Raw genomic sequence first — 57,671 nt, 5'->3', positions numbered from 1 at the left:
GCCACCGTCCTCGAGATGGTGCACCTCGCGACGCTCTATCACGACGACGTGATGGACGAAGCTGCCATGCGGCGCGGCGTCGAGAGTGCCAACGCACGCTGGGGCAACAGCGTCGCCATCCTCGCCGGTGACTACCTCTTCGCCCACGCCTCTCGCTTGGTCTCGACGCTGGGTCCGTCCGCGGTGCGCACCATCGCCGAGACGTTCGCGGCGCTGGTCACGGGCCAGATGCGCGAGACGATCGGCAGCAAGCCCGACCAGGATCCGGTCGATCACTACCTGACGACGGTGTGGGAGAAAACCGGCTCGCTCATCGCGACCAGCGGCCGCTTCGGCGGAACGTTCTCCGGCGGCGATCTCGAGCACATCGAGCGCCTCGAACGGCTCGGTGACGCCGTCGGTACCGCTTTCCAGATCTCCGACGACATCATCGACATCTCGTCCGTCGCGTCGGAAAGCGGGAAGACGCCGGGAACGGACCTGCGCGAAGGCGTCCACACCCTGCCCGTGCTGTTCGCGCTGCGCGCCGAGGGCGACGACGGCGACCGCCTGCGGCACCTGCTCCGTGGCCCTGTCACGGACGACGCGGACGTCGCGGAAGCACTCGAACTGCTCAGCCGGTCGCCGGGCATGAGCCAGGCCCGCGCGACGCTGGACACCTACGCTCAGCGCGCCTTCACCGAACTCGACGCTCTCCCGCAGGGACCGGCGAACGACGCTCTCCGCCGGCTGGTGCAGTACACCGTCGACCGCATCAGCTGACGGGAACTACCCGCGCCACCTCGTGCGTTGTCAGGGAGAACCCTGATATCGAGAGGTACGGCGAGAGACGATGAAGTTCGCGAACGGACTGAAGACGTTCGGCCTGATGGTCGGGATGTCGGCGCTGATCGTCTTCATCGGAGCCTTGTTCCAGAACTCGACGATCCTCGTGGTCGCGGTCCTGTTCGCGGTCGGGATGAACGGGTACGCCTACTTCAACAGCGACAAGCTGGCGCTGAAGTCGATGCACGCGCAGCCCATCACCGAGGTCGAGTACCCGCAGATCTACGCCGTCGTCCGTGAGCTCGCGACCGCGGCGCACCAGCCGATGCCTCGGCTCTACATCAGCCCCACCAACGCCCCCAACGCCTTCGCGACGGGACGGAACCCGCGCAACGCTGCGGTGTGTTGCACCAGCGGCATCCTGGCGCTGCTGAACGAGCGCGAACTGCGCGCAGTCCTCGGTCACGAGCTGTCGCACGTCTACAACCGCGACATCCTGATCAGCTCCGTCGCGGGTGCCATGGCGGCCGTCGTGTCCGGTCTGGCCAACTTCGCGTTCTTCGCCAACATGTTCGGCGGCCGCGGCAACGGTCAGGGCGCCAACCCGCTGGCCCTGCTGCTGGTGTCGATGCTCGGACCGATCGCGGCGTCACTGGTCAAGCTGGCGGTGTCCCGCTCGCGGGAGTTCCAGGCGGACCAGTCGGGCGCCGAGTTGACCGGCGACCCCCTCGCCCTGGCATCCGCGCTGCGGAAGCTGCAGAGCGGCACTCAGGCGGCACCACTGCCCCCCGAGCCTCAGTTGACCGCGCAGTCACATCTGATGATCGCCAACCCGTTCCGTGCGGGAGACCGGGCGAGCAAGCTCTTCTCCACACATCCTCCGATGGAGGAGCGCATCGCCCGGCTCGAGCGCATGGTCGGGCCCTACACCTGAGTCAGCGGTAGTTGACGTACTGCAGGGCGATGCCGAAGTCCTCGCCTTTGAGGAGCTGCTGAACGGCCTGCAGGTCGTCCCGCTTCTTGCTGCTGACGCGCAGTTCCTCGCCCTGGATCTGCGCCTTGACGCCCTTGGGGCCCTCGTCGCGGATCTTCTTCGAGATCTTCTTGGCGTTCTCGGTGGTGATGCCCTGCACCAGCGTGCCGGTGATCTTGTAGGTCTTGCCCGACTGCACGGGCTCGCCGGCGTCGAAGGCCTTGAGCGAGATGTCGCGGCGGATCAGCTTCTCCTTGAACACGTCGAGCGCGGCGACTGCGCGCTCCTCGGCGTCGGCGGTGATGACGACGGCTTCCTCGCCGGACCATTCGATGGAGGCCCCGGTGTTGCGGAAGTCGAAGCGTGTCGCCAGTTCCTTGCCCGCCTGGTTCAGCGCGTTGTCGACCTCCTGGCGGTCGACCTTGCTCACGACGTCGAACGACGAATCGGCCACGGGAAATCCTCCTGGATAAGCGATCGGTACTGCGACGACGGTATCGCGTCCTGCCGGTTTGCAATCCGGGGGTGCGGTCGTTGTATTCTGCCTATCGCACCTCGAAGGGGAAATCTCGCGGACTCACGAGAATCTTCGCCCGAGTCGTGCGATCACGGCAGATTGCCCGAGCGGCCAATGGGAGCGGACTGTAAATCCGTCGGCTTATGCCTACGTAGGTTCGAATCCTACATCTGCCACACCCGACGGACCCCGGTGAGAACTTTTGCCGGGGTTCGTCGCGTAGAACGAGGACGAAACGCCGAACGCAACGTCTGGACCAGCCAATTTGGTGCGAAGTTGCGGCACTGTGTAATGTCTTCGAAGGCTTCGACGCACGCCTGCCGTGCGCCGAACCTGCCCCCTTAGCTCAGTCGGTAGAGCGTTTCCATGGTAAGGAAAAGGTCAACGGTTCGATTCCGTTAGGGGGCTCGCGGGACCGAGCGCCTGCCGGCGTTCGGCACCGAGGCGGTGTAGCTCAGTCGGTAGAGCAAACGACTCATAATCGTTGTGTCGCCGGTTCAAGTCCGGCCATCGCTACTCGACAGGGACTCCGCCGCTGCTGCGCGCAGCGGGGTCCGGTATTCCACGACCTGCGCAGCACCCGCATCAACGTTCTACCGAAAGCAGGCATCGACGTGGCCTCCTCCACTGACGTTCGGCCCAAGATCACCTTGGCGTGCGAGGTGTGCAAGCACCGTAACTACATCACCAAGAAGAATCGCCGCAACGATCCCGATCGCCTCGAGATCAAGAAGTTCTGCCCGAACTGCGGAACTCACCGCTCGCACCGCGAATCTCGCTGATCGTTCGCACCTCGGCGCTGCCACACCCCACGGGGCGTGGCAGCGCTGACGCATGTTCGGGCGCAGTCCGCTTCGGCGCCGGTGATCCGAACTCCGCCGTGGCGATCTCGAATCCGATCGTCTCGACACCATCGTTATCGAACTCGCCCGACAGACCCGTCAGGGAAATCGGCGGGGCCGTCAGGATCGCTGTCGGCCGACGCCCGCAGTCGCCCGTGGTGAGTTCCTCATCATCCTCGGGGGGGAAATCGACGTGACCGCCACAGCGTCCATCGAAGCAGTGTCCACGGAGTCGGGTGCAGGTCGTCCGGTCGATCCGGCAGCGCACACGGCCAGCAAGGTCGGCCATCACTACCGCATGCCCGACTTCTACGAGATCGGTCGCGAGAAGGTCCGTGAGTACTCCCGGGCCGTGCAGAACGATCACCCGGCCCACATCTCGGAGGACGCCGCAGCCGAGCTCGGGTACGAGCACCTGGTGGCGCCGGCCACCTTCATCTCCGTCGTCGGGATCATCGCGCAGAAGGCGATGTTCGACGAGGTCATCACCGGGTACGACCTGTCGCAGATCATGCAGGCGGATCAGCGGCTCGAGTTCCACCGTCCGATCGTCGCGGGAGACCGTCTGACCGTCGACGTGAGTCTGGACTCGTTCCGTCAGATGGGCGGCAGCGACATCATCATCACGAAGAACATCGTGACCGACGAGGCCGGCGACGAGGTGATGACGTCGTGGACGACATTGGTGGCACGCAGCGGCGGTGGGAGCGATCAGGATGCTCTCGACATGGCGAAAGGTGTGATGAAGCATGACGCGTAGACATTTCGACGAGGTCGCGGTCGGTCAGGATCTCCCGTCCCGGACCTACGAGCTCACGCGCGGCGATCTGGTGAACTACTCGGGCGTCTCCGGAGACCCCAATCCCATCCACTGGAGCGATCCTGTCGCGCGGACGCTGGCAGGCCTGTCCGACGTCGTCGCGCACGGCATGTTGACCATGGGTCTGGGCGCGGGATTCGTCACGGACTGGTCGGGCGATCCCGGTGCGATCACCGAGTACAACGTGCGCTTCACCAGTCCTGTGCTGGTGAAGGAGACGGAAGCGTCGAAGGTCGACTTCACCGGCAAGATCAAGTCCGTGGACGCCGAGGCCCGCACGGCGGTCGTCGCGATCACCGCGAAGTCGGCGGGGAAGAAGATCTTCGGTCGCGCTGTCGCCACCGTTCGGTTGGGCTGAGACGGCGTTCCTCGTCTGCTGATTTCGGGGGTGTCCCCGTGTGCAGTACACTGAGATTTCCGTCGGTCGTACGGCGCTCTGCGCTGTCCGTCCACGGGTCGAACCGGCTCCGGCCGGGTCGAAGGGGCGTAGCTCAATTGGTAGAGCAACGGTCTCCAAAACCGTAGGTTGCAGGTTCAAGTCCTGTCGCCCCTGCCACGTCCGGACGTTCCTCGTCCGGATCGCGGCGCAGATCAACCGAGTGCAGAAGACCTTCACGCGTAGACATCCTGGCGTGCAGCCCTGCCGATGACCGAGAGGAACGTTCGTGAGCGATCCGCGCGACAGCAGCTCCGACGGGTCCGAGGACCTCGCCGGGGGCGACGCAGTCGACGCCGGCAGTGCTGCCGGGAACGGTGACTCCGCGGCTCGTCCGTCCGGTAAGCGTGCGGCACGTCGATCACGTCCCGCCGGCGACTCGTCGCCGTCGAACACCACTGCCGGGAAGTCGGTGGCCACCGCGTCACGCGTGGCCGGTCGCACACGGGCCGAAGCGACGCCGAAGATGAACGTCTTCAAGCGCCTGCGGAAGTTCCTGCGCGAGGTCGTCGCCGAGCTGCGCAAGGTGATCTGGCCCAACCGCAAGCAGATGGTCACCTACACCGCAGTGGTGTTGGTGTTCGTGACGTTCATGGTGGCCTACATCAGTGGGCTGGACCTGGCGTTCATCAAGGGAGTCCAGTGGCTGTTCGGCTGATGCCGGACCTGCACGACGACGACCGCCCGAGAACGACCGGAACGAATACAGGAAGCGAGTGCCTTTCGTGAGCACGCCCCATAACGACGCCACCGAAGTGGCCGCCTACGACGCTCAGGTCGAGGCGACCAAGCAGGGCCTCGAAGCGGAGCAGGCCGCACAGGACCGCGAGACCGACGAGGCCATCGCGGCCGACGTGGCAGCAGCAACCGGCCAGGACGTCGACACCGACGCCGCCGAGGCTGCCGACACCGAGGATGCAGTCGTCGCGGACGACGCCCCCATCGATGCAGAGCCCGTCGACCCCGTCGCCGAGATGAAGGCTGCGCTCCGACGCGCGCCCGGCGACTGGTACGTCATCCACTCGTACGCCGGATACGAGAACAAGGTGAAGACCAACCTCGAGACCCGTGTCCAGAACCTCGATGTCGGTGACTACATCTTCCAGGTGGAAGTTCCCACCGAAGAGGTCACCGAGATCAAGAACGGCCAGCGCAAGCAGGTCAACCGCAAGGTTCTGCCCGGATACATCCTGGTGCGCATGGAACTCAACGACGAGTCCTGGGGTGCGGTCCGCAACACCCCCGGCGTCACCGGATTCGTCGGTGCCACCTCGCGTCCGTCCCCGTTGACCATCAACGAGGTCGTGAAGTTCCTCATGCCGCAGGAGGACAAGAAGAAGGCCACCGCGGGAGCCGGCACGTCCGGCGAGACCGGTGGCGACACGTCGTCGAAGCCGACCATCGAGGTCGACTTCGAGGTCGGCGAGTCGGTCACCGTCATGGACGGACCGTTCGCGACGCTCCCCGCCAGCATCAGCGAGGTCAACGCCGAGCAGCAGAAGCTCAAGGTGCTGGTGTCCATCTTCGGCCGTGAGACACCGGTCGAGTTGGGCTTCACCCAGGTCTCCAAGATCTAGCTCCGACGCCTTCCGGCGTCGAGGAGTCAAGGATCCGCGACCTCCCCGAAACTTGCAGCCGTACCGCAAGAAATCCGAGAATCACGCAACAACCTAGGAATTACAGATGCCCCCCAAGAAGAAGAAGCTAGCCGGGATCATCAAGCTTCAGATCCAGGCCGGTCAGGCCAACCCGGCACCTCCCGTGGGCCCCGCCCTCGGCCAGCACGGTGTCAACATCATGGAGTTCTGCAAGGCGTACAACGCCGCGACCGAGTCGCAGCGTGGAAACGTCGTGCCGGTGGAGATCTCGGTCTACGAAGACCGGACCTTCGACTTCAAGCTGAAGACGCCTCCCGCCGCCAAGCTGCTGCTCAAGGCAGCCGGCGTCGCCAAGGGTTCGGGCGAGCCGCACAAGACCAAGGTCGCCACGGTGACCATGGATCAGGTGCGCGAGATCGCCAAGACCAAGGCGGAGGACCTGAACGCCAACGACATCGACCAGGCCGCGAAGATCATCGCCGGTACTGCTCGCTCGATGGGCATCACAGTCCAGGGCTGATTGAGCCGACCAGCATTACGTGGGAGAGCCGGCCAGGCTCGTCAACCACGCTCGTACACAACGAACGGATATCACCATGGCAAAGCGCAGCAAGGCCTACGAGGCCGCAGCAGCGAAGATCGACCAGGACCAGCTCTACTCCCCGCTCGCCGCTGCCAAGCTGGCGCGCGACACGGCGTCGAGCAAGTTCGATCCGACCGTCGAGGTCGCGATGCGTCTCGGCGTCGATCCCCGCAAGGCGGACCAGATGGTGCGCGGCACCGTCAACCTGCCCCACGGCACCGGTAAGACCGCCCGCGTCATCGTCTTCGCCGCAGGTGCGAAGGCCGACGAGGCTGTCGCAGCCGGCGCGGACGAGGTCGGCGCAGAGGACCTGATCGAGCGGATCCAGGGCGGTTGGCTCGACTTCGACGCTGCGATCGCCACCCCTGACCAGATGGCCAAGGTCGGCCGCATCGCCCGCGTTCTCGGACCGCGTGGCCTGATGCCGAACCCGAAGACGGGCACGGTCACCAACGACGTGACCAAGGCTGTCAACGACATCAAGGGCGGCAAGATCAACTTCCGCGTCGACAAGCAGGCCAACCTGCACTTCGTCATCGGCAAGGCATCGTTCGACGACGCCAAGCTGGTGGAGAACTACGGCGCTGCGCTGGACGAGATCCTGCGTGCGAAGCCGTCGTCGGCGAAGGGCCGTTACGTCAAGAAGATCACGGTCTCGACCACCACCGGACCGGGCATCCCGGTGGACCCGAACCGTACTCGCAACCTCCTCGAGGACGACGCGAACGCCTGATTCGTCTCCGTAGCCACGAAAGGCCGGTATCCCGTGAGGGGTACCGGCCTTTCGCGTTGTCGGGCCCGCCGGACTCAGGCCTTGGCGGTGTTCTCCAGGATCGCCCCGATGACTCGGTCGACGAGGGCGTTGGGGATGTCGTGCGCCATGCCATCCACGAGCACGAGTGTGGAGCCCTTCACAGCCTTCGCGATGGCCTTGCCACCGGCCGGCCGGACGAGAGGATCGGCTGTCCCGTGGATGACGACGGTCGGGGCGGTGATCCGTTTCGCGTACTTCGCCAGGCTGCCCGTTCCCGTGATGGCGGCGAGTTGGCGCACGATGCCCGCGGGGTAGTAGCCGCGGTCGTATGCCTCGGTGGCGTCGGCGACGCGCTCCTCGCGGGTGGTGGGGAACTGCTTGCTGCCGATCGTCTGGAACGTGGTCGCCTGGTGCTCGATGATCTGCTGCCGCGTGGCGTTCTTGGGCGGCGGCTTCAGTAGCGGGGCGAGGGCGCGGATGTCCGGCGGCGGGAGGAACGGCTCGTTGGTGCTCGAGAACAGGATCGACACCGACAGGATGCGGTCGGGGTGCTGCCCGGCGACCACCTGCGTGATCATGCCGCCCATCGACGCGCCGACGATGTGAGCCTTGTCGATGCCCAGGTGGTCGAGGAGACCGACGGCGTCGCCGGCCATGTCGACGACGGTGTACGGAACCGTGCTGGGTCGCCCCAGTTCGTGGCGGATCAGGCGGAGGAGGGGGTTGCCGGTGACCCGGGCGCCCTCGATCTTGCTCGACAGTCCGATGTCGCGGTTGTCGAAGCGGATGACGCGGTAGCCCGCATCGATGAGCTTGCGGCAGAACGGCATCGACCAGGTCAACAGCTGGCAACCCAGGCCCATGACGAGCAGGACGGGCGGGTCGTTCACGTCGCCCATGTCCTCGTAGGCGATCTCGATGTCGCCCACCTGCGCTGTGCCGACCCGTACGTCGACGTCCGCTGGCTCAGCGGCGCGCGAGAAGGGCCGGGCGTGGCGTCCTTCGGTCATGGTTCTCTCTTTTCCTTACCAGCCGGGCTCACCGAGCAGCGGCAACGTGATGAAACTGGGGTTCTCCGGATCGATCGCGACGTCCTGTGCGCGCCACCGGGTGCGGAGGCGGTCGGGGAGTATCGGTAGGAAACGCGGTGCATCGGCTGCGAAGATGTCGAGCCTCAGGCGGTGTCCGGGGTGCAGGACAGCTTCCGTCGACAGTAGTTCGATGTCCAGGACGATGCTGTCCCCGGGGACCACCGGAAGCAGGGACTCGCGGGTCAACGGGTGATGGGCGACGAGGTAGTCGCCGTCGTCCGTGAGGGTGCTCGCGTCGTCGTCGATGGCGCGACGGGAGGCGAGCAGCGCGCCGTTGGTCAGGACGGTCGGTGTTCCGTCGGGGGCGACGTCGCACAGCATCACCGCCCACATCGCCTCACGGGCGCGCGAGACGGTCCGGAGGTGGACGTTGGCCGGTCCCGAATAGACGACCGTGTCGACGACGGGTGGTGTGGTGAACGTCAGTGCGTCGCCCTCCGCGAACCGGTTGTCGTAGGTGAATCCTCCGCCGAGGACTGCGGGCACACCCGCCAAAACCTGCGTGGTGTCGCGAGAGACGACGGTGCGGAACCCCGGTTTCACCGTCAACCGCGCCGTGTCGGTCGGCGCCTCGAAGTGCAGAGATCCGTCGTGCCGGCTGTGTGAAGCGGTTCCGGACGAGTCAGCGCTGAGGTAGAGGCGCCGAGGCACGGCGGCGGGCGCCGGGAACCGGCCGTGGGCCTCCCATCCGCCGCCCTGCTGACGCAGCGTCACCGGGCCGTAGCGGTCGATGCCGTTGTCGATACCGCGCAGCCACTTGTCGAACCATGCTCGTTCGAGCACGTCGAGACGCGGTGGGAACCCCGGTTCCCCGAAACCGATGCCCGGATTGCCGTGGTATCCGTCGCCGACGAGGAGTTGCTTGCGGCCGCGCTCCACGGTCAGCCGGTTGTACATGTCGGGGGCGGCGCCGCCGAAGATGTCGTGCCAGCACCCGTACAGGAAGGTGGGGACGGAGATGTCCTCGATGCGCGGGTCGATGGTGTCGAAGGACGGGTCGTCGTAGATCCGTGGGTCGGACCCGGTGAGGAAGCCGTTCACCAGATTGCTGATATTGGTTGCGGGAGAACGCAATCGGTCCGCGAGCCACGCTCGGCCGCCCCGTGCGAGCAGCCGCGGTGTCGGAACCCACTTGAGAGTGTTGACCGCGGTGAGCCACAGCGGGATGAACAGGGACGGAGCGCCGCCGGTCGCGAAGATCTCCCGGACGATGTCCTCGGACCCTTCTACGGCGAACACCGCGTCCGGCCCGGCGGACCCTGCGGACGCGGCCTGCAGCGAGTTGATCGCGGAGTAGGAGATTCCGGCCATCCCGACGCGGCCGTCACACCACGACGACTGACGGATCCACTCGAGGATCTCCAGGGTGTCCAGTTGCTCGCGGGGCCCGAGGGTGTCCCAGACGCCGCTCGACGAGCCCGTTCCACGCGCGTCGACGATCACCTGGACGTACCCGCTGCGTACCAGCAGGCGGTTGACCGTCAGAAGGTCGGCGGCACCGCCCGCGACCACGCGGGTGATCTCGGAAATCCCGTCGAACGGGGTGCCGGTGAAGTCCACGGCACGCGAAGCCGACCGCAGCGCCCGGCCGATCACCGGAGCGGCGAGCACCGCGTCGACGGAGTCGAGCAGCACGGAGTTGTACGGGGTGATGTTGAGAACGACGGGAAAGCGAGAGTCCACGGCGCGGCCGGACGAATCGGCGGGCGAGACAACGATGGCTCGCAGAACCGCACCGTCGGACATCGTGACGGAGGCGCCGCGGTCGATGTGGACGCGGGCGAACTCCGGCGCTGCTGCGACGAGTTCCGCCCACGCACGACCGTCAGCGCCTCCGGAGGGGTCACGACGAGAAGGCTCGAGGGGTACGGCAGGGAGTGGGACCAGCTCGGGTTGCACGAGTGCATGGGCCGGTCGCGTCGTCATGACAGTCGAGTCAACCTCATGACTGTGACCAGCGCCCCACAACACGCCATTCCCTGCCCTTCGACAACCGGCCTGCTCACCGGTCGTCGAATGTCACGAAAGGGCGCGGTACCTACTTCCCGCCCTCGGGTGTGCCCTCGCTGTCGCTGAAGAATGCCCACTCACCGTCGTGTTCGACTTCGAGTCGCCATCCCAGTTCGGCGTCGTCGGACTTGCTCTCCTTGAACCAGGTGTGGGCATCGGTGGAGTTGGTGATCTCCTTCGTGTCGACGACGGATCCGGTGGGGTCGAGTACGCGGTAGTTGGCCATGCTCGTGGTGTTCCCGCGCGGCCGGTGTTCCAACCTCGGGAGCCTCGGCAGCGGTGATTTGGGCTGCTGTACGACCCCGGGGTACTCTTCTCGACGGACCTCACCTCGTGTGGGTTCCACCTGATCTGTTCCACCCAAGACCGTTGGTCATCGTCCGCTCTCCGGAGAAGGCGATTGAAGGTCCGGCCGAGCCGGCGACCCACGCAGGAGGACCGAGGACCAGGAATCCGTGCAGGCTTGCCCTGCATGCATTCTCACGCCCCGTGTGCCCTGCACCGGGGCGTTTCGTCTTTTCCGGGCCAGGCCGACTCGAAGTAACGAGAGGAGGCGAAGTATGGCAAAGGCTGAGAAGGTATCCGCAGTAGCGGAGATCTCCGAGCAGTTCAAGGGCGCCACGGCGGCCGTCGTCACGGAATACCGTGGTCTGTCGGTCACCCGTCTGACGGAGCTCCGTCGGGCCCTCGGTGCCGGAGCTACGTACTCCGTCGCCAAGAACACCCTGGTCAAGCGTGCCGCAGCTGATGCGGGCATCGAAGGCCTCGACGACTTGTTCGTCGGTCCGACCGCCATCGCGTTCATCGATGGTGAGCCGGTCGACGCTGCCAAGGCGATCAAGCAGTTCGCCAAGGACAACAAGGCGCTCGTCATCAAGGGCGGCTACATGGACGGCCGCGCGCTGTCCGTGGACGAGGTCAACAGGATCGCGGATCTCGAATCCCGCGAGGTTCTGCTGGCCAAGTTGGCCGGTGCGATGAAGGGCAACCTGGCAAAGGCCGCAGGCCTGTTCAACGCTCCCGCATCGCAGGTCGCACGTCTCGCGGCCGCACTGCAGGAGAAGCGTGCCGCAGAAGAAGGCGCATCTGCGCCGGAAGCTGCAGCTGCCGAATAGCTGATCCGCAAGGACTGCACTCCCCGAAGGACGGCCGGTCCCCGGCTTTCCCTCATCCAACACCCTGTCCCCGGATCGGCGACAAGGACTCAACGGAAGGACCGCCACCATGGCGAAGCTCAGCACCGAAGAATTGCTCGACCAGTTCAAGGAGCTCACCCTCCTCGAGCTCAGCGAGTTCGTGAAGGCATTCGAGGAGACCTTCGAGGTCACCGCTGCTGCCCCCGTCGCCGTTGCTGCTGCCGGCGGAGCTGCTGCTCCCGCCGAGGCTGCTGAAGAGCAGGACGAGTTCGACGTCGTCCTCGAGGGCGCCGGCGACAAGAAGATCCAGGTCATCAAGGTCGTCCGTGAGGTCGTTTCCGGCCTCGGCCTGAAGGAAGCCAAGGACCTCGTCGAGAGTGCTCCGAAGGCGATCCTGGAGAAGGTGGACAAGGCTTCGGCCGACGCCGCCAAGGAGAAGCTCGAAGCTGCCGGCGCGAAGATCTCCATCAAGTGATCTAGCTCCACAGCGCGAGAGCGGCCGTACCCCTCGGGGGTACGGCCGCTTTTCTCGTTTCTCGGGACGGTGCGCCAGGTCAGCCCACGGTGGGCAGTGCGGCGCGGGCGAGAAGGTCTCCACCCGCAGCCCGGATCTCGATCTCCGCGACGTCGGGACGCAGGACCGCCGCGTTCATGCGGCAGTCGATGGTCACGGAGCTGCCGAGGAAGCTGCCCGAGGAACGATCCGCGCCGGTGCGGTCCACCAGAACCACCTCGAACGCTTCGTCGACCGGGACACCGTGCATGTCCAGGACCGTCTCGGTGCCCCACGTGTGAGCAACCAGGCCGCCGTCGACACTGACGCCGGGACTCGACGCGGTGAAGTCGATCGCCTCGAAGGCGCCCAGCTCGCCCGGTGCCCCCTCGACCTCGGGCGCGGCGACGGTGAGATCGGCGGATGTACCGGATTCCCCCACGACACTCTGTACACCGAACACCCCCGCGACCCCGACAGCGATGCCGGCGGCGACAGCGACCACGGTGGCGCGGCGTGGACGTGCCGACGGGCGGACCACCCGTCGACGGAGCAGGTCGCCGGGGTGATCGTCTTCCCACACCAGTCCTGCTGCCGGGCTCAGCGATGCGACGGTCTCCCGCATGTCGCGGATCTCGTCGGCCACCGTCGGCTCGGCCGCGACCAGGGCGCGGAGTTCTTCCTTCTCGGAGTCGTCCAGATCGTCCGCCACCGCGGCCGCGATCAGTTCCTCTCGTCGCGGATGTCCCGGAGTCATCAGGTCTCCTGACCGTCGAAGTGCGCGCGCAGGGCACGCAGTGCGTAGTAGGCGCGGGTGCGCAGGGTGCCGATCGCGACGCCGGTGTCCGCCGACAGCTCCGCGTAGGACAGGCCGGTCAGGTGGATCGCCACCACCACCTGGCGATGTTCGGGCGACAAGGTGGCCAGGCCTTCCACCACCCGCATCCGGGTCAGAACGTGATCGCTGCGATCGGGTTCCACGGCATCGTTCTCCGCCACCGGGATCGACGCGACCACCGGAGTGCGGCCGCGCGCCCGCAGACTGTCCGTGACGACGTTGCGTGCGATGGCGAAGAGCCAGGTCCGGGTTCCGCCGCGAGCCTGGTCGAATCTGTCCCGCGCTCGCCACGCACGCACGAAGGTCTCCTGCACGCAGTCCTCGGCGGCGACACGATCGTGCAACACGTTCAGGGCGAAACCCAGCAGGGACGACCCGTGGGCGTCGTAGGCGGCGGCGAGGTCGAACGGTGTGCTCTCGCGTGACCGGAAGATCGTCAGCGTCGGCTCCCTCGATGTCGGGGGAGCGGTGTCGTCCGCCGGTGCCCGTGCAGGACGAACCCTACCCATCGTCGACGCCGCTGCGACCTCCATGGTGGGTGTACGTCGAGACACGCAAACTCGTTCGATCGACGTGAACGGATCGGACGTACCGGACGTATCCCCTCTCGAAGGACGTCCGCGCATCCCGATCGGAAGGTACGACCACCATGACGACACGCACTGCACGAGGAACGATCATCGTCGCCGGAGGCGCCGCGGCGTTCCTCGCGCTCACCGCGGCCCCCGCAGCAGCCGAGACACCGGTCGGCGAACCGTCGTCGTTCACCAGTGCCTTCACGGCCATGGCCACACCGGACCAGGTCCTGAACGCGGACGGCGTCGCGACGCCGGGTGAGCCCGGCGCGACCGGCACGTTCACGTTCCGCATCAACTCGGACGAGAACATCGTCTGCTACGACATCACCCTCGAGGGCGTCACCGGCGACTACATGTCGCCGGCGAAGACGGCGACGCACATTCATCAGGCAGCAGTGGGTGCTGCGGGCCCGCCGCGCATCGCATTCCCGAACCCGTCTCCGGTCGGCGACGGACCTCGCACCAGCAGCGGCTGCCTGCAGGGGCCGTTCACGACCGGCGTGATGGCGAACGGCGCCGACACCGGAACGGGCTTCGATCTCGCGGCGATCGAGGCGAACGCCGCCGGGTTCGCCGCGGACAGTCATACCACCGCCTTCGCTGCTGGCGCGGTGCGTGGCCAGCTGACCCCGATTCCCGTCGGTGGTGTGGAGACCGGTGCCGGTGGTTCGGTCGCCGAGTCGTCGACCGCGACCGTCGCGGGTGCCGGTGCCGCCGTGCTGGGTGTGGCAGCCCTGGTCGGACTGGGTGTCGCCCGTCGGCGGAACTCCTGATCCTCCGACCGGTATGAGACGGTCGACGCGTGTGAGCGCGTTCCTCCTGACGGGGCTGGTGGTCGCCTGCGCGCGACCACCGGCCGCACCGCCCACCGAGACGGCGGTGTCCGTGACGTCTCCCGCTGCCGCCACTGCGTCCGAGACGGGGCCTCTCGTCCCGGCGCGGGTGTCGGCACCCGCGATGGGTCTGGACGAACCGTTGATCGAGCTGGGTCTGAACTCGGACAACACCATGGCGGTTCCCGAGGACTACGACGACGTCGGCTGGTTCACCGGCGGCGGTCGCCCCGGGCGTCCCGGCGCGGCCGATCAGGTCGGACCCACGGTGCTGGCCGGTCACGTCGACTCGACCACGGGTCCTGCCGTGTTCTTCCGCCTCCGCGATCTGTCGGTGGGAGACGACGTCGCGGTGACCACGACGTCAGGCGTCCCCGCCCGATATCGGGTCACGGATATCGGCGACTACGCCAAGTCCGAGTTCCCGACGGCACGCGTGTTCGGTGCCGTCCCGCGTGACGAGATCCGACTGATCACGTGTGCCGGAGTGTTCGACGACGACGCGGGGTCCTACGAGAACAACCTCGTCGTCTTCGGCACCCGCGTGGGGTGATGCGACATTTCAGGCGAGGGAGAAGTTCTCGCCGCGGTGGTAGGCCGCGAGGGACGATTCCGTCTCGCGGATCGACGGCGGGTGGAACGCGAACGCCGACACGACGGACTGCAGGTACGCGATGTCCGGGTCGGTGATGAACGCGATGCCGCCCAGTGCTGTCACGGCGGCATCGACCGCGCGTCGCAGTGCGCCTCGGAGCGCGATGCGGCAGAACAGCAGTCGAGCCGAGATGTCGGCGCCGCGCTCACCGGAGTCCATCGCGGCCGCGACGGCCTCGAGAGCCGCGATCGACGACTCCAGCTCGGCTGCCGCCGACGTGTAGACGGAGTCGGTGACCTTCGGGTGACCGATGAGACGCTCCACCAATGCCGTTGCGGCGCCGATGTATCCGGCGGAGGCGAGGATGCCGAACCACAGAAATCCCGTCAGTTCGTGTGCGCCGTCGGGGTCGTCGAGAGCGCCGACCATCGTCAGCGACACGGGAACTCGCACGTCCTCCAGGACGACTTCCTCGCTCTCGGCGCCGGCGAGCACGTGCGTGGTCCAGAACGGTCTGACCGAGACGCCGGGCATCGACGCCGGGATGAGCGCGACGGCCTTACGGGTCTTGCCGCCCTTCTTCTCCCGCGTGGCGACGCTGGCCGCGAGGAAGTCCATCGACTTCGAGAGGCTGCACGGCTTCTTGCTGCCGTTGACCACGTAGTCGCCGTCGTCGTAATAGGCGTCGACCGACGGGACGAGCGTGCTTCCCGCGCCTTCGGCGAACCCCGAGGCGATGATCGACTTCTGTTCGATGAGACCCGCCACCAGTGGCAGCTCGTCCTCCGGGCCCGCGAGAGCGATCTCGATGATGGTGGCGATGGACAGGTGGTGCATGGTCACAGCAGCGGCGAGGGACGGCGACAGCGCACCGATGGCGCGGTGTACCCGCAGAGCCTCGACGGCAGTGGCGCCGAGCCCACCGAGCGATTCCGGTGCGATCAGTCCGCAGCCGCCGGCATCGCGGAAGGTCGCGATGGCGTCGCTGCCGGGCGCCTCGAGGACGGACAGCGGGGTGGCCTCGAGATAGTCCGCGAGTGCGGGGAGCAGGCGTCGGAGCGTGGCACGCTCGACGAGCATGGATCGCGGGGACGTGACGTCGGAGCCGGTGCGAGGCTTCTCGGTGTCGACGAGAGTGGACATGTCGTGTCCTTTCGGGGGCTGAGAGAACGGTCGCTCGGGACGCGGCGAAGGACGCCGTCCGGCTGAGGACGTCTCTGACGTTCACAAGTATTCGGCGTCGGGATCGACCGCGATCGGGCCTTCCTCAACCGCTGTTGTATCCCACAAGAGGGCCTGTCATCGTTGGCCGCTACTCACAGTTGTCGGTGCCTTCCAGGAACAGCCCGGAACCGTAGGCTCGAACGGTAGACGACCACGCGGCGCACGAGCGCCGCGCAGAGGCGACAGCACTCGCACGTCACCTATCTCCCTCGGATCTTGGAGCGACATATGAGCTCGCAGAGAATGCTCGACAGAATCCGCCACGACAAGCGCATCTGGGCGCATCGTGTGCTGACCAAACACGATCAGAACCCGTTCTTCCGGGTCATGAAATCCGTCAACGCGCCGGTGGTCGACGTCGAGGACCGTAGCGTCATCATGCTGGGGTCCAACAACTATCTGGGCCTGGCGGACCACCCCGTGGTGCGTGCGGGTGCCGCAGCGGCCCTGGACAAGTACGGCGCCACCGTCACCGGAAGCCGGTTGCTCAACGGCACCATCTCGTTGCACACCGAACTCGAAGAGGCCCTGGCCGACTGGCACGGCACCGAGCAGGCGTTGGTCTTCACCACGGGCTACCAGGCGAACCTGGGAGGCATCAGCGCGCTGTGCGGTGTCGGCGACACGATCATCGTCGACTCCGCCGCCCATGCGTCCATCTACGACGCGTGCCGGCTCTCCCGCGCGACAATTCGGGCATTCCGCCACAATCGCGTGGATCAGTTGGAGGAGAAGCTCTCTCGGTCCACCGGCGTCGTCATGGTGGTGGTCGACGGCCTGTACTCGATGCACGGTGATCTGGCCCCGCTCGACGAGATCGCGGCGGTGTGCGAGAAATACGACGCAGCGCTCTTCGTGGACGAGGCGCACAGCGTCGCCGTCATGGGCCCGAACCGCACCGGCGCCGCGGAACTGTTCGGCATCGAGAACGATATCGACGCTCGAATGGGTTGCCTCTCCAAGGGTCTCGGATCGTCGGGCGGATTCGTCGCAGGCTCCAAGGACATCATCGACGCGATGCGCGTGCATGCGCGGACCTTCCTCTTCACCACGGCAGGTGTCCCGGCGGCACTCGGTGCGGCCCTGGCGTCGGTCGAACTGATGCGCACCGACGAGGGGGCCGAGCGCGCCACGCGCACGTTGGCCAACGCGCGGTATCTGCACGACGGTCTGGTGGCCGCCGGTGTCGACGTGCACGCTCCGAGCCCGCTTCCCGACGGAACGGACATGGTGTCGCCGATCGTTCCGGTGAACGTCCGCGACGATCTGCGCACGGTGAACACGTGGCGCAAGCTCTGGGACGCGGGCATCTTCGCCTCCGCCGCCATGTTCCCCGCGGTGGCCCGGGACGGCGCACTCCTTCGTCTGTGCGTCCAGCCCGACCACACGACGACCCAGCTCGACTACGTCGTGGAGCAGATGGGTCTGCTGTTGGGCGAGAACGCCGCAGGCGGCGACGAGACCCCCGCCGAGGTGGGTGCCGTCCTGGCCGCACCCGCGGGAGTCTGACAGCGTGACTCGCCGTATCGCCGGGGATCCGGCCGCATGACGGCGTCGGTGGACCAACGCACCACGTATCGGTGCTCGGCCTCGGTCCTGCACGCGACCTTGACGGACGCGCAGTACTGGCAGGACCGCGTAGCCGAGATCGGGGGCGGAAGCCGCGTGGTCGAGCACCGGGTCGAGGACGGGTCGGTGACGTCCGTCGTCGATCAGGCGCTCGATGCGGCTGCTCTGCCGAAAGCGTTGCAGCGCTTCGCCGGTAACTCGATGTCGGCTCGGTGCACGGAGTCCTGGAAGTCGCCGCGTGACGACGGTTCCGCGGAGGGCGCCTACACCCTGCGTGTCGCCAAGATGCCGGTGGTGATCGACGGCCGGCTGGAGTTGATTCCCGTCGGACCGCAGGAATGTGTCCTGCGGTTCGTCGGGACCGTCGTCGCATCCGTCCCGGTGATGGGTCCGGTGGTGGAGAAGATCATGGTGGGCGAGATGGACCGCAGCTTCGAGACGGAGCGCGAGTTCACGGCCGCGTGGTTGGACCGCGACCGCGTCTGACCCGTCAGCCCTTCAGTGCTCGCAGGACGGCGTCGACGATCCGTCGTTGACCCCGTCCGGATGTGAGGGTGGCTCGCCGCGGAAGTCGCACCGAGGTGTAGTCCGACGTCGCGGCACACTCCAGTTTCTCGTCCCCTCGGAGGAATGCGGGGAGACGAGGTCCGCTACGTGCGGAGAGCAACCCGTCCACGCCCGGCACGGAGGACAGCGTGTCCACGCCGAGGCGGAGTCTGGACGCCGTTCCTCGGCGGCGTGTGCGGGGCACCCGGACCACGAGCACCGTCGACGGGCCGAAGTGACGGACGGTAGCCGCGATCGCGTCGGCACCGGCGCGTCGGGTCGCCCGTCCACGTCGACCCGTGCTCAATCCGTGGCCGGGTAGGTCCAGCAACGCCACGGTGGGGCCGGTGTCGGCGAGTGTGCGTGCCAGGGCGCTTCCGTAGCGAGCGTGCAGTCCGCGAGGAACGACGACGACCACGGTGGTCCCGTCGGCGCCGTCCCGAGCGTCGACCCCGTCGTGCACTTCGAGGTGGACCGATCCGGTGGGGGTGGCCACCTGGAGGTGCTCGCAGGTCTCGACGGCGCGATCCAGCTCGGCGGCGAACAGCTTCATGTCGGAATCGATGTCGCCCCAGGTCTTCACGCGCCGGGTGGAGCCGTCGACGGCGGCCTCGCACACATGGTTACGCAGCGGCGCGTGACGGCGCGCCAGAACGGGCCGCCCGCTCAGGAGCACCATGATCGACGCGGCTTCCGCGGATGTCATCGTCGGAACCCAACCGGTGGCCCTCTCGAACGCCGTCGAGTCGACCGCGGCCTCGCCGGACGAGATCCAGTGACTGGAGAAGGGCAGGATCCGTAGGGCGTAGGCGAGGTCGACGACGGTGCGCAGCAGCCGGAGCGGAACGGGCAGCACGAGCTGACCCTGCATCGCGCCCAGTTCGCGGACACCCAGCCAGTCACGGGGTCCGAGATTGAACGGCCCGGTCAGAGGGATGGTGACGGCGCGGTGGAAGGCGTCGGCCAGATCGTCCTCGTGGATGAACTGGTAGCGGGACTGTGCGGGATCGGGAAACGCGACGACCGACCCGGTCAACGTATCGATACCGTCGTTGGAGAAATGGGTGCCCACGACGTAGGTCGGGCGCAGCATCGCGATCGACATCTCTCCCGGGTGCCGGCGCAGCCACCACTCGACGAAGTGCTCGACCTCCGCCTTGTCGAAGAAGTAGTAGCGCAACGGATCCGCGGTGGGGAACTCGTCCTCGGTCACCGGTACCGGTAGGTCTTCCCGACCGTAGGCGCTGACGCTCGAGGCGATCACCATCGATCGGACTCCGGCGCGATGAGCACATTCGACGGTGTTGCGCGACCCCTCGAGGTTGACCTCGTGGATGGCGGCCTTGTCGCGCTGCTCCTCGACGACGAACGCCAGATGGATCACGACATCACAGCCGGCGAACACGGTTTCGAGGTCGGGTGAGCGGATGTCCATCGAGACGGACCGCAACTTGGGGTGGCGCACCCGAGGGGTTCGTCGGCCCAGCCCGACGACCTGCTCGATTGCCGGATCCTCCAGCAACGCAGGGAGAATGACGGAGCCGAAGTCGCTGGTCGCTCCGGTGACGGCCACGACGAGGCCGCTCACGAACGATGTCGCGTCTGCTCGATCGTGCCGGACTGGTCGAGATCGAACGGTTCCATGCGGATGACTCCTGATGTGCGGTGACGGCGGGGGAGCATGAGGGCGACGACGACGGCGCAGACGAGAACGGCCACGGCGGCGAGGTAGGACGACACCGAGGATCCCGCCATCGCGGCCTCCTTCATGGACTCCACGAGGTTGTCCCGGATACCGGCGAACATCTCGGGGATCGGGTATGCCTGGATCTGGTCGACGCTGAGGAAGCTGCCGTTCACGTACGCGCGGTCGCGATCGGACAGGATCTGATCCGGAATCGTCTCCACCAGTGGACCTATCGAGGACCGGTAGTAGGACCCGGAGATGGATCCCAGCACCGCGACGCCGAGGACACCGCCCAGTTCGCGGGTGGTGTCGTTGACCGCCGATCCGGAGCCCGCCTCGTCCGCCGGTACCGACGACATGATGGATTCGGTGGCCGGTCCTTGGATCACCGCGATCCCGACGGCGAGCACGATCATCGTCGGCAGGAGCAATCCGAGGTAGGAGGAGTCGATCCCGACCTGTCCGGCCATCACCATCCCGACGGCGACCAGGATCAGTCCCGTCACGATGACGGGCATGGTGCCGATGCGTTGCGCGATCGTCGTCGCCAGCGGCGCCGAGATGGCGAGAGCGACGGCGAAAGGGATGGTGGCGATGCCGAATTCGAGCGGCGAGTATCCGCGTACGCCCTGGAAGTACTGGGTGATCAGGAAGACGTAGCCGAACAGTGAGAAGTAGGCCACCGAGATGGCGAGTGCCGGCATCGCGAACGGGCGGACGAGGAAGAGGCGCACGTCGAGAATGGGACTGCGACTGTGGATCTGTCGAACGACGAACGCGCACAACAGAACCACGGCAACCGCGATACCGCCGAGAGTGGTCGGCGTGATCCACCCGTGGCTCGGTGCCTCGATCAACGCGTACACCAGCAGCGAGACGCCGGAGAAGGACAGGAGCACGCCGATCACATCGAGCGGGCCCACCGTCGCGGCGCGGGACTCCGGGACGACGAGCGAGATGCCGATCACCGCGATGACCGCGACGGGAACGTTGAGCCAGAACACCGCGTGCCAGCTGAAGTGCTCGATGAGCCAGCCGCCCGAGACGGGTCCGATCGCGATGGCCACGCCCGCGATGGATGCCCAGATACCGATCGCCACAGCGCGATCCGCGGGAGTCCGGAAGATGTCGATGATGACGGCGAGGGTGGCGGGCAACGCGGCCGCGGCGAACACCCCCATCAGGGCGCGCGAGGCAACCAACTGCGGCAGGTTGTCCGCGAGGGCGCCGACCATCGACGTGGCGGCCAATCCGACGACGCCGACGAGGAGCATGCGTCGGCGGCCGACGCGGTCCGTGACGTTGCCGAACGCCAGCAGCAGGCCGCAGAACGTCAGGATGTAAGCGTCGACGATCCACTGCAGACTGCTGAAGTCGGCGCGCAACGACGTGGCGATGTCCGGAAGCGCGACGTTGACCACCGTGTTGTCCAGCACGACGAGGAGTTCCACCAGACAGATGACGAGGAACGCGGCCGTTCGTCGTGGCGTCGAGAGAAGGCGCGACGACGACTCGGCCGATCGGAGCGCACGTTTCGCGGCGACCGCGGAATGGCGCCCCGTCACTGCGGGTCGGGCGTCGTCGCAGGCGTGTCGGGCGACGATGCGGTGTCCGACTCGGTCTCGGCCAGCATTCCCGTCGTGCGGTACTTCGCCGGGAACATGAAGAAGACGGCGGCGGCGCACACGAAGACCGCACCTGCCGCGACGTACGCGGCGATGGAGGATCCGCGCAGCGCAGCTTCCTTCATCTCCAGGATGAGCTGCGCGCGTTGGGGTTCGAACATCGAGGGCAGGTCGCGCTTCTGGATCTCGACGACGCTCAGCACGCTCGACTGGGCGTACCCCTTCTCGGTGTCGCTCATGATGGCCGACGGGATCGCGTCGACGAGGGGACGCACCGTCGACACGTAGTAGGAGGCGACGATGGATCCCAGCACGGCCACACCGAGGGTGCCGCCGATCTCGCGGGTGGTGTCGTTGACGGCGGCGCCCGCCCCGGCTTCGTCGAGGGGAAGCGAGGACATGATGGATTCCGTCGCAGGTCCCTGGATGATCGCGATTCCCACTGCGAGCAACAGCATCGCCGGCAGCACCAGGGTGAGGTAGGAGCTGTCGATCTCCACCCGTCCCGCGACCAGGAGCCCGGCGCCGATGAGGACGAGGCCGGTCACGAGGACGGGCATGGTCCCGATCTTCTGCGCGATGATCGTGGCGGCGGGCGAGCTGACCGCGAGGGCTGCGGCGAACGGCAACGTCGCGATACCGAAGGCCAGGGGCGAGTATTCGCGGACGCCCTGGAAGTACTGCGTGATGAGGAACAGGAAGCCGAAGAGGCTGAAGAAGCCCACGGCGATCGAGACGGCCGGCCACGCGAACGGCTTGATGGTGAACAGCCTGACGTCGAGCACCGGTGAGGTGATGCGTCGCTCGCGCTGGACGAATGCGACCAGGAAGGCGACGGCGAGCAGCAGCCCCAGCAGGGTGCGCCACGAGGTCCATCCGAAGTTGGGGGCCTCGATGACGACGAACACCAGGAGAGTCACGCCCGCGATCGACAGGACGACGCCGGGGATGTCGAGGGGACCCACCGAGGCGGCCTTCGACTCGGGAACGACGAGGACCACGAGGACAACGGCGACGAGTGCGACGGGGACGTTGAGCCAGAAGACCGAGTGCCAGGAGAAGTGTTCGAGCAACCAGCCGCCCGACACGGGTCCGATGGCGACGGCGACTCCGGCGATCGAGGACCACACGCCGATCGCGAGCGCGCGCTCCTTGGGCGTCGGGAACAGGTTGGTGATCACGGCGAGCGTGGCCGGCAGCACCATGGCTGCGAAGACACCCATGACCGCCCTCGACGTGAGGACGTGGGGGAGCGAGTCACCGACCGCACCGATCACGGACGCCGTTCCGAGGCCGGTGAGACCGACGACGAGGAACAGCTTGCGACCGTAGCGGTCTCCGAGATTGCCGAATGCGAGCAGCAAGCCCGAGAACGTCAGCGTGTAGGCGTCCACCACCCATTGCAGACCGGAGATGCCCGTCTGGAGCTCGATGCCGATGGACGGAAGCGCGACGTTGATGATCGTCATGTCCAGCACGATCAGCAGCTCGGCGATGCAGATGACCGCGAACGCGCCGATCTGCCGCCTCCGCCCCGTCTGCTCGGCCACGGAGAAGCCGGTGCCGGCTGCCGTCCCTGAATGAGCGCCCATGACGTGATTCCCCGTTTCCCCGACCCTGCTTCTCGTCGAAGGCTCCCTGCCCGAGAAGTCGTGCGGCGCATGTGACGGCCGAACGGCGTGCGCGAGCGCAACGCCGAGGCGTGACAACGACACATCGAACGCTATCCGCGCTCGCGCCGCACGGGTCCGTATGTGGTCACAGAGTTGTCGCTCCGCAGCCATGATCGGGTACGACCACGCTGGTCAGCCGTGTACGAGCGTCGTAGGCGTCGGATACGTTTGCCCTCGCGTCCGTTCGGACGTCACGACCAATTCGATCGCGTCCGCTCTGTTCGGTCGTGAATCCGCCATTCATAGGTCACACTTCTACCGAAAGCTGCGGCCAGGTCGGGGGACGTGTTACTGGGCGGTAGGGTTCGTGGTCGTTGCGCCCACTCGTCTGAGTTAGAGTGACGCGACGCACACCGATGTCGACGCGTTGCGTCGTGTGCGACGAGCAGTGGGAGGGTCACAAGTGGGTGTCGAGGTTTCGGTCGAAGGATTGACCAAGTCGTTCGGTGTACAGAAGATCTGGCAGGACGTGACGATGACCTTGCCGACAGGCGAGGTCAGCGCCCTCCTCGGGCCGTCCGGTACCGGCAAGTCCGTCTTCCTCAAGTCGCTCATCGGTCTTCTCCGCCCGGAGGAAGGCTCGATCGTCGTCGACGGCACGGACATCATGGAGTGCTCCTCGAAGGAGCTCTACGAGATCCGGAAGCTGTTCGGCGTCCTCTTCCAGGACGGCGCTCTCTTCGGCTCCATGAACCTGTACGACAACACCGCCTTCCCGCTTCGTGAACACACGAAGAAGAAGGAAGACGAGATCCGTCGGATCGTCATGGACAAGCTCGAGCTGGTCGGTCTGACCGGCGCCGAGAACAAGCTCCCCGGTGAGATCTCCGGCGGTATGCGCAAGCGCGCCGGGCTGGCCCGCGCACTCGTGCTCGACCCCGAGATCATCCTGGTCGACGAGCCGGACTCCGGCCTGGATCCGGTGCGTACGACGTACATCAGCCAGCTGCTGCTCAACATCAACGCGCAGATCGACGCCACGATGCTGATCGTCACGCACAACATCAACCTGGCCCGCACCGTGCCCGACAACATCGGCATGTTATTCCGCAAGAACCTCGTCATGTTCGGACCGCGCGAGGTGCTCCTGACCTCCGACGAGCCGGCCGTCAAGCAGTTCCTCAACGGAACGATGATCGGCCCGATCGGCATGAGCGAGGAGAAGGACGAGGCGCAGATGCGCCAGGAGCAGGCCCTGTCCGACGCCGGCCACAACCTCGGTGGTGTCGAGGACGTCGAGGGCATCATGCCGCAGATGGATCCGACTCCCGGAATGCCGCGTCGTCAGGCAGTCGATCGTCGTCGCGAGCGCGTCCGCAGCATCATGCACACGCTTCCCGAGCACGCCCAGCACGCGATCCAGGAGAGCCTGGACGAGGCGGAGCGCGAGGACGGCGGTCGGCCGCAGCAGCCCGCGTACGCCGGTGCCCAGCACGGCGAGCAGACCGACCAGCAGGGTTACTCCCAGCAGGACTACTCGCAGCAGGGCTACTCCCAGCAGGATTACGGGCAGCAGGACTACGGGCAACAGGACACGACCCGGCAGAACTACTCCCAGCAGGGCTGGAGCGAGCCCGGTCAGGACCAGAACTATGACGGATCTCCGTCGAGCGGACCTCGGGGCTAAGTACGACAATGGCTAAAACGAAGAACCCGATTCTCAAGTCGGGCACCGCAGCGCTGGCCCAAGCAGGAAACATCGTCGAGCTTCTGGTCGATGTCGCCCGCAATACCTTCCGCCGGCCGTTCCAACTCCGCGAATTCATCGAGCAGGCCTGGTTCATTGCCAGCGTCACCATTCTTCCGACCGCGCTGGTCGCCATTCCTTTCGGCGCGGTGGTGTCGCTGCAGACCGGTTCGCTGATCAAGCAGCTCGGCGCCGAGTCATTCACCGGCGCGGCCAGCGTGTTGGCGGTGGTGCAGCAGGGCAGTCCGATCGTGGTGGCGCTGCTGATCGCCGGTGCGGCCGGCTCCGCGGTGACGGCCGACCTCGGGTCGCGCACCATCCGCGAGGAGATCGACGCGATGCGGGTGCTGGGCATCGACCCGGTGCAGCGCCTGGTGGTTCCGCGCGTGCTCGCGATGATCCTCGTCGCGTTGTTGCTCAACGGACTCGTCTCGGTCATCGGCATCGCCGGTGGTTACTTCTTCAACGTGATCCTGCAGGACGGCACCCCCGGTGCCTACCTGGCGTCGTTCTCGACGCTGGCCCAGCTCCCCGACCTGTGGGTCGGTGAACTCAAGGCGGTCGTGTTCGGTCTGATCGCCGGCGTCATCGCCTCCTACAAGGGACTGCATCCCAACCCCGGGCCGAAGGGCGTGGGCGAAGCGGTGAACCAGACCGTCGTCATCACGTTCCTCATCCTGTTCTTCGCCAACCTCATCATGACGCTGGTCTACCTGCAGGTCGTCCCTGCGAAGGGAGGGTGAGATGACTATCGCTCGCGGTCGTGGAGACCGCACCCTGCTCCGACTCCGCAGTGCGGCGTCGGCTCCGCTCGGCGTCCTGGACCGTGCCGGCGAACAGATGTCCTTCTACGGACGTGCGATCGGGTGGATCCCGCGCACGGCCGTGCACTACAAGAAGGAGACACTCCGCCTCCTGGCAGAGGTCACCTTCGGATCCGGCGCTCTGGCCGTCATCGGCGGCACGATCGGCGTCATCCTGATGATGTCCGGCTTCACCGGCGTCGTCGTGGGACTGCAGGGCTTCGCCGCCCTGGAGCAGCTGGGCAGCCAGGTCCTGACCGGCTTCCTCTCGGCCTACGTCAACACCCGTGAGATCGCGCCCATCGTGGCCTCGCTCGCGTTGTCCGCGACGGTCGGCTGCGGCTTCACCGCCCAGCTCGGCGCCATGCGCATCTCGGAGGAGATCGACGCCCTCGAGGTCATGGCCGTTCCGTCCGTGCCGTTCCTGGTGACGACGCGCATGATTGCCGGCTTCATCGCCGTCATTCCGCTGTACATCGTCGGACTGTTGTCCGCCTATCTCGCCTCGCGTCTGGTGAGCACCGTCTTCAACGGACAGTCACCGGGCTCGTACGACCATTACTTCACGTTGTTCCTGCCGCCGGAGGACGTGCTCTATTCGTTCGCCAAAGTGCTGGTCTTCGCTTTCGTGTTGATCATGATCCATTGCTATTACGGCTACACGGCGTCGGGCGGACCGGCCGGCGTGGGTGTCGCGGTGGGTCGCGCCGTGCGCGCCGCGCTGGTGACGGTCGCCGTGCTGAACTTCTTCCTGAGCCTCGCCATCTGGGGCACCACGACAACGGTGAGGGTCGCCGGATGAGCGCCACGCAACCATCGGCGACGCGTCGACGCCTTCTCGGCATCGGATTCCTTCTCGTCGTCGTCCTGTTCGTCGCGTGGAGCATCACGACGTTCAACAAGTCCTTCAAGAGCGTGGTGATGGTCGATCTGGTGACGGACACCGTCGGCAACGCGCTGCCCGCCAACGCCGATGTCAAGGCTCGCGGCATGATCGTCGGCGAGGTCCGCTCCGCCACCACCGAGAACGGGCAGGTCACCTCCAAGATCGCGTTGGAGCCCGGCATGATCGGCAAGATCCCGTCCAACGTCACGGCGCGCCTGCTGCCGAAGACACTGTTCGGCGAGCGCTACGTCGCTCTGCAGATTCCCGAGGACGCTGCCGGCGCCACTCCGATCGCCGAGGGCGCAGTCATCCAGCAGGACAAGAGCGGCAACGCCGTCGAGGTCGGACAGCTGCTCGACTCCCTCCTGCCGCTTCTCGACGCCATTCCGCCGCAGGACCTGGCCAACACGCTCGGCGCGTTGTCCCAGGCGCTGGAAGGCAACGGCGAGAAGCTCGGACTGACGATCGACCGTCTCGAGACGATCTTCGCCGGGCTGGCCGACGAGCTGCCGAACATCCAGCAGGACCTCGTGGGAATCGCGGACCTGTCGGAGACGTACTCGACGGCCGCACCCGACCTGGTCGATGCGCTGGACAACCTGCGCGTCACCGGAAACACCGTGGTGGAGAAGCAGAACGATGTGACGACGCTGCTCGCCAGCGCGACCGCGTCGTCCGGTTCGCTCGCCGACCTGGTCCAGACCAACGCCGAGTCCATCGTGTCCGTCGCGGCGGATTCCCGCGAGGCGCTCGAACTGCTCGCTGAGTTCTCCCCGTCCTTCGGGTGCACGTTCAAGGAGTTCGTCCGGGTCGCCGACGAGGCGAAGAAGATCCTGTCGGTCGATGCCCCCTATCCGGGTGTCCGCGCGTCGATCAACTTCGTCAATCCGAAGGGGCGCTACATCCCGAACCAGGACGAGCCGCGACTGCTCGACACGCGTGGTGCGTCCTGCTTCGAGCAGGTGACCACGCCCGGCAAGTTCTTCCCGCAGTACCCGGGCAGCGGTGTCAACGACGGCTCCTACCAGGTGCCGTCGCGTAACCCCGGCCCTGCTGTGGACCCCGGCGCGCTGCCCAACCCGCTGCAGTCGCCCGTCCCCGCGTCGTACGCAGGATCCGATATCGAACGGGACACGCTGGCCGTGGTCTACGGCGGAGGCTCCGGCATCTCCCCGGACCAGGTTCCTGCGTGGACCACCCTGGTGGGCGCTCCGGCGCTCCGCGGCACGGAAGTGAGTGTGCGATGAGAGGCCTTGCGGCACCGCTGGTCAAATTGATCATCTTCGCGGTGGTGACCATCCTGGCGACGGCTGCGCTCGCGCTGACCATCGCCAACGGAGCGGGTTCGGGCAAGACGAAGTTCTCGGCGATCTTCACCGACGTGTCCTCGCTCAACGAGGGCGACGAGGTCCGTATCGCCGGCGTCCGTGTCGGGCAGGTCGAGAAGATCGCGATCGAGAACCGGGACCTCGCTCGCGTCGATTTCGCGCTCAGCGAGCGCGAGTGGCTCCCCGCCACGACGACCGCGACGATCCGCTACCGCAACCTGATCGGGCAGCGCTACATCTCGCTCGACCAGGGATCCGGCGGACAGGGCGAGAAGATCACCGACGGAGCCACCATCCCGCTCGATCGCACCAAGCCGGCCGTCAATCTGACGACGCTGTTCAACGGATTCCGGCCGCTGTTCCAGACACTCACCGCGGACGACGTGAACAAGCTGTCGTTCGAGATCATCCAGGTGTTCCAGGGTGAGTCCGGAACCATCGGAGACCTCGTGCGTGACACGGCCAGTCTGACCAACACGGTCGCGGACAAGGACCAGGTCATCGGTGCCGTCATCGACAACCTCAACGGTGTCCTCGACACGGTGAACCAGCACGACAAGGAACTCGACCAGCTGATCGTCAACACCCAGCAGTTGGTGTCCGGTCTGTCGGCGGATCGGAACACGGTCGGATCCGCGGTCACCTCGCTCGCCGGGTTGACCGATGCGACCGCCGATCTGCTCGAGCCGACGCGTCCGTCGATCCAGTCGGCGATCACGTCCATCGACGGGTTGTCGACCAAGATCAACAACCGCCAGGAAGACTTCGACGCCATCCTGAAGAACTTCCCGGTGAAGCTGACGAAGCTCATCCGGGTGGCCAGCTTCGGATCGTGGTTCCAGTTCTATCTGTGCGGCATCGACATCGTCGCCGGCCCCGGTTACGCACCTCAGCTCAACCTGCCGACAGGACTGCCGACCATCAATCAGCCTCTCTACACGAACTCGGCCAAACGTTGCGCGGCAGGAGGAATTCAGTGACCACGCACCGCTCGCCCGCTGTTCTGGGCGCACTCGGGATCTTCCTGATCGTGATGACCACGCTGTCCGCGTTCTTCCTCGACTCGCTGCCGATCATCGGAGCCGGGTCGAAGTACTCCGCCGACTTCTCCGAAGCCGCCGGGCTGCGCGCCAGCAACGAGGTCCGTATCGCCGGCGTCAAGGTCGGCAAGGTCACCGACGTGTCCCTCGACGGGGACAAGGTGAAGGTCGAGTTCACGGTCAACGACGCGTTCGTCGGCGACAACACCTCGGCGTCCATCCAGATCAAGACCCTGCTGGGCCAGAAGTTCCTCTCGCTCGAGCCCAAGGGCGAGGAGCGGCTGAACCCTCGCAACACGATCCCGGTCGAGCGGACCACAGCGCCCTACGACGTGATCGACGCGTTCTCGGACGCTGCGCGGACGACCGGCGACATCGACACCGCTCAGCTCGCGACGAGCATGGAGACGCTGTCGCAGGCGTTCTCGGAGACTCCGGAGAACATCCGCGCGTCTCTCGACGGAGTCACCCGCCTGTCGGAGACGATCTCCTCGCGTGACGACGAACTGAGCAAGTTGTTCGCCGCGACGAACAAGACCACCCAGGTGCTCGCCGACCGCAACCAGGAGTTCACCCGGTTGATCGGCGATGCCTCGGTCCTGTTGCAGGAGCTCAACAATCGGCAGCAGTCGATCTCGCAGCTCCTCATCGGCACGCAGCGCGTCTCCACTCAGCTGACCGGTCTGATCCGCGACAACGAGGCGACCATCGGGCCCGCCCTGCAGTCCCTCGGCCAGGTCATCGACACGTTGAAGACCAACAACCAGAACATCGCCGAGGCGATCAAGCTGTACTCGCCGTTCGTGCGGCTGTACACGAACATCGTCGGCAACGGTCGCTGGTTCGACCAGGTCATCGTCAATACATTCCCGCCCGGTCTCCCCGATATTCCGGGTTACCGTGAGCCGATCCGCACCCTCGGTGTGGATCCCGTCCGAAGCCCGGGAGCAGGCCAGTGACCGCATCCACCGCACAGGCCGAGGAGTCGAAGGGCGGCTTCTTCAGCAAGCGCAACCTCGGCATCATCGCCGCCGTCCTCGCGGCCGTCGTTCTGGTCGTCTTCGCACTGTGGTGGGCGTTCACCCGACTGGGCACCACGACCATCACCTCGTACTTCGACAAGTCCGTGGGCGTGTACGAGGGCACCGAGGTCCGTGTTCTCGGCGTCAAGGTCGGCACCGTGACCAAGGTCGAGGGTCTCGGCGACCAGGTCCAGGTCGACATGCGCGTCGATCGCGGCGTCGACATCCCGTCGGATGCCCGCGCGGTGCAGCTCGCCCCGTCGGTCGTCGCCGACCGCTACGTCCAGCTCGCCCCGGCCTACACCGGTGGCGAGAAGATGGAGTCGGGTGCGGTCATTCCGCGGGAGCGGACGGCCACCCCGGTCGAGGTCGACGAGCTCTACAAGAGTGTCGACGAACTGTCCGAAGCACTCGGCCCCAACGGCGCGAACAAGAACGGCGCGCTGTCGGATCTGGTGGCGACGGGAGCGGAGAACCTCGACGGCAACGGTGAGGCTCTCAACGATTCGCTCACGCAGCTCTCGGGTGCCGTCGAGACACTCGACTCGTACCGTGGTGACCTGTTCGGCACCATCCAGAATCTGCAGACGTTCGTCAGCGCACTGTCCGCCAACGACCAGCAGGTACGCGCGTTCAACAACCAGTTGTCCTCGCTGACAGGCTTTCTCGCCGGCGAGCGGGAGAATCTGGGGCTCGCGCTGAACCAGCTCTCCGTCACTCTCGGTGACGTCGCGACCTTCGTCCAGGACAACCGGGACCAGCTGACCACCGATCTGGACAACCTCGTCCCGACGACACAGTTGCTGGCCGACAACCGAGAGGGGCTGGCGGACACGCTGACTCTGCTGCCGTTGGCCGTCGCCAACGTCGCGAACTCGTACAACGCCGAGTCCGGCTCGCTGGATGCACGGTTGATCTTCAACGAACTGCAGGACCCGAAGACGTTCTTCTGCAGTCTCGTCGATCTGCAGAAGTTGCGCCCGGGTGATCCTCAGTTCGAGGCTCTAGGACGTCAGATGCAGCCGATCGTCGACAACTGCGGCGCGATCATCGACCAGGCCGTCTCCGGTGTGAAGACGCCGACGCTGGTTCTGCCGTTCGGTCTGCTCAGCGCCGACAACATCCAGCGCAACGTCGAGCCGGGCACGGTTCCCGGCGTCCAGTCGCCGCGTATCAGCGACCTGGAGCTTCCGGGCCTGTCCATTCCTCAGGAAGGGGAGTGACGATGAGAGTGCGCACTCGCGGTCTGACGGCCGCCTCCGGAGCGTGCGTCGTCGCCTTGACGCTCACCGCCTGCGGGTCCAGTGGCATCTACGGCATCCCCCTGCCGGGTGGCGCGGACGTGGGTTCCGATCCGCTCGAGCTCACGCTGCAGTTCGACGACGTTCTCGACCTGGTGCCGCAGTCGACCGTCAAGGTCGACGGCGTCTCGGTCGGCCGTGTCACCTCCGTGAGCGTGCCGGGAGACTCGTGGATCGCCGACGTGCAGGTGGAGGTCGACCCGTCGGTCGATCTGCCGGCCAACGCGATGGCGTCGGTCCAGCAGACCAACCTGCTGGGTGAGAAGTTCATCCAGCTCAGCGTTCCCACCGACGAGGCCGCCGCGGCACGGTTGCAGAGCGGGGACACCATTCCCGTCGAGCGCACCCGTCACGCGACCGACATCGAGCAGGTCCTCGGCGCGTTGTCGATGCTCCTCAACGGTGGCGGCGTGGCGCAGCTGGCTCCCATCGTCAAGGAACTGAACACTGCGTTCAGCGGCCGCGAGGATCGCGTGCGCAGTCTGCTCGAGCAGGCGAACACGTTGATCGGTGGTCTCGAGGAGCAGAAGACCGACATCACGCGAGCCATCGACGGTCTCGACGTGCTCACCGGCACGCTGAACCAGCAGACGGAGAAGATCGACCGCATCCTCACCGATCTGCCGGTCGCGACCCAGGTGCTCGAAGAGCAGCGTCCGCAGTTGACGCAGCTCCTCGGACAGCTCGATCGTCTCGGCACGGTCGGCACCGATGTCATCGAGCGGTCGAAGGACGACCTGATCGCGGATCTCCGCGCTCTCCGTCCCACGCTGCAGGAGTTGTCCACCTACGGCGACGAGCTGGTCACCGACCTGGCATTCGTTCCCACGTTCCCGTTCCCGGACGGTGTGGAGAAGATCGCCCAGGGCAACGCGGTGAACCTCTTCCTGAGCGTCGACCTGCAGATCGGCAACCAGTTGACCGCGTTGGGTGTCGGACAGGGCAATCCGATCTACAGCGCACCGCGCAACGGCGATCCGAAGCCACGGGTCGATCCGTCGAACCCGTACTACAACGGCAACGGTCCGCGTCCGTCGTTCCCGACCATCTCGCTGCTGCCGTTGCCGCCGATCATCCCCTCTCCGACACCGCCACCCGGCGTGCCGGCAGCGGCGCCGTCGGCGAATCCGCTGGACGGGATCCTGCAGCAGTTCGGTATCGCCACCCCGGGTACTCAGAATGAAGGTGGACAGTGAGATCAAAGCTGGTCAGTACACAGCTGATCCTCTTCGTCGTGATCGCTATCCTGGGCTTGGTCTACGTGGGCGCCAAATACGTCCGCGTCGACCAACTGTTCGGGTTCGGTCAGTACACGGTCACCGGTCAGTTCACCGACTCGGGCGGCATCTTCAGCAACGCCGAGGTGACGTACCGCGGTATCCCGGTCGGCCGTGTCGGCGCCCTGAACCTGACCGACGACGGCGTGGACGTCGAACTGAAGCTGGAGAAGTCCGCACCGGACGTGCCGGCCGACACCATCGCTGTCGTCGCGAACCGCTCCGCCATCGGCGAGCAGTACGTCGACCTGCAGCCGCGCACCGATCAGGGTCCGTTCCTGCAGGACGGTGACGTGATCGCCCAGCAGAACACGTCCATCCCGACACCGGTCGAGAGTCTGCTGAAGAACGTCAAGACTCTCGCCGACTCGGTCCCGGTGGACGATCTGCACACCGTGGTCACCGAATTGGGAACAGGATTCGCCGGCACCGGTGACGCGCTGCAGGGTCTGGTCGACTCCCTCGACACGTTCTCGGAGGACGGCCTGACCAATCTTCCGCAGACGCTCACCCTGATCCGGGACAGCCGGGTCGTCCTCGACACGCAGTCCGAGCAGTCGTCGTCGATCCAGCAGTTCAGTTCCGACCTCGACCTGGTGACCGCTCAGCTGCGGTCGAGCGATCCGGACATCCGTCGACTCATCGACAACGGTATTCCGGCCAGCGATCAGGTCGGAGCGCTGGTGCAACAGGCCGGTCCGGCTCTGACGAGCAACCTGGGGAACCTGGCGGCGGTCGGGGAATCGCTGAGTCCCCGAACATTCGCGCTGCGGCCACTGCTGCAGTTCCTGCCGGCGTTGGCGCAGGGTGCCAAGTCTGCAAGCCCGGGCGACGGCACGATCCACTTCGGTATCGCGCTCGAGGTCAACAACCCGCCGTCCTGCACGCAGGGCTACGAGGGGACTCAGGCCATCCTGGATGCCGAGTACGCGAAGAATCCGGACTTCGATCCGTCGCAGCAGGACTTCCCGATCAACCTCGACGCCAACTGCACGGTTCCCCAGGGATCGCTGACCAACGTTCGCGGAGCCAACAGCGTCCGCTTCGCCGATCCGCAAACCGTGCAGCCGTGGGACGACAAGCCGAAGGTGGCACCGGACCCCCTCGACCTGAACCCGATCGCCACACAGCTCGCTGCGCTGCTGGGTGTCACGGTTCGCCCCTGATACAGACGCTCGTCCGACAAGCCCGGCCCCGAGGCACCAGCCTCGGGGCCGGGCTTGTCCGGTGTGTCCGCGATGCCCCGTGAGGTATACGGAGGCGTTGGCCGCGGGAAGTTACCTACCGGTACTGTGGCCGCTGTGACGCCAACCACCTCTCCCGACCCGGACGTGACCGACGACGCGAACGAGGGTGACGACACGGAGCTCACACCGTCGCCCGCGACTCGTCGCACCTCGCCGGTCGCCCTCGCCATCACGGCCGCCGCTGCGGCGATCGCTCTGGTCGCGGCCATCGTGCTCGGTGTCTTCTGGTTCCTCGCGCATCAGGAGTCCTCCGCGGCATCTCTGCGTGACGACGCGCTCGCCGGTGCACGCCAGGCTGCGATCAACCTCAACTCCGTCGACTCGAACGACCTCGACAAGACGTTCGCGGACATCGAGTCCTCGATCACGGGCGACGAGCTGACCAACGGTCTGAACGACACGCGGGAGCAGTTCCGGCAGCAGTTCGCCGAGTCCGGAGTCGTCACCACCGCTGCGGTGCAGCACGCCACGCTGGTCGGCTTCAGCGAGGACGAGGGCACCGCCCAGTCGCTGATCGTCATCACGACCGACACGGCCAAGCCCGACGGCAACGAGCGGTACCAGAGCACGTTGCGTCTGGAGCTGCAGGACGTCGACGGCACCTGGAAGGCCACGCGCATCCAGCCCATCGGTCAGCGCATCCCTCTCGAGCTGCCCACGGACCCGAACGCCGCGACGGATCCCAACGCCGCGACGGATCCCGCTGCGCCCACGGATCCGGCCGCTCCGGTGGATCCCGCTGCGCCGGTGGACCCGGCCGCACCCGTCGATCCTGCCGCTCCGACCGACGGCGGTCAGTGACACGGCGTCGCCCGTGCCCACCGCCTCGCTCGTCACGCACCTCAGCTAGGAGAACCACAAGATGCCTCCCGCACGTCGTAGACCGCCCGTAGGCGCCGCCCGTCCCCCTGCCGGCAGCATCCGCCGTCCCAAGGTGGCAGGGAGGGCCGCGTCGGCACCCGGCGTCGAGAACGATGCCGTGGCGGACGACGCGACCGCCACGACGCCGACCACCGGCTCGGTCGACCTGGAGAAGTCGCCGACCGCCGCGACGACGGAGTCCGGAACGGATATCGCCGACACAGTCGAATCCTCCGAGGCGACCGATGCTGCGGAGCCGACCACCGGTCGGGACACTGCGTGGTGGACGCCGAAGACGATGCTCCTCGCGGCTCTCGCCGTCGTGTTCGCCGTCGTCGCGCTCCTGGGCATCATCCGCCCGGGAACGTCCGAGGTGAGCAATCAGGCGTGGGTCGACACGGCGGCCACCCAGGAGGTCACCTCGGCCGGACGAGATGCGTTGCAGACCGTCTTCTCCTACAAGTTCGACACCATCGATCAGGATCAGGCGGCGGCTCGCGCGGTGCTGAACGACGAACGTCGCGGTGAGTACGACTCGACGGCCGAACAGACCAAGCAGGGCGTCATCCAGACACAGACCACGACCAACGCCGTCGTCACCGACATCGGTGTCACGCTGCTCGACGGTGACCGCGCCGAGCTCCTGGCCAGCATGGACATCGCCGCGACCCAGGACACGGTCGATCAGGGAACGGTGCAGACGCCGGTCTCGCTGACGATGGAACGCGTCGACGGAAAGTGGCTCCTGGCCACGATCGACAACCGCTGATCGTCGGCATCGACGGAACTATCGGAGACGAAACGCCGCTCGCGCTCTTGACGCGAGGGCTTCGGGAGTCCACTCTGATTACCGGATTCATCGAGTGCGGCCACGGTCTCGCTGTTCGATCGGATCCGACGCCGGAGCAAATGGAGGCACCGGGCGTCGGAGTGATCGTCGGCCGGAGGACTGTCCGTCGGTGAGTCCCGGCCCGTGGTCCGTCCGGGTCGACTGCGCTCTCCGCGCGGCCGCGGTTGCCATATCCGCCGCGTTGGGGTACTTTTGGACGTTGCGCTGGGTGCCTCCTGTCCACTTCCAGACTTTGCCTGAATCGACACGTGTGTCGATCTCTGCTGAGCGAGGACTTCGTACGGGTCGTGACCAGCGAAGTTCCCACACACAAAAGCAGATTAGCGACGGTCGCGCATCACGGTATGCGGCCCGCGTGAGGTGCTGGAAGGACGCATCTTGGCAGTCTCCACCCAGTCCAAGGAAAACGCCGGAACTCCCGGAGCCCCGAAGAGGGTGTCGTTCGCGAAGATTCGCGAACCCCTCGAAGTACCGGGGTTGCTCGATCTTCAAACCGATTCGTTCGAATGGCTCGTCGGTACGCCCGAATGGCGCGCACGTGCGGAAGCACGTGGCGACAACGCGCGCAGCGGTGGTCTCGAGGACATCCTGACGGAACTTTCTCCCATCGAGGACTTCTCCGGTTCGATGTCGCTGTCCTTCTCCGACCCACGCTTCGACGAGGTCAAGGCCTCGATCGACGAGTGCAAAGACAAGGACATGACCTACGCGGCGCCGCTGTTCGTCACCGCGGAGTTCATCAACAACAACACCGGTGAGATCAAGAGCCAGACCGTCTTCATGGGTGATTTCCCCATGATGACCGGCAAGGGCACGTTCATCATCAACGGCACCGAGCGCGTCGTCGTCTCGCAGCTCGTGCGCTCCCCGGGTGTCTACTTCGACCACGCTGTCGACAAGACCACCGAGAAGGACCTGCACAGCGTCAAGGTCATCCCCGGCCGCGGCGCATGGCTCGAGTTCGACGTCGACAAGCGCGACACCGTCGGTGTCCGCATCGACCGCAAGCGTCGTCAGCCCGTCACCGTGCTCCTCAAGGCACTCGGCTGGACCACCGAGCAGATCACCGAGCGCTTCGGCTTCTCCGAGATCCTCATGGCCACGCTGGAGAAGGACAACACGGCCGGCACCGACGAGGCGCTGCTCGACATCTACCGCAAGCTCCGTCCGGGCGAGCCGCCCACGAAGGAGAGCGCGCAGACCCTGCTGGAGAACCTGTTCTTCAAGGAGAAGCGCTACGACCTCGCACGCGTCGGTCGTTACAAGATCAACAAGAAGCTGGGCCTGAACTCGGGTCTGCCCATCGAGGCGTCGACGCTGACCGAAGAGGACATCGTCGCCACCATCGAGTACCTCGTGCGTCTGCACGCGGGCGAGAAGTCGATGACGGCACCCGACGGCGTCGAGGTTCCCGTGGAGGTCGACGACATCGACCACTTCGGCAACCGTCGTCTCCGCACGGTCGGCGAACTGATCCAGAACCAGATCCGCGTGGGCCTGTCCCGCATGGAGCGTGTGGTCCGCGAGCGGATGACCACCCAGGACGTCGAGGCCATCACGCCGCAGACCCTGATCAACATCCGTCCCGTGGTCGCTGCCATCAAGGAGTTCTTCGGAACCTCGCAGCTGTCGCAGTTCATGGACCAGAACAACCCGCTGTCGGGTCTGACCCACAAGCGTCGTCTCTCCGCGCTGGGCCCCGGTGGTCTCTCGCGTGAGCGCGCCGGCCTCGAGGTCCGCGACGTCCACCCGTCGCACTACGGCCGCATGTGCCCCATCGAGACTCCGGAAGGCCCGAACATCGGCCTGATCGGTTCGCTCTCGGTGTACGCCCGTGTGAACCCGTTCGGCTTCATCGAGACGCCGTACCGCAAGGTCGTCGAAGGACAGGTCACCGACGATGTCGACTACCTGACCGCCGACGAGGAGGACCGCCACGTCGTGGCGCAGGCCAACTCGTCCATCGACACCTCGGGTCGCTTCGTCGACGAGAAGATCCTCGTTCGTCGTAAGGGCGGAGAGGTCGAGTTCGTCTCGTCCCTCGACGTCGACTACATGGACGTCTCGCCTCGTCAGATGGTCTCCGTGGCCACCGCGATGATCCCGTTCCTCGAGCACGACGACGCCAACCGTGCCCTGATGGGCGCGAACATGCAGCGTCAGGCCGTTCCCCTCGTGCGCAGCGAAGCTCCGCTCGTCGGAACCGGCATGGAACTGCGTGCCGCTGTCGATGCCGGCGACGTCATCGTCAACGAGAAGTCCGGTGTCATCGAGGAGGTGTCCGCCGACTACGTCACCGTGATGGCGGACGACGGCACTCGCAACACGTACCGGATGCGGAAGTTCGCCCGCTCCAACCAGGGCACCTGCGCGAACCAGCGTCCGATCGTGGACGAGGGAGCTCGCGTCGAGGCCGGCCAGGTTCTGGCCGACGGTCCCTGCACCGAGAACGGCGAGATGGCGCTGGGCAAGAACTTGCTCGTCGCGATCATGCCGTGGGAGGGCCACAACTACGAGGACGCGATCATCCTGTCGCAGCGCCTCGTGGAAGAGGACGTCCTGACCTCGATCCACATCGAGGAGCACGAGATCGATGCCCGCGACACCAAGCTCGGTGCCGAGGAAATCACTCGTGACATCCCGAACGTCTCGGACGAGGTCCTCGCAGACCTCGACGAGCGCGGCATCATCCGTATCGGTGCCGAGGTTCGTGACGGCGACGTCCTGGTCGGAAAGGTCACGCCCAAGGGCGAGACCGAGCTGACCCCGGAGGAGCGCCTGCTGCGCGCCATCTTCGGCGAGAAGGCCCGCGAGGTCCGCGACACGTCTCTGAAGGTTCCGCACGGCGAGAACGGAAAGGTCATCGGCATCCGCGTGTTCTCACGCGAGGACGACGACGATCTGCCTCCCGGCGTGAACGAGCTGGTCCGCGTCTACGTGGCCCAGAAGCGCAAGATCCAGGACGGCGACAAACTCGCCGGCCGCCACGGCAACAAGGGCGTCATCGGCAAGATCCTCCCGCAGGAGGACATGCCGTTCCTGTCCGACGGCACCCCGATCGACATCATCCTGAACACGCACGGCGTCCCGCGTCGTATGAACATCGGTCAGATCCTCGAGACACACCTCGGTTGGATCGGTAAGACCGGATGGAACATTCAGGTTGCGACCGACGGAGTCCGTCCCGACTGGGCCGCGACCCTGCCCGAGGAGATGTTGGCCGCCGAGGCGGACACCAACATCGCCACCCCGGTGTTCGACGGTGCGAAGGAGGACGAGCTCACCGGCCTGCTGGCGAGCACGATCCCGAACCGCGACGGCGAGCGCATGGTCGGCGCCGACGGAAAGGCCACGTTGTTCGACGGCCGTTCCGGAGAGCCGTTCCCGTACCCGGTGTCCGTGGGCTACATGTACATCATCAAGCTGCACCACCTCGTCGACGACAAGATCCACGCTCGTTCGACAGGCCCGTACTCGATGATCACGCAGCAGCCCCTCGGTGGTAAGGCGCAGTTCGGTGGACAGCGCTTCGGCGAGATGGAGTGCTGGGCCATGCAGGCCTACGGTGCTGCCTACACGCTGCAGGAGCTCCTCACCATCAAGTCCGACGACGTGGTCGGCCGCGTGAAGGTCTACGAGGCCATCGTCAAGGGTGAGAACATCCCGGAACCCGGTATCCCCGAGTCCTTCAAGGTGCTCCTCAAGGAGCTCCAGTCGCTGTGCCTCAACGTGGAGGTGCTGTCCTCGGACGGCGCAGCCATCACGATGGCGGACGGCGACGACGAGGATCTCGAGCGTGCCGCGGCCAACCTGGGAATCAACCTCTCCCGCAACGAGTCCGCGACCGTCGACGATCTCGCGCAGTAATCGGTGACAGGCCGGCGCGAGGCGACTCGCGTCGGCCCACACCCGATCACTCGTAGCAGCAGAAAACTATCCCTGAGAAGGGGAAAGGAAGTACGACGTGCTGGACGTCAACTTCTTCGATGAACTCCGCATCGGTCTCGCGACCGCGGACGACATCCGCAATTGGTCCTACGGCGAGGTCAAGAAGCCGGAGACCATCAACTACCGCACGCTCAAGCCCGAGAAGGACGGCCTGTTCTGCGAGAAGATCTTCGGACCTACTCGCGACTGGGAGTGCTACTGCGGCAAGTACAAGCGCGTGCGCTTCAAGGGCATCATCTGTGAGCGCTGCGGCGTCGAGGTCACTCGCGCCAAGGTGCGTCGTGAGCGCATGGGCCACATCGAGCTCGCCGCACCGGTCACGCACATCTGGTACTTCAAGGGTGTTCCGTCGCGCCTCGGCTACCTGCTGGACCTGGCGCCGAAGGATCTCGAGAAGATCATCTACTTCGCCGCCTACGTCATCACGTCGGTCGACGAGGAACTGCGCCACAACGAGCTCTCCACTCTCGAAGCCGAGATGGAGGTCGAGAAGAAGGCTGTCGCCGATCAGCGTGACGCCGACCTCGAGGCCCGCGCCCAGAAGCTCGAGGCGGACATCGCCGAGCTCGAGGCCGAGGGTGCCAAGTCCGACGTGCGTCGCAAGGTCAAGGACGGCGGCGAGCGCGAGATGCGTCAGCTCCGTGACCGTGCGCAGCGTGAGCTGGATCGTCTCGAGGAGATCTGGACCACCTTCACCAAGCTGGCGAAGAAGCAGCTCATCATCGACGAGCTCATCTACCGCGAGCTGATCGACCGCTACGGCGAGTACTTCACGGGTGCGATGGGCGCGGAGTCCATCCAGAAGCTCATGGAGACCTTCGACATCGCGGCCGAGGCCGAGAGTCTGCGCGAGACGATCCGCAGTGGCAAGGGCCAGAAGAAGCTTCGTGCACTGAAGCGTCTCAAGGTCGTCGCCGCGTTCCAGTCCACGGGCAACTCGCCCATGGGCATGGTCCTCGACGCCGTGCCGGTGATTCCGCCGGAGCTGCGTCCGATGGTGCAGCTCGACGGTGGACGTTTCGCGACGTCCGACCTCAACGATCTGTACCGCCGCGTCATCAACCGCAACAACCGCCTCAAGCGACTGATCGACCTCGGTGCTCCCGAGATCATCGTCAACAACGAGAAGCGGATGCTGCAGGAGTCGGTCGACGCCCTGTTCGACAACGGCCGTCGTGGACGTCCGGTGACCGGACCGGGTAACCGCCCGCTCAAGTCGCTGTCCGATCTGCTCAAGGGCAAGCAGGGTCGTTTCCGTCAGAACCTGCTGGGCAAGCGCGTCGACTACTCGGGCCGTTCGGTCATCGTCGTCGGTCCGCAGCTCAAGCTGCACCAGTGCGGTCTGCCGAAGCTCATGGCACTCGAGCTGTTCAAGCCGTTCGTGATGAAGCGTCTGGTGGATCTGAACCACGCGCAGAACATCAAGTCGGCCAAGCGCATGGTCGAGCGTCAGCGTGCACAGGTGTGGGACGTCCTCGAAGAGGTCATCGCCGAGCACCCCGTGCTGCTGAACCGCGCACCGACCCTGCACCGTCTGGGCATCCAGGCATTCGAGCCGCAGCTGGTCGAGGGCAAGGCCATCCAGCTGCACCCCCTCGTGTGCGAGGCGTTCAACGCCGACTTCGACGGTGACCAGATGGCAGTGCACCTGCCGCTGTCCGCCGAGGCGCAGGCCGAGGCACGCGTGCTGATGCTGTCGTCGAACAACATCCTCTCGCCGGCATCGGGTCGACCGCTGGCCATGCCGCGTCTGGACATGGTCACGGGTCTGTTCCACCTGACGCGTCTCGACGACAAGGCTCTGGGCGAGTTCCAGGCCTCGACGTCCGATTCGGCAGAGCTGGGCATCTACGCCAGCCCCGCCGAGGCACAGATGGCCGTCGATCGTGGCGTCCTGACCGTGCAGTCGCAGATCAAGGTGCGTCTGACGCATCAGCGTCCGAGTCGCGAGATCGAGTCGGAGCTGTTCCCCGACGGGTGGACCCCGGGCGATGCCTGGACCGCCGAGACGACGCTGGGCCGCGTGCTCTTCAACGAGCTGCTCCCGACGAACTACCCGTTCGTCAACGAGCAGATGCCGAAGAAGCGCCAGGCGACGATCATCAACGATCTCGCCGAGCGGTACCCGATGATCGTGGTCGCTCAGACCGTCGACAAGCTCAAGGACGCCGGCTTCTACTGGGCCACGCGTTCGGGTGTCACCATCTCCATCTCCGACGTCCTCGTGCCGCCGGAGAAGCCGCAGATTCTCGAGGAGTTCGAGGCTCAGGCCGATCGTCTGGAGAAGCAGTACCAGCGTGGCGCTCTCGACCGGACCGAGCGCAACTCGGCCCTGGTCAAGATCTGGCAGGAAGCGACCGAGCAGGTCGGTAAGGCCATGGAGGCCCACTTCCCCGACGACAACCCCATCCCGATGATCGTGAAGTCCGGCGCCGCCGGAAACATGACTCAGGTGCGGTCGCTCGCCGGCATGAAGGGTCTGGTGACCAACCCGAAGGGTGAGTTCATCCCGCGCCCGATCAAGTCCTCCTTCAAGGAGGGCCTGACGGTCCTGGAGTACTTCATCAACACGCACGGTGCTCGTAAGGGTCTGGCCGACACGGCGCTTCGTACCGCCGACTCGGGCTACCTGACGCGTCGTCTGGTCGACGTCTCGCAGGACGTCATCGTTCGGGAAACCGACTGTGGCACCGAGCGCGGCATCACCACCACGATCGCCGAGCGCCTGGCGGACGGTTCCATGATCCGCGACGCGCACGTCGAGACCTCGACGTACGCCCGCACCCTGGCCGCCGACGCGGTCGACGCCGACGGCAACGTCATCGTCGAGCGTGGACACGACCTGGGCGACCCGGCCATCGACGCACTGCTCGCAGCGGGCATCACGTCGGTCAAGGTTCGATCGGTGCTCACCTGCACCACCGGAACCGGCGTCTGCGCCACCTGCTACGGCCGTTCCATGGCCACCGGCAAGCTCGTCGACATCGGCGAGGCCGTCGGTATCGTCGCGGCACAGTCGATCGGTGAGCCCGGCACGCAGCTCACGATGCGTACCTTCCACCAGGGTGGTGTGGCCGGCGACGACATCACCGGTGGTCTGCCACGTGTGCAGGAGCTCTTCGAAGCTCGTGTGCCCAAGGGCAAGGCACCCATCGCGGACGTCTCGGGTCGCATCCAGCTCGAGGACGGTGACCGTTTCTACAAGATCACCATCGTCCCGGACGACGGCGGCGAAGAAGTCGTCTACGACAAGCTCTCCAAGCGTCAGCGTCTGCGTGTCTTCAAGCACGACGACGGCACGGAGCGTCTGTTGTCGGACGGTGACCACGTCGAGGTCGGCCAGCAGCTCATGGAAGGTGCTGCCGATCCGCACGAGGTCCTTCGAGTCATGGGCCCGCGTCAGGTGCAGATCCACCTCGTCAACGAGGTCCAGGAGGTGTACCGCAGCCAGGGTGTGTCCATCCACGACAAGCACATCGAGACGATCGTTCGTCAGATGCTCCGCCGCGTGACCATCATCGATTCGGGATCCACGGAGTTCCTGCCCGGATCGCTGACCGAGCGCAGTGAGTTCGAGTCGAGCAACCGTCGCGTCGTGTCCGAGGGTGGCGAGCCCGCGGCCGGACGTCCGGTGCTGATGGGTATCACCAAGGCATCGCTGGCGACCGACTCGTGGCTGTCCGCGGCGTCGTTCCAGGAGACCACCCGAGTGCTGACCGATGCGGCGATCAACTGCCGCTCGGACAAGCTCATCGGTCTCAAGGAGAACGTGATCATCGGAAAGCTGATCCCCGCCGGCACCGGCATCAACCGGTACCGGAACATCACGGTTCAGCCCACCGAGGAAGCACGTGCCGCGGCCTACGCGGTGCCGTCGTACGACGACCAGTACTACAGCGCGGACGGCTTCGGCCAGAACACCGGTGCTGCAGTGCCGCTCGACGACTACGGTTTCTCCGGCGACTACCGCTAGAGACGAGCAACATCGAGCCCCATCCCGCTTCGGCGGGGTGGGGCTCGTGTCGTTTCTCAGCTGCTCGGTCTGGCGCACCGCGGATCTTCTGGTGCACCCCCCATCGCGGGTGCAGGTGATGAACCGGAGTGCGGATGGTGTCGCCGGGCGAACAACACTCGCGCGATGAGTTTCAGCCCTGGCTCGGGTCTACTGAGCCATGACCGAGACTCCCAGCACCATCACGAACATCGGCGTGGCCATGTTCACCGTTGCCGACCAGGACAAGGCCCTCGACTTCTACACGCGTGTACTCGGATTCGAGGTGCGCGGAGATACGCGCTTCGGTCCGAACCAGGAGTACCGCTGGCTGGAGGTGGCGCCGCCGGGGTCCACAGCGCGCCTGGCGCTGAACCCGCCGATGTACGACCAACCGGGCGGCTCGTCCATCGGTGTGGAGACTGCGGACGTCCGAGCGGAGCACGCACGCCTGAGTGCCCTCGACGGGTTCGAGATGGAACCGCTCGGCGGCGACGACGATCCGAACGTGCCGCCGATGTTCATGCTGAAGGATCCCGACGGCAACGTCATCACCGTCGTGCAGGCGTGATCCGTTCCCTCCCGGCTCAGCGCAGAGCGAGGGTCGGGAGGGACAAGCTCACCAGCATCAGTGCGAACAGCAGCCAGGCGGCGCCCTGCCAGACGGGCCACGTCCCGCCGTGGCGGTAGGAGCGGTAGCCGATCCACAGTGCGCCGAGCCCGCCGAGCAGACAGATACCGGGGACGAGCGCAGCGATCACGACACTGGACTCGCCCGCTGCGAGGAACACGGCCACCGCGACGGCAGCGATGCCGATCACTGCCCCGTCGTACGTGGCCGCGTGCCGGATCGCGCGCGGATCGCGCCACCGCTTCTCGACGTCGCGTCTGCCCATCTCTCGCTTGTCGTCCATGTCGTCTGCGTACCCGATTCGGGTGGCTTCAGCGCGAGTCCTCGCGCGCGTCGCCTCCGATCCACACGGAGTTTTCTTTCGAGGGGCACCGTTCGGTTCATGAGCCGTCGTGATCTCGTCATCGGTGCCGATCGTTCTCTGCGAGCCGGCACCACGCGTCGTTCGTTCCTCACGTGGACCGCACTGGTCGGTGCGCTCGCGATGACTCCGGAACTGTCGAGCGCGACGGCGCACGCGCAGCCGCAACGCGGTACCCCGGCCGACTACCCGTTCCGCCTCGGCGTCGCGTCGGGGGATCCGCTGCCGGACTCGGTGGTGTTGTGGACTCGTCTCGCGGTCGATCCCCTCGCTCCGGTCGGCGGTATGCGGCCGGGTGTGGTGCCGGTGCGGTGGGAGATTGCCGACGACGAACGGTTCGGGCGGACGGTGAGCCAGGGCATCGAACTGGCATCCGACGCGGACGGCTGGTCGGTGCACGTGGACGTGCGAGGTCTGGCTCCGGCGCGAGAGTACTTCTACCGCTTCATGGTCGGTCCGCACGTGAGCACCGTCGGACGGACGAGAACGGCGCCCGCACCGGGATCACCCCTGGCGTCACTGTCGTTCGCGTGGGCGTCGTGCCAGAAGTGGGAGGACGGGTTCTACGGCGCCTACGCCGATCTCGCGGCGAGTGACCCGGACGTCGTGTTCTTCCTCGGCGATTACATCTACGAGTATGCGATCCCCGGCACGGGCGCCCGCGCATCGCAGCCACGGCCCGAGTCCGCGGGACGAGAGACGCTGGCACTGAACGACTATCGCGATCGGTACGCGCTGTACAAGTCCGATCCCGACCTGGCGTCGGCGCACGCAGCGGCGCCGTGGATCACCACCTTCGACGATCACGAAGTGGACAACAACTGGGCCGGGGCGATCAGCCAGGATGCCGGCACCGCCGCTCCCGGCGACCCTGCGGGTGATCCGAGACTATTCCTCCTGCGCCGCGCCGATGCGTTCAAGGCGTGGTGGGAGAACACTCCTGTGCGGATGGCCCAGCGACCGACGGGACCGGATCTGACGGCGTACCGCCGCTTCAGTTTCGGTGACCTGGTGGACTTCTCGGTGCTGGACACCCGGCAGTACCGCAGCGATCAGGCCAACGGCGACGGCGAACACGCGCAGAACGCGGAGACCGCGGACCCGAGTCGCACCATCACCGGAGCTGCGCAGGAGAAGTGGATCCTCGACGGCTTCGGGTCCGGCGCCACGTGGAAGTTCCTCGCACACCAGACGGTGATCTCCGACCTCGCCCGCATCAGTGACGGCGAGCGGAAGGTCGGGATGGACCCGTGGAGTGGGTACGAGGCGTCGCGGCACCGCATCCTCGACGGCGCCCGCGACCGGGGGATCACCCTTGCGTCCATCGTGGGTGACATCCACCGCACCATCGTGTCGGAACTGCGCCGCGACTATCAGGACGACTCCGCCCCGGTGGTGGGCGTCGAGATCGCGTCGACCTCCATCGCCTCGGGCAAGGACGGTGCCGACGTCGACACGGCCGGTGCGGACATCGCGGCCGCGTCACCGCACGTCAAGTTCGGCAATGCCCGACGCGGTTATCTGCGTGCGACGCTGACGCCGACGGAGTGGCGGTCCGAGGTCCGGGTCCTGGACGCGATTTCGGTTCCCGGCGCGCCGGTCCGCACGGCAGCGACCGTGACGGTGCCGGAGGGTCGGCCGGAGATCGGCCTGACCTAGCTGACGACCGGGTACGCCTAGCCGCCGGCGGCGATGACGGCCGCGATGTTGCGCTCGGCGAGCGCGGTGATGGTGAGAGACGGGTTGGCCGCACCCGTACTGCCCGGAACGAGAGCTCCGTCCATGACGTACAGGCCGGGGTGCCCCTTCACTCGTCCGTACGCATCGGTGACGTCGCCCAGGACCGCACCGCCGAGGGGGTGCGCGGTGAAGGTGTCGTCGACGTCGCGAGTGAACGGCTCGGCGGAGACGACGGTGCGGCCGGCCTGTGCCATCCGGTTCTGCACTGCACGCAGTGCCTCGACGGTGTCGCGGCTGCCGCCCTTGGGCCAGGTCAAGCTCATCCCGTCGGTCGCACGGTCGTAGCGGAAATCGGCCCGCAGCGGGTCGATGGTCATACCGAGCGATCCGAGGAAACCCATCTCGGTGGGAACGCCCGGGACGTACCAGTTCTCGACGCTGAGAGGCAGGCCCGTGTCGTCGACGATGCGCGAGGCGCACGGCGCTCCCTGCGGTCCACCGCCGATGGGGCCGAGCGAACGCGTCATGAAGGCGTCGCCGTTGGTGCCCCATCCGCGTCCGACGAACTCGTTGAGTTCCGGAAGCGCACCGGTGGCCTGTGCGCGGACCAGCAGTTCGGTGGTGCCGATGGAGCCGGCGCCGAGGATCAGCGAGTCGCAGGTCAGCGTGCGCGTCTCGAGTGCGTTGCCCTCGGGATCGAGGCGCCGCACCTCCACGCGGTAGCGGCCACCGCTCTCGGTACCGATGGCGACGACCTCGTGGCTGTGACACACCACGGCGTTGCCCGTGGCCTCGGCCTGCGGGATGTAGTTCTGCGTCAGGTCGTGCTTCGCGCCGTTGGAATTGCCGAACGTGCTGCAGCCGACGGTGGCGGACGGCCGGGACCGACCCGACATCTCGTCACGCAGCACGTTCCAGTTCCAGCCTCCGTCGACGCGCTGCGGGTCGAAACCGGCGCGGCGGGCGTGGTCGTCCCACGTCCTCGAGTGGGCGAACCCGGGGGAGGCGTAGATGTCGTCGGGCATGGTCGACGGCCGGAGCACCGAGCGAGCCTTGGGGTACCACTGCGCCGCCATCTCGTCGTAGTCTACGCGGCCACCGAAGGAGAGGTCGAAGAAGCGTTTGTCCGGGGCGATGCTCACACCGGTGTAGACGACGGAACCGCCGCCCACCGCGGCTGCGCGCCACACCGACAGGTTCTCGTACCGGGTGGTGTCGAGGACGCCGTTGAACCAGTCGACGGGCCCGACAGGCATGCCGGTGAGGTTGGTGAACGAGCGCTGATGCCACAGGCCGCGCCCGTCGGCCGTCATGTCGGCGGTGAAGATGTCGCGGAACGGATCGCGCGGCCAGCGGAGTCCTCGTTCGAGCACGGTGACCGACGTACCGGCCTGCGCGAGCCGCAACGCCGCGGCGCTGGCTCCGAAGCCCGATCCGATGACGAGGGCGGGTGAGTGGTCCGGTGGACGCGGAGGGTCGGCGAACAGTTCGGGCAGGAGGTTCCGGATCGAGGGGACGCCGAGCGGGAGTGCGGACGCCGTCGACCGGGTGATCGCGGGCGGGACCGCGAGGCCCACCATTCCTGCCGCGGCCAGTTGCAGCAGTTGCCTGCGCTTCACGTGCACACCCACCATCGATCGAGAACAGTCGAATGATCAGTGTCCCGTGAATGGTGCCGGTGATGGAACCACTCGACCGGATTGTATGACTGTTACCAATCTCGGTGCCTGTTTCTCGGGACTGCCGGAGCGGAACAGGGTGAAGCCCGCGGCGGTTGTGGAGAGTATGCGTCTGTCCCTTCTCGATCGCTCCCGTACCCGCACCGATCGGTCTGCCGCCACCGCGGTGTCGGACTCGATCGAGCGTGCACGATGGGCCGAGGCGGCGGGCTACGAGCGGTTCTGGGTGGCCGAGCATCACGCCGTCCCCGGCATCGCGAGCGGCTCACCCGCGGTGCTGCTCGCCGCGATCGGCGCGGCGACGTCGTGGATCCGGCTGGGGTCGGGCGGCGTCATGCTGCCGAACCACTCGCCCATCGTCGTCGCGGAGCAGTTCGCGATGCTCGACGCCCTGTATCCCGGCCGGGTCGACCTCGGTGTCGGCCGGTCGCTGGGGTTCACGCCGCCGGTGCGCAAGGTGCTGCGGGCGGACACCGAGGACGCCGAGCGCTTCGCCGACGACCTCGCGGATCTGCAGGATTTCCTGCTCGGCACCGGTCCGGTGACCGTGCAGCCCGCGCCCGAGCGACTGATCCCGATCCACGTTCTCGCGACGGGTCACGGGCTCGCGATCGCCGCGCAGCGCGGGCTTCCCGTCGTGGTGGGCGGTCCGATGCTGTGGGGGGACCTGGCTCCGCTGGCGGCGTATCGACGCGAGTTCGTTCCCTCGGCCTTCGCGGCACAGCCGTCCGTGACGGTGTCGCTCGACGTGCTGGTTGCCGACACCGACGCAGAGGCTCGCCGACTCGCCATGGCGGAGGCGGTGGCCATGGCGGACTCCCGCCGTACCGGGGAATTCCCCCCGTTGCGGGCGGTCACCGAGATGCCCGACGGTCTCACTCCGCGGGCTCGGGAGTCGGCCCAGCGCTCCCTCGACGGGAGCGTGCACGGCAGTCCGGCGACGGTGCGCCGCCGGCTCGAAAACCTCGTCGACCGCACCGGTGCCGACGAGATCCTGTCCTCGGCATCGACGTTCGACCGTGACGCTCTGCGTGCGTCCGACGAGGCGTTGGCCGCACTGCTGCGCTGACGGGTCAGACCTGCAGGTCCACCCACACCAATCTGTGATCGCTCGCCGACAGCAACTCGGCGCCCGGTTCGCCCGGCGCGGGCCAGAAGACCCCCGATCCGGTGACCGTCAGATCGGTGCTCGGCAGGACGTAGTCCACCCGGAGATCACCCGGCACGGGATCGGCGAAGTCCGCCGTGTCGGTGCCGGCGGTCGGCGAGGTGGGCATCGGGTCCTGCAGCGCCGGGCTGTCGAGCAGTTGCGCGATGGCGCCCGGGTAGGAGTCCCCGTCGACGGGATCGCTGTTCTGGTCCCCCAACACCACGAACGAGGAGCCGTTCGGCAGGCCGCCGGCCAGTCCGGTGTCGTCGACGAGGTAGTCGGCGCCGGCGATGTAGTCCGCGGTGAGCCGGATCTCGTCGTGATTGCGTCGGCCGTTGCGGTCCTCGGGCCCGTCGAAGGAGGGCGGCGTGGGGTGCGAGACGAGCAGGTGGATCACCCGCCCGTCGATGTCCACGGGCACGTCCCAGTGCGACTTGCTCGACAGGCGCAGGGCGTCCGAGTTCGCCCCGAAGTACTCGCGCGGCAGCAGATTGTCGGGCATGTCGGCCCAGCGGAAGGTCTGGAAGGTACGGACCGCGGCGGCGTCGAGTGGGAACTTGGAGAGGACGACCATGCCGTACTGGCCGGGAAACTGCCCGAAGCCCCAGGCATCGTTCGGTCCGTCCGACCGCCCGTCCCCGTCGAGGTCGAGCCCGGACGGCTCGCCGGTGTTGACGGGCGCCGTGTACGCGAACGGGTAGTCGATCGGTGCGTCGCCGACGGCGAGGTAGTTGTCGCGGAAGAGGTCGACGGCGCCGTCGGAGTAGTCGAACTCGTTGAGCAGCAGCATGTCCGGGGCGTTGCGCTGAACCACGTCGGCCACCGACCGGATCTGCGGATCCGTTCCGGACCGCAGAGCCGCGACCAGATCGCCGGCGGCGGGGCGGTTCATGCTGGCGTTGTACGTCGCGACGCGGACGGTGCGCGGGTCACCGGGCGGCTCGTCGGCGGCAGGCGCGCTGCAGGCGGTGATCGTCAGGACGGACGCGGCGAGAAGCACGCGGGTGAGTCGCATGGTGCGGGACGCTATCGCGCCGCCCTGACAGACGGGCGAACACGAGGGGGCGGGCAGGGGCGCGTCAGGCCACGCCGTCCAGCACCCGCTGCGCGTCCGGCGACACGTACGGGTAGGCGCAGAGGGCGAGCACGCCCCCGATCAGCAGCAGGGGCAGCAGCGGGACCATGCCGGTGGTGAGGGAGCCGTACGCGTCGGACACCGCGCCGACGAGGAGCGGTCCGACGGCGCCGCCCACGGTCGCGGCGATCTGCAGCAGTCCGTAACCCAGTCCGCGGTCGCGCGGGGCGAGCACGTCGGCGACGCACGAGGTGAGCGTGGGGATCGCCCAGGCGGTGAAGAAGCCGAACACGGTGAGCAGCACGGTGAAGGGCAGCCAGCTCTCGGAGGCCAACGCCCCCGCCATGGCGGCGGTACCCAGCAGGATCCCCGAGCCGCCGACCAGGACTCGCCACTGCGACGGCGTCGCGATCGGAGTGCGTCGGGTGAGCAGGGAGCCCACGAGGGTGCCGCCTACGATGCCGACGAGCGCCAGTCCACCGCCCGCGGAGGCGGCGGCTGCCTCGCCCAGGCCGAAGCGACGTTGCAGCAGGCTGGGCACCCAGAACGTCAGGCCGCCGACCGCGAGACTCATGACGGTGAGAGCGCCGCCGGTGAACCACAGCGTCCGGATCGGTGCGACGCGGCGGAGTTGGACCGGCATCGGGTCGGTGGTGGCCTCCGGCGCAGGCGTGTCCGCGCTGCCCGCGGCCAGTCTGTCGGCGTAGCCGCGCTCGGGCTCCCGCACCCGCGACATCAGGACGGCGACCACCACACCGGGAATCGCCATGACGAGGAAGGCGCCGCGCCACCCCAGCCACTCGGCGAGCACGCCACCCAGCACGATCCCGGCGCCGCCGAGGTAGGCCGCGGTGCGCCACCAGCCGAAGGCCGTCGGGCGGGTCGCCGGCGGGTGGAAGTCGGCGAGCATGCTGGCGCTGGCCGGGTTGTCGATGGCCTCGGCGGCGGCCAGGCCCATGCGCACGAGGTAGAAGATCGCGAAGGTCGGTGCGAGGGCCGATCCGACGGTGGCCAGGGCCCACAGGAACACGACGACGGTGATGATGCGGCCGCGGTCGTGCCGATCGGCGAGGTACGCGGCCGGCATCGCGAGGAGGCCCGCGGCGACGGCGGCCGCGGTGGGGATGGAACCGGCCGCCGTGTCGCCGAACCCGAACTCCGCCTGCAGCTGCGGCAGCACGGCGGCGACCAGGCTGAACTCGATGCGGTCGACGAGGGAGACCAGCACCAGCACGATCGCGGGTCCCCACCCGTACGGGAGGGTGAGGGAGTCGCGCCGCGCCCCGATCGTGCGCCACCGCGGTGCTCGCGTCGCCGCCGTACCGCGCTCGGTCCGATTCTCGGTCTCCGTCACTGTCGCCCCCGTCCGACCGGCATGCCTGCCGACTCGGCGCAGCCTAATCCGGCGAATCGCCCGGGAGCGGCCCTCGAGAGAAGGTTGGGCGGACCCACCATCGGGCCCGCCCGGACCCTTGCTCAGCCCACAGGCAACTGCTGCACCGACCACCTGTTGCCGTCCGGGTCGGCGAAGTAGGTGAACAGACCCCACCCCTCGTCCTTCACGGGGGTGGCCTCGACCCCGGCTGCCAGCAACATCTCCCGCGCGGCCTCCGCGTCCTGCACGACGACGAGCATCCCCTCGACGGAACCGGGAACTGCTGTCGTGATGTTCTTCCCGATCGCGATCGAGCACGCGGAGCCCGGTGGGGTCAGCTGCACGTAGCGCATGTCAGGGAACGGGCTCGCGTCGTGGTCGGCGACGAAGCCGATGCCGGTGTAGAACGCTTTCGCCCTGTCGACGTCGGCGACGGGAAGCATGACGAGTTGGATCTCCATGGTCAGCGTTGCGGTCATGACTGCTCCTGGCGGTGTGTGCGGGTGATGAGGAGTACCTTGCCGCGGATAGCGGACAGGTACGGTCCTCTGATCCGACATTCTTAGGTGCAAACCGGAGTAACAGGTACTGTGACCCGCACAACTCGTCACAGGAGGACTTCTCATGGTCAGCATCGGCAACAAGGTCGTACTCATCACCGGCGCAGGACGCGGTATCGGTGAGGCGACCGCACGGGCACTCGCCGCCAAGGGTGCGCGGCTGGTGCTGACCGATGTCGACGAGGCCCCCCTCGCTGCGCTGGTCGCAGACCTCGGGGACGTCGCTGTCGGCGTCCGCGCCGACGTTCGTGATCTCGCACAGATGCAGCACGCGGTGGACACCGGCATCGAGCGCTTCGGCGGCATCGACGTCGTGCTCGCCAACGCCGGCATCTCGAGCTACGGATCGGTGCTGAACGTCGATCCCGAGACCTTCAAGCGCGTCATCGACATCAACACGACCGGCGTCTTCCACACCGTCCGGGCAGCGCTGCCGTCGCTGATCGAGCGCAAAGGATACGTGCTCGTCGTGTCCTCGCTCGCCGCCTTCACCGCCTGCCCCGGACTCGCCTCGTACAACGCGAGCAAGGCGGGAGCCGAGCACTTCGCCAACGCGTTGCGACTCGAGGTGAAGTACCAGGGAGTCGACGTCGGCTCCGCACACATGGCGTGGATCGACACCCCGTTGGTGCAGGACGCCAAGTCCGACCTGTCCGCGTTCCAGGATCTCCTCGCGGTCCTGCCCTGGCCACTGGGCAAGACGCTGCCGGTCGAGGCGTGTGTCGACGCGTTCGTCCGCGCGATCGAGAAGCGGTCACGCCGCGTCTACGTTCCCGGCATCGTCGGCGGTATCGGCTGGGCGCGGTCCGTCCTGACGACGCGCCTCGGCGAGTACACGACGCTGCGCCACGTTCCCCGCATCCTCCCGAAGATGGACGCCGAGGTGAAGGCCCTCGGACGCTCCGAGAGTGCCCGCAACCGCGCGGTGGTCGAGAAGGATCAGTCGACGCGGAGTGCGTGAGTCAGGCGCGCACCGCCGCGGCCGAGGTCCGTCCAGTCGCCGGTCGTCTCGAGGACGGCCATCGCCGACGTGGGGAAACCCGACCTGATCCAGCGGCCCGCCTCGGAATCCACATCGTCCGCGAGTTCCAGTGCGGTGAAGGGGATTCCGGGTGCGTGCCCGACCACCAGCACGATCTTTGCCGACGCGTCCGCGGTGGTGATCTCACCGAGGATGTCGTCGGGTGACCCGCCGTACAGCGAGCTCTCGAACCGCACGTCCGCCGTGACACCGGTCCGCTCGAAGGTCTGACGTGTGCGGGTGGCCGTCGAGCAGATGACGGCGTCGACGGTGCCCACGGTCGCCCGGATCCAGTCGCCCGCCGCCGCCGCTTGACGACGCCCACGCTCGTCGAGCGGTCGGTCGTGGTCGTCCACCCCGTCGGGGTACGAGGACTTGCCGTGGCGCATCAGGATCAGGGTGCGGGTGTCGGGCATCGTCCGATCGTAGAACCTTCGGGTGTCCAGTCGAGGAGTCCGCGCTCGCGGAAGGCGGTCAGCCAGCCCAGCATCGGCCAGTGCCCCCAGCGGCGGTGGAAGACGGCGGCGTTGGTCACGATGTCGTCGAGGTGTTCGACCGGTGGGGACGACACCGGATGCCACTGGTGGTAGGCGTGGGCGCCGCCGATCCACAGCAGGTCGTGGCCGGACCGTTCGGCGACTCGGCCGAAGTCGGTGTCCTCGCCGCCGTAGCCGGAGTACTCCTCGCAGAGGCCGCCGAGGGTGGTCCACGTGGTCGCGGTGACGGCGAACGACAGTGACCAGAACAGATCCCAGTTCGTGCCGCGCTCGACGTGTCCCGGTGCCGGATCGGGCCGGGCTGCATGCGGATCGGTCCACGGGCCCAACGCGTCGGGTCGAACGCTGGCGTCAGGCAGGTAGGTCACGGGTCCGCAGAGCACGGCGCCGTCCCGTGCGTGCTCGGCGTAGAGACCGATGAGGTCCGGCCCCGGTATGCAGTCGACGTCCAGGAACACCAGCACATCGGCGCCCGCGTCGATGGCCAGCCGGGCGCCGGTGTTGCGTGCTCGAGCGAGGGGGAGAGGCCGGCCGGTCCGTGGAACGGTCACGGTCGCGTCGACCACCGACGGATCGCCCATCGAGACCACGACGTGCGCATCGGCCGGTCGAGAACTCAGCGCGAGTCCGCGGCGCTGCGCGGCCAGGTGCTCTGCCCGCCCGGAGACGATCGTGATGACGGCCAGCGTCATGCCAGAACCTCGTCGACGGCCGCTGCGGCACGGGCGGCAGCGCCGTCGATCCGCGTCGCTGCCCGGATGTCGCCGGACATCGAGCGCACCCGGCCCATGATGTCGGGCCACTCGTCGGGAGCCGGCCAGGCGTCGAGCGCCACGGCGAGACCGGCCTGCCCGAGAGCGCGCGCCGTGGCGAGTTGCTCACCGTACGGGCGGTTCTCGGCGATCACCACGGTCGGTGCGCCCGATGCCGCCACGTCGGCGACGGCGTTCTGCCCGGCATGGGTGACCACGACCCCGGCCGCTGTCAGCAGCGGCCACACGTCGTCGACCCACGGCGTTCCGGGAATGCCGATGCCGCGCCACGACAGCTCGGGGGTGTGGTTCCCGACCAGATCGAGGTAGTCGGTGGTGACCTGCGAACCGCCGGCGCCGGCCAGGACGGCCACCGATGCGTCGTCACGTGTCGTCGCCCCGTCGGTGCGGTCGGCGTGCCGGCTGATGGACCCCGTGTAGGTCGTCTTCTCGTCGACGTCGGCGAGCCAGTCGGGGCGGTAGACCGTGTCCGACCACGGAGCGACGATGCGATCGGCGATGCGGTAGGCCATGAGGTGCGGTGCATCGGTGCGCTCTCCGGGCATCGCGAACACGACGACGGGAATTCCCATGAGCCGCACGAACATCGACACCTCGACGGAGACGTCGACGACCATGGCGGCAGGACGATGGGTGCCGACCCACTCCGCCACCGCGGCCATGCGGGACGTCATGCCCGGCACGCGGGTGGGCGCCCAGTGCAGCACCCCGCCCGCAGTCGGATCCGACGCGTCGTCGCCGGTGTCCATCGGCAGGTCGATCCAGTCGGCGAACGGGTTGATGTCGGCCGGGCGCGGACGGGACGACAGCACCGCCACGGGCCCGGACAGGTGCTTCGCGACCGACCGCGCTCGGGTCAGGTGACCGACTCCGTGGTGGTGGACGTAGTACCCGATCACACCGGTACGCGTGTGGATTTGCTCGACGCGTCGAGCACGCTGCGATAGAGGTCGAGGTAGCTGTCGACCATCCGGATGTCCGAGCACACCAGCTCGGCGCGTGCCCGCGCCGCGGATCGCGGGAGAGCCGCAGCGGCGTCGATAGCGTGTGCGAGAGCGTCGATGTCGTCCGCGGGCACCATGCGGCCGCAGGTCTCGTCGAGGATCTCGGGGATGCCGCCGCGCTCGAAGGCGGCGACGGGGGTGCCGCAGGCCAGGGCTTCGGCGACGACGAGTCCGTACGGCTCGTCCCACTGCGGTGTCACCAACGCCACCGAGGCGCCGCCGACGAGGTCGGCGAGTTCCTTCTGCACGAGGTGGCCCTCGTAGGTCACCCCGTTGCCCAGGCGCGGCTCGACGGCGGTGCGGAAGTAGTCCTCGTCGGACGCCGGACCGGCGATGCGCAGGTGGTATCCCGCGCGGCGCGCCGCGTCGATCGCGAGGTCGACGCCCTTCTCGGGCACCAGTCGGCCGGTCCAGACGGCGTAACCGCCGCTCCCGGATCCCACCGGCCACCGGTCGAGAGCGATGCCGTTCGGCACGACGGGTATCCGTCCGGCAACGGGGTACCACTGCTCCGCGGTGTACTCGCTGACCGCGGCATATCCGGTGTCGGGGTTCAGCGGTACCGCGGCGGCGGACTCGAGCCAGGCGAGGGGTGGCGTGTGCAGGGTCGTGAGCATCGGGACAGGCACCATCGACGACATCGCGATGGGGAGGTAATGCAGGCTGTGGTTGTGGATGATGTCGAACGAATCACCCAGTGGCCCGGCCAGTTCGAGCATCACCGACAGGTACGCATGGTGCTCGTGCACCACCCACGACGGACCCATGTGTTCGGTCCGGGCGTGGGGACTCATGCGGAAGGTGTGCACCTCGATGACGTCGCGCGCGACATCCGTGGACGTGCCTTCGGCCCCGAACAGCGTCACGTCGTGACCACGCTCGGTCAACGCGTGCGCAAGATGCCACACGTGCGCCTCGAGACCTCCGGCGAACGGCTGTGCGATAGGGAATCTGGACGAACCCAGGAGAGCGATCCGTAAGGGACGGTCGGAGGGCTGGTGCGTCACGCGAGCACCACTCCGTCCCAATGTCCGGAGGCCAGGGGGGAGGCGAGACGGCGATAGATCGCAGCGTGCTCGGCCGCGATCGCAGACTGCTGGTGCCGGCGGTAGTCGGCGAGTCCGCTGACGTCCGGGCGGGTCCGGACGGCCTCGCCCACCGCGGCTTCGAGCGTCGACGGATCGAGCAGGTCCGGACCGAAGACATAGGTCGGGCACGGGAACTGGTCGGCGAAGTGCCCGCTGTCGGGAACCACGGGGACGACCCCGAGATCGCGGCACGCTTCCATCCAGCCCGAATGCGTACCGAAGCGGTACGGGAGGACCGACACGTCGATCTCGGAGAAGTACTGCCACAGTTCGGCGTCGGTGAAGCGGCGATGGACCCGCACGTCGACGTCGGGATGATCGCGGAAGGCCAACAGACGCTCGCCACGTTCCGGCGCATACCAGTGGCTTCGGTGATCGAAGACGTCGTCGTCGATGTCCAACCGCACGACGGCGTCGTGAGCCGCAGCGGCCGCCACCACAGCGGGCATGACTGCTTCGGGGTCCATGTTGGCGCGCAGCGACTTCGCATGCACGGCCACGACACGCGGGTCGGTGCGCTCGCTCCGGTCGACGGCGGCGATGACGTCCAGCGGCGCGACGTGCGGGTGCGGGATCACCTGTGCCGACCGTCCCCACAGACGCTCGATCTCACGGGCGGCCCGGTCGGTCAGCGTGATCACGATGTCGGCGGCATGGATCAGCACGTCGAGCTGGGCGCGGTGCATGGCGTAGTCGGGGAAGTGCGGGTTGTGCAGGTCGTGCACCGTCAGCACGAGCGGCGTCGCCGACTCGTGCAGGACGGACACGACGTCTGTCAGGCGGTCCGGTGTGGCTGCGTCGAACCCGAAGTGCAGGTGCACCACGTCGATCTCATCGATGTGGGCCCGCAGATAATCGGGCTCGAGGAATCGTGGGGGCCACCACTGGCCGGCGGTCGTCGCCTCGAGCGGTCGGGGGTCCTCGAGAAGGACGATGTCGTCGCCGGTGGGGGTGATTCCGACGACGTACGGGTGCGCAGCAGGGATGGAAGCGACGGCGATCACGGCTCGGGTCTTCCTCTCGGGAGCGGGCAGACGCACTCACCGTCGGATGACACGGGCGGCACGTATGCACAAGTGGTGACAGGCCGCCTTCTTGACCTCGACGCGATAAGGATGCCCCGGGGGGGCCCGACACAAACGCCGGTGTCGTGCAGGTCTCCTCCGCCCGGGGCCCTCGTGCCGCTTCGCCGACTCACCGTTCGGGTAGACGCTGGTATGTCCACGTCACACGCTCGGCAGCCGGACGGCCGCACTCGCCACTACGGCGAGTTCTACGGGCTCGATCCGGTGCCCACCGACCTGCCGCTGTGGCTCGTTCTCGGGAACTGCCAGGCAGAAGCCCTGCGGG

53 protein-coding genes and 4 tRNA genes (2 of these 57 cut by a window edge) are annotated in these 57,671 nt (G+C 66.9%); 37 read left to right on the top strand and 20 right to left on the bottom strand.

Annotation, left to right across the window (positions count from 1 at the left end):
- Both RU01_RS08365 and htpX read left to right on the top strand, forming a co-directional pair.
- Positions 1-762, top strand: partial view of a polyprenyl synthetase family protein gene (locus tag RU01_RS08365; RefSeq protein WP_042574063.1) — the 3' portion only. It extends 279 nt beyond the left edge of the window; only the last 762 of its 1,041 coding nucleotides appear in the window; the start codon falls outside the window, past its left edge; it ends in the stop codon at positions 760-762.
- 70 nt (positions 763-832) lie between these two features.
- A complete protein-coding gene (gene htpX, locus RU01_RS08360; RefSeq protein ID WP_042574062.1) occupies positions 833-1,699 on the top strand; it encodes a zinc metalloprotease HtpX in 867 nt (288 codons plus the stop codon).
- A 1-nt stretch (position 1,700) separates the two neighbouring features.
- Here the strand turns inward: htpX and RU01_RS08355 are convergent, their stop codons facing one another.
- Positions 1,701-2,192, bottom strand: a complete 492-nt coding sequence (locus tag RU01_RS08355) for a YajQ family cyclic di-GMP-binding protein (protein ID WP_042574061.1) — start codon at positions 2,190-2,192, stop codon at positions 1,701-1,703.
- A 156-nt stretch (positions 2,193-2,348) separates the two neighbouring features.
- Between RU01_RS08355 and RU01_RS08350 the strand changes: the two genes are divergently transcribed.
- The 11 genes from RU01_RS08350 (at position 2,349) to rplA (ending at position 7,267) form a co-directional block, all read left to right on the top strand.
- Positions 2,349-2,431: transfer RNA gene (locus tag RU01_RS08350), tRNA-Tyr, on the top strand.
- Positions 2,432-2,590: 159 nt separating this feature from the next.
- Positions 2,591-2,663, top strand: a tRNA-Thr gene (locus RU01_RS08345).
- A 35-nt stretch (positions 2,664-2,698) separates the two neighbouring features.
- Positions 2,699-2,771, top strand: a tRNA-Met gene (locus RU01_RS08340).
- 98 nt (positions 2,772-2,869) lie between these two features.
- Positions 2,870-3,037, top strand: coding sequence for a 50S ribosomal protein L33 (gene rpmG, locus RU01_RS23115; protein WP_042574060.1), 168 nt, complete (start codon positions 2,870-2,872; stop codon positions 3,035-3,037).
- 253 nt (positions 3,038-3,290) lie between these two features.
- Positions 3,291-3,857, top strand: a complete 567-nt coding sequence (gene hadA, locus RU01_RS08330; protein ID WP_042574059.1) for a (3R)-hydroxyacyl-ACP dehydratase subunit HadA — start codon at positions 3,291-3,293, stop codon at positions 3,855-3,857.
- Complete coding sequence (gene hadB / locus RU01_RS08325) at positions 3,847-4,275, top strand: (3R)-hydroxyacyl-ACP dehydratase subunit HadB (RefSeq protein WP_042574058.1); 429 nt, start codon at positions 3,847-3,849, stop codon at positions 4,273-4,275. Before hadA ends, hadB begins: the two co-directional genes overlap by 11 nt.
- Positions 4,276-4,397: 122 nt before the next feature.
- Positions 4,398-4,473, top strand: a tRNA-Trp gene (locus RU01_RS08320).
- A 109-nt stretch (positions 4,474-4,582) separates the two neighbouring features.
- Positions 4,583-5,011 (top strand): preprotein translocase subunit SecE, encoded by a 429-nt coding sequence (secE, locus tag RU01_RS08315; protein ID WP_042574057.1) that lies wholly within the window; start codon positions 4,583-4,585, stop codon positions 5,009-5,011.
- A gap of 67 nt (positions 5,012-5,078) precedes the next feature.
- Complete coding sequence (gene nusG / locus RU01_RS08310) at positions 5,079-5,930, top strand: transcription termination/antitermination protein NusG (protein ID WP_042574056.1); 852 nt, start codon at positions 5,079-5,081, stop codon at positions 5,928-5,930.
- A 106-nt stretch (positions 5,931-6,036) separates the two neighbouring features.
- Positions 6,037-6,471: a 50S ribosomal protein L11 gene (gene rplK / locus RU01_RS08305; RefSeq protein WP_042574055.1), complete on the top strand. Its 435-nt coding sequence runs from the start codon at positions 6,037-6,039 to the stop codon at positions 6,469-6,471.
- A 76-nt stretch (positions 6,472-6,547) separates the two neighbouring features.
- A complete protein-coding gene (rplA, locus tag RU01_RS08300; protein ID WP_042574054.1) occupies positions 6,548-7,267 on the top strand; it encodes a 50S ribosomal protein L1 in 720 nt (239 codons plus the stop codon).
- Positions 7,268-7,341: 74 nt separating this feature from the next.
- Here the strand turns inward: rplA and RU01_RS08295 are convergent, their stop codons facing one another.
- The 3 genes from RU01_RS08295 to RU01_RS08285 form a co-directional block, all read right to left on the bottom strand.
- The gene (locus RU01_RS08295) at positions 7,342-8,187 is read right to left on the bottom strand and encodes an alpha/beta fold hydrolase (protein WP_042574124.1); all 846 of its coding nucleotides are present in this window, start codon (positions 8,185-8,187) and stop codon (positions 7,342-7,344) included.
- A 126-nt stretch (positions 8,188-8,313) separates the two neighbouring features.
- On the bottom strand, positions 8,314-10,305 hold the full coding sequence (locus RU01_RS08290; RefSeq protein ID WP_082042973.1) for a CocE/NonD family hydrolase: 1,992 nt from the start codon (positions 10,303-10,305) through the stop codon (positions 8,314-8,316).
- A gap of 112 nt (positions 10,306-10,417) precedes the next feature.
- Positions 10,418-10,615, bottom strand: coding sequence for a hypothetical protein (locus RU01_RS08285; protein WP_042574053.1), 198 nt, complete (start codon positions 10,613-10,615; stop codon positions 10,418-10,420).
- 334 nt (positions 10,616-10,949) lie between these two features.
- Between RU01_RS08285 and rplJ the strand changes: the two genes are divergently transcribed.
- Positions 10,950-11,504, top strand: coding sequence for a 50S ribosomal protein L10 (gene rplJ / locus RU01_RS08280; protein ID WP_042574052.1), 555 nt, complete (start codon positions 10,950-10,952; stop codon positions 11,502-11,504).
- Between the two features lie 109 nt (positions 11,505-11,613).
- Positions 11,614-12,000: a 50S ribosomal protein L7/L12 gene (rplL, locus tag RU01_RS08275; RefSeq protein ID WP_027504561.1), complete on the top strand. Its 387-nt coding sequence runs from the start codon at positions 11,614-11,616 to the stop codon at positions 11,998-12,000.
- Positions 12,001-12,079: 79 nt separating this feature from the next.
- Here rplL and RU01_RS08270 read toward each other — a convergent pair whose 3' ends face one another.
- Positions 12,080-12,775: a hypothetical protein gene (locus RU01_RS08270; protein WP_042574051.1), complete on the bottom strand. Its 696-nt coding sequence runs from the start codon at positions 12,773-12,775 to the stop codon at positions 12,080-12,082.
- Entirely contained in the window at positions 12,775-13,410 is a 636-nt protein-coding gene (locus RU01_RS08265) for a sigma-70 family RNA polymerase sigma factor (protein ID WP_231568642.1), read from the bottom strand. Before RU01_RS08265 ends, RU01_RS08270 begins: the two co-directional genes overlap by 1 nt.
- Before the next feature lie 95 nt (positions 13,411-13,505).
- On the opposite strand from RU01_RS08265, the gene RU01_RS08260 reads away from it, so the two are divergent.
- A complete protein-coding gene (locus RU01_RS08260; RefSeq protein WP_042574050.1) occupies positions 13,506-14,207 on the top strand; it encodes a CHRD domain-containing protein in 702 nt (233 codons plus the stop codon).
- Positions 14,208-14,238: 31 nt separating this feature from the next.
- Entirely contained in the window at positions 14,239-14,820 is a 582-nt protein-coding gene (locus RU01_RS08255; protein ID WP_052493179.1) for a class F sortase, read from the top strand.
- Between the two features lie 9 nt (positions 14,821-14,829).
- Here RU01_RS08255 and RU01_RS08250 read toward each other — a convergent pair whose 3' ends face one another.
- A complete protein-coding gene (locus RU01_RS08250; RefSeq protein WP_231568641.1) occupies positions 14,830-16,005 on the bottom strand; it encodes an acyl-CoA dehydrogenase family protein in 1,176 nt (391 codons plus the stop codon).
- A 309-nt stretch (positions 16,006-16,314) separates the two neighbouring features.
- Here RU01_RS08250 and RU01_RS08245 point away from each other — a divergent pair, with 309 nt between their 5' ends.
- Both RU01_RS08245 and RU01_RS08240 read left to right on the top strand, forming a co-directional pair.
- Complete coding sequence (locus RU01_RS08245) at positions 16,315-17,595, top strand: aminotransferase class I/II-fold pyridoxal phosphate-dependent enzyme (RefSeq protein ID WP_042574049.1); 1,281 nt, start codon at positions 16,315-16,317, stop codon at positions 17,593-17,595.
- Between the two features lie 36 nt (positions 17,596-17,631).
- Entirely contained in the window at positions 17,632-18,141 is a 510-nt protein-coding gene (locus RU01_RS08240) for a DUF2505 domain-containing protein (protein ID WP_042574048.1), read from the top strand.
- A 4-nt stretch (positions 18,142-18,145) separates the two neighbouring features.
- Here RU01_RS08240 and RU01_RS08235 read toward each other — a convergent pair whose 3' ends face one another.
- The 3 genes from RU01_RS08235 to RU01_RS08225 are packed head-to-tail and all read right to left on the bottom strand — an operon-like array spanning position 18,146 to position 23,105.
- Positions 18,146-19,789: an NAD-dependent epimerase/dehydratase family protein gene (locus RU01_RS08235; RefSeq protein WP_052493178.1), complete on the bottom strand. Its 1,644-nt coding sequence runs from the start codon at positions 19,787-19,789 to the stop codon at positions 18,146-18,148.
- Positions 19,786-21,453 (bottom strand): MFS transporter, encoded by a 1,668-nt coding sequence (locus tag RU01_RS08230; protein WP_082042972.1) that lies wholly within the window; start codon positions 21,451-21,453, stop codon positions 19,786-19,788. The genes RU01_RS08235 and RU01_RS08230 overlap by 4 nt, the downstream gene beginning before the upstream one ends.
- Positions 21,450-23,105 (bottom strand): MFS transporter, encoded by a 1,656-nt coding sequence (locus RU01_RS08225; RefSeq protein ID WP_042574047.1) that lies wholly within the window; start codon positions 23,103-23,105, stop codon positions 21,450-21,452. Before RU01_RS08225 ends, RU01_RS08230 begins: the two co-directional genes overlap by 4 nt.
- 484 nt (positions 23,106-23,589) lie before the next feature.
- Here RU01_RS08225 and RU01_RS08220 point away from each other — a divergent pair, with 484 nt between their 5' ends.
- From RU01_RS08220 to RU01_RS08150, 14 genes are all read left to right on the top strand, one after another.
- Positions 23,590-24,813: an ABC transporter ATP-binding protein gene (locus RU01_RS08220; RefSeq protein ID WP_042574046.1), complete on the top strand. Its 1,224-nt coding sequence runs from the start codon at positions 23,590-23,592 to the stop codon at positions 24,811-24,813.
- Positions 24,814-24,821: 8 nt separating this feature from the next.
- Complete coding sequence (locus RU01_RS08215; protein ID WP_042574045.1) at positions 24,822-25,616, top strand: MlaE family ABC transporter permease; 795 nt, start codon at positions 24,822-24,824, stop codon at positions 25,614-25,616.
- Position 25,617: 1 nt separating this feature from the next.
- A complete protein-coding gene (locus RU01_RS08210; RefSeq protein ID WP_042574044.1) occupies positions 25,618-26,478 on the top strand; it encodes an MlaE family ABC transporter permease in 861 nt (286 codons plus the stop codon).
- Positions 26,475-27,809 (top strand): MCE family protein, encoded by a 1,335-nt coding sequence (locus RU01_RS08205; protein WP_042574043.1) that lies wholly within the window; start codon positions 26,475-26,477, stop codon positions 27,807-27,809. Before RU01_RS08210 ends, RU01_RS08205 begins: the two co-directional genes overlap by 4 nt.
- Positions 27,806-28,870, top strand: a complete 1,065-nt coding sequence (locus RU01_RS08200; protein ID WP_042574042.1) for an MCE family protein — start codon at positions 27,806-27,808, stop codon at positions 28,868-28,870. The genes RU01_RS08205 and RU01_RS08200 overlap by 4 nt, the downstream gene beginning before the upstream one ends.
- Complete coding sequence (locus tag RU01_RS08195) at positions 28,867-29,889, top strand: MCE family protein (RefSeq protein ID WP_042574041.1); 1,023 nt, start codon at positions 28,867-28,869, stop codon at positions 29,887-29,889. Before RU01_RS08200 ends, RU01_RS08195 begins: the two co-directional genes overlap by 4 nt.
- 62 nt (positions 29,890-29,951) lie before the next feature.
- Entirely contained in the window at positions 29,952-31,175 is a 1,224-nt protein-coding gene (locus RU01_RS08190) for an MCE family protein (protein WP_442970479.1), read from the top strand.
- 2 nt (positions 31,176-31,177) lie between these two features.
- Positions 31,178-32,449, top strand: coding sequence for an MCE family protein (locus RU01_RS08185; RefSeq protein WP_042574039.1), 1,272 nt, complete (start codon positions 31,178-31,180; stop codon positions 32,447-32,449).
- Entirely contained in the window at positions 32,446-33,696 is a 1,251-nt protein-coding gene (locus RU01_RS08180) for an MCE family protein (protein WP_042574038.1), read from the top strand. Before RU01_RS08185 ends, RU01_RS08180 begins: the two co-directional genes overlap by 4 nt.
- 135 nt (positions 33,697-33,831) lie before the next feature.
- Positions 33,832-34,578 carry a hypothetical protein gene (locus RU01_RS08175; protein ID WP_156148833.1) on the top strand — a complete coding sequence of 249 codons (747 nt, stop codon included), beginning with the start codon at positions 33,832-33,834 and terminating at the stop codon, positions 34,576-34,578.
- A gap of 133 nt (positions 34,579-34,711) precedes the next feature.
- Positions 34,712-35,407, top strand: a complete 696-nt coding sequence (locus RU01_RS08170) for a hypothetical protein (protein ID WP_052493176.1) — start codon at positions 34,712-34,714, stop codon at positions 35,405-35,407.
- Positions 35,408-35,848: 441 nt separating this feature from the next.
- Positions 35,849-39,355, top strand: a complete 3,507-nt coding sequence (gene rpoB, locus RU01_RS08160; protein ID WP_042574035.1) for a DNA-directed RNA polymerase subunit beta — start codon at positions 35,849-35,851, stop codon at positions 39,353-39,355.
- A 97-nt stretch (positions 39,356-39,452) separates the two neighbouring features.
- Complete coding sequence (locus RU01_RS08155; RefSeq protein WP_042574034.1) at positions 39,453-43,409, top strand: DNA-directed RNA polymerase subunit beta'; 3,957 nt, start codon at positions 39,453-39,455, stop codon at positions 43,407-43,409.
- A gap of 199 nt (positions 43,410-43,608) precedes the next feature.
- Entirely contained in the window at positions 43,609-43,998 is a 390-nt protein-coding gene (locus tag RU01_RS08150; protein WP_042574033.1) for a VOC family protein, read from the top strand.
- 16 nt (positions 43,999-44,014) lie between these two features.
- On the opposite strand, the gene RU01_RS08145 is transcribed toward RU01_RS08150, so the two are convergent.
- Positions 44,015-44,341 carry a hypothetical protein gene (locus tag RU01_RS08145; protein ID WP_052493175.1) on the bottom strand — a complete coding sequence of 109 codons (327 nt, stop codon included), beginning with the start codon at positions 44,339-44,341 and terminating at the stop codon, positions 44,015-44,017.
- Between the two features lie 99 nt (positions 44,342-44,440).
- Between RU01_RS08145 and RU01_RS08140 the strand changes: the two genes are divergently transcribed.
- Positions 44,441-46,078, top strand: a complete 1,638-nt coding sequence (locus RU01_RS08140) for an alkaline phosphatase D family protein (RefSeq protein WP_042574032.1) — start codon at positions 44,441-44,443, stop codon at positions 46,076-46,078.
- Positions 46,079-46,095: 17 nt separating this feature from the next.
- On the opposite strand, the gene RU01_RS08135 is transcribed toward RU01_RS08140, so the two are convergent.
- On the bottom strand, positions 46,096-47,679 hold the full coding sequence (locus RU01_RS08135) for a GMC oxidoreductase (protein ID WP_197074720.1): 1,584 nt from the start codon (positions 47,677-47,679) through the stop codon (positions 46,096-46,098).
- Between the two features lie 205 nt (positions 47,680-47,884).
- Here RU01_RS08135 and RU01_RS08130 point away from each other — a divergent pair, with 205 nt between their 5' ends.
- Entirely contained in the window at positions 47,885-48,847 is a 963-nt protein-coding gene (locus tag RU01_RS08130) for an MsnO8 family LLM class oxidoreductase (protein WP_042574114.1), read from the top strand.
- A gap of 4 nt (positions 48,848-48,851) precedes the next feature.
- Here the strand turns inward: RU01_RS08130 and RU01_RS08125 are convergent, their stop codons facing one another.
- From RU01_RS08125 to RU01_RS08115, 3 genes are all read right to left on the bottom strand, one after another.
- Complete coding sequence (locus tag RU01_RS08125; protein WP_042574031.1) at positions 48,852-49,943, bottom strand: endonuclease/exonuclease/phosphatase family protein; 1,092 nt, start codon at positions 49,941-49,943, stop codon at positions 48,852-48,854.
- A gap of 64 nt (positions 49,944-50,007) precedes the next feature.
- The gene (locus RU01_RS08120) at positions 50,008-51,357 is read right to left on the bottom strand and encodes an MFS transporter (RefSeq protein ID WP_042574030.1); all 1,350 of its coding nucleotides are present in this window, start codon (positions 51,355-51,357) and stop codon (positions 50,008-50,010) included.
- 122 nt (positions 51,358-51,479) lie between these two features.
- Positions 51,480-51,857, bottom strand: a complete 378-nt coding sequence (locus tag RU01_RS08115) for a VOC family protein (protein ID WP_042574029.1) — start codon at positions 51,855-51,857, stop codon at positions 51,480-51,482.
- 145 nt (positions 51,858-52,002) lie between these two features.
- Here RU01_RS08115 and RU01_RS08110 point away from each other — a divergent pair, with 145 nt between their 5' ends.
- Positions 52,003-52,899 (top strand): SDR family oxidoreductase, encoded by an 897-nt coding sequence (locus RU01_RS08110; RefSeq protein ID WP_042574028.1) that lies wholly within the window; start codon positions 52,003-52,005, stop codon positions 52,897-52,899.
- Here the strand turns inward: RU01_RS08110 and RU01_RS08105 are convergent.
- Genes RU01_RS08105 through RU01_RS08085 form a run of 5 tightly spaced genes read right to left on the bottom strand, consistent with a single transcriptional unit; the run spans position 52,878 to position 57,325 of the window.
- Positions 52,878-53,375: a SixA phosphatase family protein gene (locus RU01_RS08105; RefSeq protein WP_042574027.1), complete on the bottom strand. Its 498-nt coding sequence runs from the start codon at positions 53,373-53,375 to the stop codon at positions 52,878-52,880. The genes RU01_RS08110 and RU01_RS08105 overlap by 22 nt on opposite strands.
- Complete coding sequence (locus RU01_RS08100; RefSeq protein ID WP_042574026.1) at positions 53,354-54,148, bottom strand: glycosyltransferase family 2 protein; 795 nt, start codon at positions 54,146-54,148, stop codon at positions 53,354-53,356. Before RU01_RS08100 ends, RU01_RS08105 begins: the two co-directional genes overlap by 22 nt.
- Positions 54,145-55,128, bottom strand: a complete 984-nt coding sequence (locus RU01_RS08095; RefSeq protein ID WP_042574025.1) for a glycosyltransferase — start codon at positions 55,126-55,128, stop codon at positions 54,145-54,147. The genes RU01_RS08100 and RU01_RS08095 overlap by 4 nt, the downstream gene beginning before the upstream one ends.
- On the bottom strand, positions 55,125-56,240 hold the full coding sequence (locus RU01_RS08090; protein WP_042574024.1) for a glycosyltransferase: 1,116 nt from the start codon (positions 56,238-56,240) through the stop codon (positions 55,125-55,127). Before RU01_RS08090 ends, RU01_RS08095 begins: the two co-directional genes overlap by 4 nt.
- Positions 56,237-57,325: a glycosyltransferase gene (locus RU01_RS08085; RefSeq protein WP_052493174.1), complete on the bottom strand. Its 1,089-nt coding sequence runs from the start codon at positions 57,323-57,325 to the stop codon at positions 56,237-56,239. The genes RU01_RS08090 and RU01_RS08085 overlap by 4 nt, the downstream gene beginning before the upstream one ends.
- 213 nt (positions 57,326-57,538) lie before the next feature.
- On the opposite strand from RU01_RS08085, the gene RU01_RS08080 reads away from it, so the two are divergent.
- Positions 57,539-57,671 carry the 5' portion of a WcbI family polysaccharide biosynthesis putative acetyltransferase gene (locus RU01_RS08080; protein ID WP_042574023.1) on the top strand. The gene runs 806 nt beyond the window's last position, so only the first 133 of its 939 coding nucleotides appear in the window; it begins with the start codon at positions 57,539-57,541; its stop codon lies beyond the right edge, outside the window.

The organism is Rhodococcus sp. MEB064, from assembly GCF_000834565.1.
Lineage (GTDB): Bacteria > Actinomycetota > Actinomycetes > Mycobacteriales > Mycobacteriaceae > Rhodococcoides.
This window is presented reverse-complemented; position numbering and strand designations above follow the sequence as displayed.

Excerpts from the sequence above, each read along its gene's own strand:
- htpX (WP_042574062.1), top strand. The coding sequence starts at position 833 with ATGAAGTTCGCGAACGGACTGAAGACGTTCGGCCTGATGGTCGGGATG.
- hadB (WP_042574058.1), top strand. The coding sequence starts at position 3,847 with ATGACGCGTAGACATTTCGACGAGGTCGCGGTCGGTCAGGATCTCCCG.
- rplK (WP_042574055.1), top strand. The coding sequence starts at position 6,037 with ATGCCCCCCAAGAAGAAGAAGCTAGCCGGGATCATCAAGCTTCAGATC.
- rplA (WP_042574054.1), top strand. The coding sequence starts at position 6,548 with ATGGCAAAGCGCAGCAAGGCCTACGAGGCCGCAGCAGCGAAGATCGAC.
- RU01_RS08295 (WP_042574124.1), bottom strand. The coding sequence starts at position 8,187 with ATGGGCGACGTGAACGACCCGCCCGTCCTGCTCGTCATGGGCCTGGGT.
- RU01_RS08290 (WP_082042973.1), bottom strand. The coding sequence starts at position 10,305 with ATGACGACGCGACCGGCCCATGCACTCGTGCAACCCGAGCTGGTCCCA.
- RU01_RS08285 (WP_042574053.1), bottom strand. The coding sequence starts at position 10,615 with ATGGCCAACTACCGCGTACTCGACCCCACCGGATCCGTCGTCGACACG.
- rplJ (WP_042574052.1), top strand. The coding sequence starts at position 10,950 with ATGGCAAAGGCTGAGAAGGTATCCGCAGTAGCGGAGATCTCCGAGCAG.
- rplL (WP_027504561.1), top strand. The coding sequence starts at position 11,614 with ATGGCGAAGCTCAGCACCGAAGAATTGCTCGACCAGTTCAAGGAGCTC.
- RU01_RS08270 (WP_042574051.1), bottom strand. The coding sequence starts at position 12,775 with ATGACTCCGGGACATCCGCGACGAGAGGAACTGATCGCGGCCGCGGTG.
- RU01_RS08260 (WP_042574050.1), top strand. The coding sequence starts at position 13,506 with ATGACGACACGCACTGCACGAGGAACGATCATCGTCGCCGGAGGCGCC.
- RU01_RS08250 (WP_231568641.1), bottom strand. The coding sequence starts at position 16,005 with ATGTCCACTCTCGTCGACACCGAGAAGCCTCGCACCGGCTCCGACGTC.
- RU01_RS08245 (WP_042574049.1), top strand. The coding sequence starts at position 16,315 with ATGAGCTCGCAGAGAATGCTCGACAGAATCCGCCACGACAAGCGCATC.
- RU01_RS08240 (WP_042574048.1), top strand. The coding sequence starts at position 17,632 with ATGACGGCGTCGGTGGACCAACGCACCACGTATCGGTGCTCGGCCTCG.
- RU01_RS08225 (WP_042574047.1), bottom strand. The coding sequence starts at position 23,105 with ATGGGCGCTCATTCAGGGACGGCAGCCGGCACCGGCTTCTCCGTGGCC.
- RU01_RS08215 (WP_042574045.1), top strand. The coding sequence starts at position 24,822 with ATGGCTAAAACGAAGAACCCGATTCTCAAGTCGGGCACCGCAGCGCTG.
- RU01_RS08210 (WP_042574044.1), top strand. The coding sequence starts at position 25,618 with ATGACTATCGCTCGCGGTCGTGGAGACCGCACCCTGCTCCGACTCCGC.
- RU01_RS08205 (WP_042574043.1), top strand. The coding sequence starts at position 26,475 with ATGAGCGCCACGCAACCATCGGCGACGCGTCGACGCCTTCTCGGCATC.
- RU01_RS08200 (WP_042574042.1), top strand. The coding sequence starts at position 27,806 with ATGAGAGGCCTTGCGGCACCGCTGGTCAAATTGATCATCTTCGCGGTG.
- RU01_RS08185 (WP_042574039.1), top strand. The coding sequence starts at position 31,178 with ATGAGAGTGCGCACTCGCGGTCTGACGGCCGCCTCCGGAGCGTGCGTC.
- RU01_RS08150 (WP_042574033.1), top strand. The coding sequence starts at position 43,609 with ATGACCGAGACTCCCAGCACCATCACGAACATCGGCGTGGCCATGTTC.
- RU01_RS08145 (WP_052493175.1), bottom strand. The coding sequence starts at position 44,341 with ATGGACGACAAGCGAGAGATGGGCAGACGCGACGTCGAGAAGCGGTGG.
- RU01_RS08140 (WP_042574032.1), top strand. The coding sequence starts at position 44,441 with ATGAGCCGTCGTGATCTCGTCATCGGTGCCGATCGTTCTCTGCGAGCC.
- RU01_RS08135 (WP_197074720.1), bottom strand. The coding sequence starts at position 47,679 with ATGGTGGGCCTCGCGGTCCCGCCCGCGATCACCCGGTCGACGGCGTCC.
- RU01_RS08130 (WP_042574114.1), top strand. The coding sequence starts at position 47,885 with ATGCGTCTGTCCCTTCTCGATCGCTCCCGTACCCGCACCGATCGGTCT.
- RU01_RS08125 (WP_042574031.1), bottom strand. The coding sequence starts at position 49,943 with ATGCGACTCACCCGCGTGCTTCTCGCCGCGTCCGTCCTGACGATCACC.
- RU01_RS08115 (WP_042574029.1), bottom strand. The coding sequence starts at position 51,857 with ATGACCGCAACGCTGACCATGGAGATCCAACTCGTCATGCTTCCCGTC.
- RU01_RS08110 (WP_042574028.1), top strand. The coding sequence starts at position 52,003 with ATGGTCAGCATCGGCAACAAGGTCGTACTCATCACCGGCGCAGGACGC.
- RU01_RS08105 (WP_042574027.1), bottom strand. The coding sequence starts at position 53,375 with ATGCCCGACACCCGCACCCTGATCCTGATGCGCCACGGCAAGTCCTCG.
- RU01_RS08100 (WP_042574026.1), bottom strand. The coding sequence starts at position 54,148 with ATGACGCTGGCCGTCATCACGATCGTCTCCGGGCGGGCAGAGCACCTG.